The organism is Selenobaculum gibii (assembly GCF_030273445.1).
Lineage (GTDB): Bacteria > Bacillota > Negativicutes > ICN-92133 > ICN-92133 > Selenobaculum > Selenobaculum gibii.
On sequence record NZ_CP120678.1, the window covers coordinates 548,872 to 592,500 of the forward strand.

The 43,629-nt window shown below is 35.1% G+C and carries 38 protein-coding genes, 4 tRNA genes and 2 riboswitches (1 of these 44 only partly in view); of the genes, 32 read left to right on the forward strand and 10 right to left on the reverse strand.

Annotated features, from left to right (window positions below; all coding sequences use genetic code 11):
- The 5 genes from P3F81_RS02495 to lysA all read right to left on the reverse strand — a co-directional run.
- On the reverse strand, nt 1-675 hold the 5' portion of the coding sequence (locus tag P3F81_RS02495; protein ID WP_147666632.1) for an ABC transporter permease. Its footprint begins 99 nt before the window's first position; 675 of the gene's 774 nt are visible here — the first part of the coding sequence; the start codon lies at nt 673-675; the stop codon falls past the left edge of the window.
- A 3-nt stretch (nt 676-678) separates the two neighbouring features.
- On the reverse strand, nt 679-1,302 hold the full coding sequence (locus P3F81_RS02500) for an ABC transporter ATP-binding protein (RefSeq protein WP_147666630.1): 624 nt from the start codon (nt 1,300-1,302) through the stop codon (nt 679-681).
- Between the two features lie 75 nt (nt 1,303-1,377).
- Nucleotides 1,378-1,761 carry a fluoride efflux transporter CrcB gene (crcB, locus tag P3F81_RS02505; protein ID WP_147666628.1) on the reverse strand — a complete coding sequence of 128 codons (384 nt, stop codon included), beginning with the start codon at nt 1,759-1,761 and terminating at the stop codon, nt 1,378-1,380.
- Between the two features lie 20 nt (nt 1,762-1,781).
- A riboswitch (Fluoride riboswitch) is annotated at nt 1,782-1,844 on the reverse strand.
- Between the two features lie 91 nt (nt 1,845-1,935).
- Nucleotides 1,936-2,466 (reverse strand): hypothetical protein, encoded by a 531-nt coding sequence (locus P3F81_RS02510; RefSeq protein WP_147666626.1) that lies wholly within the window; start codon nt 2,464-2,466, stop codon nt 1,936-1,938.
- A gap of 66 nt (nt 2,467-2,532) precedes the next feature.
- The gene (gene lysA, locus P3F81_RS02515; protein ID WP_147666624.1) at nt 2,533-3,777 is read right to left on the reverse strand and encodes a diaminopimelate decarboxylase; all 1,245 of its coding nucleotides are present in this window, start codon (nt 3,775-3,777) and stop codon (nt 2,533-2,535) included.
- Nucleotides 3,778-3,852: 75 nt separating this feature from the next.
- Nucleotides 3,853-4,025, reverse strand: a riboswitch (Lysine riboswitch).
- A 187-nt stretch (nt 4,026-4,212) separates the two neighbouring features.
- Here lysA and P3F81_RS02520 point away from each other — a divergent pair.
- Nucleotides 4,213-4,887 (forward strand): hypothetical protein, encoded by a 675-nt coding sequence (locus P3F81_RS02520; protein ID WP_147666621.1) that lies wholly within the window; start codon nt 4,213-4,215, stop codon nt 4,885-4,887.
- Nucleotides 4,888-5,071: 184 nt separating this feature from the next.
- The gene (locus P3F81_RS02525; protein WP_309320594.1) at nt 5,072-5,653 is read left to right on the forward strand and encodes a lipid-binding SYLF domain-containing protein; all 582 of its coding nucleotides are present in this window, start codon (nt 5,072-5,074) and stop codon (nt 5,651-5,653) included.
- 128 nt (nt 5,654-5,781) lie between these two features.
- Here P3F81_RS02525 and P3F81_RS02530 read toward each other — a convergent pair whose 3' ends face one another.
- Nucleotides 5,782-6,699: a SufB/SufD family protein gene (locus P3F81_RS02530; RefSeq protein WP_147667440.1), complete on the reverse strand. Its 918-nt coding sequence runs from the start codon at nt 6,697-6,699 to the stop codon at nt 5,782-5,784.
- Nucleotides 6,699-7,421, reverse strand: a complete 723-nt coding sequence (locus P3F81_RS02535) for an ABC transporter ATP-binding protein (RefSeq protein ID WP_147666619.1) — start codon at nt 7,419-7,421, stop codon at nt 6,699-6,701. Before P3F81_RS02535 ends, P3F81_RS02530 begins: the two co-directional genes overlap by 1 nt.
- Nucleotides 7,422-7,780: 359 nt before the next feature.
- On the opposite strand from P3F81_RS02535, the gene P3F81_RS02540 reads away from it, so the two are divergent.
- The 7 genes from P3F81_RS02540 (at nt 7,781) to P3F81_RS02570 (ending at nt 16,869) form a co-directional block, all read left to right on the forward strand.
- The gene (locus tag P3F81_RS02540; protein WP_491524963.1) at nt 7,781-8,296 is read left to right on the forward strand and encodes a DUF2238 domain-containing protein; all 516 of its coding nucleotides are present in this window, start codon (nt 7,781-7,783) and stop codon (nt 8,294-8,296) included.
- 31 nt (nt 8,297-8,327) lie between these two features.
- Complete coding sequence (locus P3F81_RS02545) at nt 8,328-9,626, forward strand: FAD-dependent oxidoreductase (RefSeq protein WP_147666615.1); 1,299 nt, start codon at nt 8,328-8,330, stop codon at nt 9,624-9,626.
- Between the two features lie 90 nt (nt 9,627-9,716).
- Nucleotides 9,717-11,375 (forward strand): hydroxylamine reductase, encoded by a 1,659-nt coding sequence (gene hcp / locus P3F81_RS02550; protein WP_147666613.1) that lies wholly within the window; start codon nt 9,717-9,719, stop codon nt 11,373-11,375.
- Between the two features lie 317 nt (nt 11,376-11,692).
- A complete protein-coding gene (locus P3F81_RS02555) occupies nt 11,693-12,079 on the forward strand; it encodes a YkvA family protein (protein WP_147666611.1) in 387 nt (128 codons plus the stop codon).
- 18 nt (nt 12,080-12,097) lie between these two features.
- Nucleotides 12,098-14,227 carry a DNA topoisomerase III gene (locus P3F81_RS02560; RefSeq protein ID WP_147666609.1) on the forward strand — a complete coding sequence of 710 codons (2,130 nt, stop codon included), beginning with the start codon at nt 12,098-12,100 and terminating at the stop codon, nt 14,225-14,227.
- A 10-nt stretch (nt 14,228-14,237) separates the two neighbouring features.
- A complete protein-coding gene (locus P3F81_RS02565; RefSeq protein WP_309320596.1) occupies nt 14,238-15,431 on the forward strand; it encodes a DEAD/DEAH box helicase in 1,194 nt (397 codons plus the stop codon).
- 67 nt (nt 15,432-15,498) lie between these two features.
- Entirely contained in the window at nt 15,499-16,869 is a 1,371-nt protein-coding gene (locus tag P3F81_RS02570; RefSeq protein ID WP_147666605.1) for a hemolysin family protein, read from the forward strand.
- A 178-nt stretch (nt 16,870-17,047) separates the two neighbouring features.
- Here P3F81_RS02570 and P3F81_RS02575 read toward each other — a convergent pair whose 3' ends face one another.
- Nucleotides 17,048-17,257 carry a hypothetical protein gene (locus tag P3F81_RS02575; protein WP_147666602.1) on the reverse strand — a complete coding sequence of 70 codons (210 nt, stop codon included), beginning with the start codon at nt 17,255-17,257 and terminating at the stop codon, nt 17,048-17,050.
- Nucleotides 17,258-17,427: 170 nt separating this feature from the next.
- Here P3F81_RS02575 and P3F81_RS02580 point away from each other — a divergent pair, with 170 nt between their 5' ends.
- From P3F81_RS02580 to P3F81_RS02655, 16 genes are all read left to right on the forward strand, one after another.
- Complete coding sequence (locus P3F81_RS02580; protein ID WP_147666600.1) at nt 17,428-18,960, forward strand: [FeFe] hydrogenase, group A; 1,533 nt, start codon at nt 17,428-17,430, stop codon at nt 18,958-18,960.
- Between the two features lie 64 nt (nt 18,961-19,024).
- Nucleotides 19,025-19,816, forward strand: coding sequence for a 4Fe-4S dicluster domain-containing protein (locus tag P3F81_RS02585; RefSeq protein WP_147666598.1), 792 nt, complete (start codon nt 19,025-19,027; stop codon nt 19,814-19,816).
- Nucleotides 19,809-21,002 (forward strand): NrfD/PsrC family molybdoenzyme membrane anchor subunit, encoded by a 1,194-nt coding sequence (gene nrfD / locus P3F81_RS02590; RefSeq protein WP_309320597.1) that lies wholly within the window; start codon nt 19,809-19,811, stop codon nt 21,000-21,002. Before P3F81_RS02585 ends, nrfD (P3F81_RS02590) begins: the two co-directional genes overlap by 8 nt.
- A 349-nt stretch (nt 21,003-21,351) precedes the next feature.
- On the forward strand, nt 21,352-22,569 hold the full coding sequence (gene nrfD / locus P3F81_RS02595) for an NrfD/PsrC family molybdoenzyme membrane anchor subunit (protein WP_147666596.1): 1,218 nt from the start codon (nt 21,352-21,354) through the stop codon (nt 22,567-22,569).
- Nucleotides 22,570-22,932: 363 nt separating this feature from the next.
- Nucleotides 22,933-24,459, forward strand: coding sequence for a [FeFe] hydrogenase, group A (locus P3F81_RS02600; protein WP_309320598.1), 1,527 nt, complete (start codon nt 22,933-22,935; stop codon nt 24,457-24,459).
- Between the two features lie 15 nt (nt 24,460-24,474).
- A complete protein-coding gene (locus P3F81_RS02605; RefSeq protein WP_147666592.1) occupies nt 24,475-25,269 on the forward strand; it encodes a 4Fe-4S dicluster domain-containing protein in 795 nt (264 codons plus the stop codon).
- 12 nt (nt 25,270-25,281) lie between these two features.
- Nucleotides 25,282-26,535 (forward strand): NrfD/PsrC family molybdoenzyme membrane anchor subunit, encoded by a 1,254-nt coding sequence (gene nrfD / locus P3F81_RS02610; RefSeq protein WP_147666589.1) that lies wholly within the window; start codon nt 25,282-25,284, stop codon nt 26,533-26,535.
- A gap of 80 nt (nt 26,536-26,615) precedes the next feature.
- Nucleotides 26,616-28,799: a PTS sugar transporter subunit IIC/EAL domain-containing protein gene (locus P3F81_RS02615; protein ID WP_147666587.1), complete on the forward strand. Its 2,184-nt coding sequence runs from the start codon at nt 26,616-26,618 to the stop codon at nt 28,797-28,799.
- Between the two features lie 374 nt (nt 28,800-29,173).
- Nucleotides 29,174-29,914: a transposase gene (locus tag P3F81_RS02620; RefSeq protein ID WP_147666585.1), complete on the forward strand. Its 741-nt coding sequence runs from the start codon at nt 29,174-29,176 to the stop codon at nt 29,912-29,914.
- Between the two features lie 119 nt (nt 29,915-30,033).
- Complete coding sequence (locus P3F81_RS02625; RefSeq protein WP_147666582.1) at nt 30,034-31,929, forward strand: ABC-F family ATP-binding cassette domain-containing protein; 1,896 nt, start codon at nt 30,034-30,036, stop codon at nt 31,927-31,929.
- 63 nt (nt 31,930-31,992) lie between these two features.
- A complete protein-coding gene (locus P3F81_RS02630; protein WP_147666580.1) occupies nt 31,993-32,364 on the forward strand; it encodes a VOC family protein in 372 nt (123 codons plus the stop codon).
- Nucleotides 32,365-32,393: 29 nt separating this feature from the next.
- Nucleotides 32,394-32,675: a hypothetical protein gene (locus P3F81_RS02635; RefSeq protein ID WP_147666578.1), complete on the forward strand. Its 282-nt coding sequence runs from the start codon at nt 32,394-32,396 to the stop codon at nt 32,673-32,675.
- Between the two features lie 267 nt (nt 32,676-32,942).
- Nucleotides 32,943-34,310 (forward strand): hexokinase family protein, encoded by a 1,368-nt coding sequence (locus P3F81_RS02640; RefSeq protein WP_309320599.1) that lies wholly within the window; start codon nt 32,943-32,945, stop codon nt 34,308-34,310.
- A gap of 40 nt (nt 34,311-34,350) precedes the next feature.
- On the forward strand, nt 34,351-35,709 hold the full coding sequence (gene rpoN / locus P3F81_RS02645) for an RNA polymerase factor sigma-54 (RefSeq protein ID WP_147666576.1): 1,359 nt from the start codon (nt 34,351-34,353) through the stop codon (nt 35,707-35,709).
- A 562-nt stretch (nt 35,710-36,271) separates the two neighbouring features.
- A complete protein-coding gene (locus P3F81_RS02650) occupies nt 36,272-37,528 on the forward strand; it encodes an NAD(P)/FAD-dependent oxidoreductase (protein ID WP_147666574.1) in 1,257 nt (418 codons plus the stop codon).
- A gap of 123 nt (nt 37,529-37,651) precedes the next feature.
- A complete protein-coding gene (locus P3F81_RS02655) occupies nt 37,652-38,863 on the forward strand; it encodes an SGNH/GDSL hydrolase family protein (protein WP_309320600.1) in 1,212 nt (403 codons plus the stop codon).
- Nucleotides 38,864-38,887: 24 nt separating this feature from the next.
- Here P3F81_RS02655 and P3F81_RS02660 read toward each other — a convergent pair whose 3' ends face one another.
- Nucleotides 38,888-39,319, reverse strand: coding sequence for a C-GCAxxG-C-C family (seleno)protein (locus P3F81_RS02660; protein ID WP_147666571.1), 432 nt, complete (start codon nt 39,317-39,319; stop codon nt 38,888-38,890).
- Nucleotides 39,320-39,477: 158 nt separating this feature from the next.
- On the opposite strand from P3F81_RS02660, the gene P3F81_RS02665 reads away from it, so the two are divergent.
- Nucleotides 39,478-39,879: a VOC family protein gene (locus tag P3F81_RS02665; protein WP_147666569.1), complete on the forward strand. Its 402-nt coding sequence runs from the start codon at nt 39,478-39,480 to the stop codon at nt 39,877-39,879.
- 62 nt (nt 39,880-39,941) lie between these two features.
- Here P3F81_RS02665 and P3F81_RS02670 read toward each other — a convergent pair whose 3' ends face one another.
- On the reverse strand, nt 39,942-40,592 hold the full coding sequence (locus P3F81_RS02670) for a YigZ family protein (RefSeq protein WP_147666567.1): 651 nt from the start codon (nt 40,590-40,592) through the stop codon (nt 39,942-39,944).
- 234 nt (nt 40,593-40,826) lie between these two features.
- Here P3F81_RS02670 and P3F81_RS02675 point away from each other — a divergent pair, with 234 nt between their 5' ends.
- From P3F81_RS02675 to P3F81_RS02700, 6 genes are all read left to right on the forward strand, one after another.
- Complete coding sequence (locus P3F81_RS02675; RefSeq protein ID WP_309320602.1) at nt 40,827-42,200, forward strand: amino acid permease; 1,374 nt, start codon at nt 40,827-40,829, stop codon at nt 42,198-42,200.
- A gap of 61 nt (nt 42,201-42,261) precedes the next feature.
- Nucleotides 42,262-43,206, forward strand: coding sequence for a DMT family transporter (locus P3F81_RS02680; protein WP_147666566.1), 945 nt, complete (start codon nt 42,262-42,264; stop codon nt 43,204-43,206).
- A 67-nt stretch (nt 43,207-43,273) separates the two neighbouring features.
- Nucleotides 43,274-43,348, forward strand: a tRNA-Gly gene (locus P3F81_RS02685).
- Nucleotides 43,349-43,351: 3 nt separating this feature from the next.
- Nucleotides 43,352-43,426, forward strand: a tRNA-Ile gene (locus P3F81_RS02690).
- A 10-nt stretch (nt 43,427-43,436) separates the two neighbouring features.
- Nucleotides 43,437-43,514, forward strand: a tRNA-Arg gene (locus P3F81_RS02695).
- Between the two features lie 13 nt (nt 43,515-43,527).
- Nucleotides 43,528-43,612 (forward strand) — tRNA-Tyr (locus tag P3F81_RS02700).
- Nucleotides 43,613-43,629 lie beyond the last annotated feature (17 nt).

The following is a 43,629-nucleotide window of genomic DNA, read 5'->3' on the forward strand; positions in this document are numbered from 1 at the left end:
AATTGAAATTTGATAGAGAATCGCAGTTGTGGGCAGCGTTCCAGATAAGATTTGCCCGGTCATCATGCCGGGAAGAGACACGATTCCCATCCCAAGCATCGAATTCATCGTTGGGAGTAATGCGGTTTCTAAAGATTGATTGACGAAAGGCAATAAAATCTTCTGTGGGATTATGCCAAGATTGATTAAAGTATTGATTCTATTTCTCTGTTGGTCTAGGGTTTCGCGAAAGGATTTAATTGCCAGATTTACTCCAGTCATTGCATTTCCCATAATCATTCCACTTAAAGGAATGATGTATTGTGGATTAAACATATTTTCATTGACAATAATGGTAACAAAAAAGAATAGTATAGACAAACCTGAGACAGACAGGGAAACTGCAATAGCAATTTTAAAGGATTTATTTAACGTAGGATTCTTTGAAATGACACGGTGAATTGCAAAACCTGTCATACAAATTAAATAAAGAACTGTAAAGAGAGGATTTGGATTTTCAAAAATATAAGTAAGAATAAAACCTGCAAGTACAAGCTGTAATGTCATACGGATACTTGCAAGAATAAGTAATTTTGTCTGATTGATTTTTGCTTTCTTCATAATAAATAGTACGATGAATAAAAGTAAATAGACAATACTAAAGTTAAGAATATTGATTTCGGCGATTCCTTTCACTTATTACACCTTCTTTTCTAACGTGATGATATGATCTGCGTAATGTTGGGTTAATTTTGCATCATGGCTAATAACGATTAACGTAATTTTATTTTCCTGGCAGAACGATTTTATGTTTTCTAAAACACGTGTGGCGGTTTCGTAGTCTAAGGCGGAAGTGGGTTCGTCCAACATAAAAACTTTGGGCATAAGTGACAAACATATAGCAAGATAGATACGTTGCCTTTCGCCTCCAGACATATTCATGCAATTGCTTGTTAAGTCGAAATCAGCAGAGCAGATATGGAGAAAATCCTTTTTTTCTTCATTTGATAGAGGTGGCAGATTGCGATAACGATAGTATTCATCAAAATTTTCGCTAATGGAAGTATCGAATAAATATACAGATTGACTCACCAACAAAACTTCTTGTCGTAATGTAATGGTATTTAAAGTAGAAATATCATGCTCTTTATAGGAAATAACACCTTGATCAGGGGATAAGGTAGCATTAAATAATTTAAGCAATGTACTTTTTCCGCATCCGCTAGGTCCTTGCAAAAAGGTTGTATGGTTTTCAAAAATATCAATAGAGGGATAATGAAGATTTTGATTAAAAATAACATCTTTTGCAGTTAAAATTTCCATTTCAGTATTACCTTTCAATTATTTTTACTTTTATTGTATAAGATTGTAGCTAAAAATAAAAGAGAGATTATAACTTTAAAAGAATATTATTCTGGCGATATAAGTCCCAAGTCGAACAGCTATCAGGCCGATGAATGTGTTTAGGGCAATGTTTCCTAAGGCGAAATTTATGTTACCAGCTTGAAACAATCCGATAGTTTCATAACAAAATGAAGAGAATGTGGTTAATCCCCCTAAAAATCCAGCTAAAACAAAGAGACGGATTTGTGGAGAAAAATTGAAATGATCAAAAGCAACGGCAGTAAATAGCCCAATAATAAAACAACCTAATAAATTTACGATTAAAGTTCCATAAGGAAAGGTAATGCCTAGCTTATGCATTGCAAGAGTTGAAATTAAATATCTAGCAGCACCGCCAAGGGCTGCGCCACCCATAACAATAGTCAAGTGATAAAGCATAAAAAAACCTCCTACCATAATTTATGGTAGGAGTCATTACTGAAAAGTCAGGTTTAATGGCGAACTCCATCGCCAACTTATTTGATTTCCTATAAAATATCATAAAAATATAAAAAATACAAGAGTAAAAAAAACTATTGCGAATGAGTAACGCATTCATTCGCAATAGTTTTTTTAAGGTTTACATGTGTTTTCGTTTGTGTATGCCATTAAACATTTCCAAAGTTTTGCAGCATGAACTTTTTCATCATTGCCATTATTACAAAAGAGTATTTTTACATCTTTATGCTGAGCGGCGCAATAGCTTTCTTGATAATTATTTGCATCACATAATTCATCTACAATTGCTCTTGTTAATAAGTCTATCGCTTCTAAATTGGAACAACTTTTACTTTTACGAAAACTGTCTATGCATGGAAGTGTAATACAAACATCATTAAAAGCACAACATTGTACGGGATCATACCTTGCTAAAAGTGTCATTATATTGCGAAAATGAACCATTTCATCTTCGGCAATTTCAGTGAATAATTTACATAAGGAACCACTTGTTTTTTCGGCAGCACAGAGATAAAAATAGATTCCTTTACGTTCGCTGATTGCCATTCTTCTTAGTAACAATAAATCTGGGTCAGTCGGGCACATGCAGTTTTGATCAGGCGTTGACGAAAAAAATTTTGGCGGCATAGGATTCCTGTCGTCCATAAGAAAAAGCCCCCCTTATTCCATTTTTATATAATCTATGAATAAGAGAGGCAAAATGTGCTAATTTTAAAAATTTAATGTGGCAAAATAATCTTCTATTGTTTCGCCGCGGCGAATCATTTCTACGTCGCCATTAGGTTTTAACAATAATTCAGCAGAACGTAATTTACCATTATAATTAAAGCCCATTGCATGACCATGCGCACCCGTATCGTGAATGACGATAATATCACCGATATCGATTTTTGGTAAAGCGCGGTCGATTGCAAATTTATCATTGTTTTCACAGAGTGAACCAGTGATATCATACACATGGTCACAAGGTTCATTTTCCTTACCGATTATCGTAATGTGGTGGTATGCTCCGTAAAGTGCAGGACGCATTAAGTTTGCCATACAGCTGTCTAGTCCAATGTAATTTTTATATGTGTTCTTGCGATGAAGTGCAGTAGAAACAAGATAGCCATAAGGACCAGTAATAGAACGACCTAACTCCATTGCAATTGTAAGTGGCGCAATATTGTTTTTTATAACGATTCTTTCATAAGCTTTTCTAATTCCTTCACCTACATATTCTAAATCAACGGCTGTTTCTTCAGGGCGATAAGGGATGCCAACACCGCCGCCAAGGTTAACGAATTCTAATCGAATACCAAGTTTTTGATTGATTTCAACAGCAAGATTAAACATTAATTCTGCTGTTGCGATAAATGAATCAGGATCTAATTCATTGGAGATTACCATGGTATGAAGTCCAAAGCGTTTTACGCCTTTTTCTTTAGCGATACGATATGCTTCAAAGAGTTGCTCTTTTGTCAGACCGTATTTTGCTTCTTCAGGTTTTCCGATAATTGTATTGCTATGTGCAAGCGATGGACCTGGGTTGTAACGGAAAGAAAGAATCTCTGGAAAGCTGGCGTGTTTTTCAAGATAATCAATATGTGTAATATCATCTAGATTGATAACAGCACCTAATTCTCGCGCTTTTTGAAATTCTTCTGCTGGCGTATCGTTTGATGTAAGCATAATATTTTCGCCTTTGATTCCAGCCATTTCAGATAATAATAACTCAGCTAAAGAACTGCAATCGGCACCTGCGCCTTCTTCGCTTAGAATTTTAAGTAAAGTAGGGTTTGGAGCAGCTTTTACTGCGAAATATTCTTTAAATGCTGGGGCCCAGCTAAAAGCTTTAAACAAACGGCGCATATTATTGCGGATTGCTTGTTCGTCGTAAATATGAAACGGAGTTGGGTACTTTGCAATAATCTCTTGCAAATTATCTTTGCTGATTGGAAATGCTTTTTCTGCCATAGATATTACCTCCAAAATTTGTATTTGCATATAAAAAGCGATTTGGAGTCAGCCTCGCAAATCGCTTCAAAAAGCATGCAAGATAGCTCTCCATACGAATTACGTATGACAGTCTTGTGCATATTCAACCCAAGACCAACAAATTATCTTTGCCATGACAATTTATTTCGGCGATGGTTCCTTTCGTTATTCTTCAAAGCTGGCAACTCAGAATAATTACTATTAAGCATCGCGCCTCTATCACTTATTCTATTTATTTTGCATCATTATATCAATTTTTATAGGTATGTGTCAATTGAAAATAACTATCATTACAAAATGGTTTTGTAACATTGTAAATTTTATAAACCGATAAAAATTTTCCCACATATTATAAGTATAGGCTTTCTTTTTTAGGAAATAGTAAGAAAAATAAGTTTTATAAGGGGAATAAATATGAAGATTTACGAAGATATTATAAATAAAGCGAGTAAAAAAAATAAAAGTAAAAAGACTTTTAATGTGATTAGTACAGTACAAGAGTTTTGGCAGAGCTTACAAGAAAGTTTTGCGAATGCCAAAATCATTGAAGCGACCGAAATGATGTCGTGCTTTACGAAAACAGACAATTTTCATTGTAATTATCAAAGAAATTTATCATATGAGAATCTTATGCCGCTCAGCCATGATATGTGGGTTGAATTTAGTGATGAGGAATCTGGGACTAATCTAGGTGTTTTACTCACCTATCATGAAATAGAAGAAGATGACAGCTTGTTTAGAGATGCTATGGAATATGGTATTCAGAGTCCATTTAAGTGGTGTTGCAAAAGTTATAGCTTTATTAAGCAGCCACTTAGTAAAACCGTTCCGCTCAACTGGTCTTTAATGGAATATATTAGAGAAGACGGTTCATCAGCAGGGAGTTTGTTAAAGCCAATTCAGCTCCCAGATAGCGTTGTAAAAAACGTAGAGATAGAAATGGAGAATATGCAGCTATTAAATCATGGAATTGCATCGCTAATTAGTGATTTGGCATTATATTTAGTAGAGTCAGTACATCAGGAGAAAGCAATATTAAAAGAACATAAAAAAGCAAAAAATGATTACTATATCGCTTTACCTGTATAATTATCATAAACATCAAAACGCCTATTCTTCATGGCAGATGCCATAAAGAATAGGCGTTTTCTTATGAAGTGTAGCTAAGCCATCGGATAAAACGAAGGGAAAATATACAAAAATTTACTGCTAGGCAACTTTGTTTTTGTGTGCTATAGTTAATTTAATACAAGATATAGAGGAGGAGTTTTCCTTGTTTCAGTCTAAATTTTTGCGTTTTGTTTGTATTATGGTGTTATGTTCTTTTCTTACATCAATTTCAGTTGTACAAGCTGCAAGCGTAGAGGATAAACGGCAAAAAGTTCGTAATATGTCTGATGCAACTTTAGAAAAGCTTTATGAAGTTCACCCAAGTGCAAGGCGAGCTATTCAAAATGCAGCGGGCTATGCTGTATTTAAAAATACAGGAGTAAAGATTTTCGTCTTAGGTAGTGGAATGGGAAAAGGTATTGCGGTGAATCAAGTTACAGGTGAAGAAACCTTTATGAAAATGGCGGAAGCACAGGTTGGACTTGGTTTAGGGGTAAAAGAATTTAATGTAATTTTTGTTTTTGCAACAGAGGACGCACTCGACAAATTTATCAATACAGGCTGGGAGTTTGGCGGACAGGCAACTGCTGCGATAACAGATGGTGTTTCTGGTGACTCTATGCAAGGGGCTGTTACTGTATCTAGGGATACTTGGATGTATCAAATGACGGAAAAAGGATTGGCGCTTGAATTAACAGGTAAAGGAACTCGCTATTATAAAGATAGTGAGTTAAACAAAAAGTAAAAATAAAAATGCTGCCGGATTAGTGATTTTCACTCACGGCAGCATTTCTGCTTTTACGGACTTCATTTATCCGATGATTTCTAAGATTCAGATGGAGTTAAAACTCCATCTGAAATTTAGAAATCTGTTTATTTTAAGAATCCTTCAATAATTTTGGCTTCGCCTTCAGCCTCTGAGAGTCCCAATGTCATCAATTTTGTTAATTGTTCACCAGCGATTTTACCAATCGCTGCTTCATGAATTAAAGCTGCATCTACATGATTGGCTGTAAGTTCTGGAATCGCACTTACTACACCATTGTCCATGATAATTGCATCACATTCTGTATGCCCGCTGCAGTCAGCATTTCCATTAATTGTCGAACGAAAGATTTGTTTTGAAGAATCTCTGGCAACGGAACGGGAAATTACATCTGCACCAGACTTATTGCCGTTTAAATCCACTTTAAAAATTGTTTCTGCAGTTTGGTTACCGTGGGTCATGATTTTTTCGCGAATAATAAGCTTGGCATTTGCAGCTAATGTTCCTTCGGTGACTCTTTTACTAGAATCAACGCCTTTGATTTGCAGGGTATCCATTTCCATATAACTATTTTCTCCTAACTCCATATAGGTTTCAGGATTAATTATCCGTTCACCCGTACCTTCGCCAGTGCCAATATGTTTTTCTAAATAAAGTACTCGGGAATTTTTTCTCAAAAAGAAACGATGGATGCCGTTATGTTGTGAATTACCGGTACCATCCGTATGAACGCCGCAACCTGCAACAATGGTTATATCAGCATCTTCGCCAATATAAAAGTCGTTATAGACGAGGTCGTCAACATCGCTTTCAGTAACAATCGCCGGAATGTAAACGGTTTCGTATTTTGTACCAGGCTTAACGATAATATCAATACCGGGTTTGTCTGTTTTTGAAACGATATTAATTTTTTCTGTACAGTTTCGAGAAGCACAATGCCCGTTTTCACGGATATTATAAGCACCCTTAGGTAGACCGTCTAGTTCAGAAACCGTTCTAAGCAGTTCTTTTGTCACGTCATTCATTATTGGATACCTCCTGTACAAAACGAACATTTATCTTCGCTCGTAAATAGTTTTGGTAGAACATCCTCTTTTTTACCTTGCATACTGATTTGTCCGTCTGCTAAAACAATAATTTCATCGGCAATTTCGAAAATGCGTTCCTGATGGGAAATAATGATGATAGAACCATCATTCTCCTGACGCATTTTTTCAAATACACCGGTTAAATTGTTAAAACTCCAAATATCAATGCCTGCTTCCGGTTCGTCGAAAATTGAAAGCTGCGTTTTTCTTGCAATTGCAGTTGCAATTTCAATACGCTTGATTTCACCACCGGATAAACTTGCATTGATTTCACGATCAATATAATTTTTTGCACAGAGACCTACGTCGTAAAGGTATGCACATAATTTTTTTTCGTCCATATTAGTATCGCCGGCTGCAATACTAATTAAATCGCGAACAGTAATGCCTTTAAAGCGAACTGGCTGTTGAAATGCAAAAGTAACACCGAGCTTTGCTCTTTCCGTAATATTAAGATTAGTTATATCTTTTCCGTTAAAAAAGATTTTGCCGGAAGAAGGTTTGATAATTCCCGCAACAAGTTTTGCCAAAGTGGACTTTCCGCCGCCGTTTGGACCGGTAATTACAACAAATTTACCTGCTTCAATTTTTAAACTGAGATTTTTTAAAATCTCTTTGCCACCTTCGACTTTAACGGTAATTTCTTTCAATTCTAACATAAATACACCCCAAATTTGTATTTTATTCCTTAAAATATCTAGTATTCTTAAAGTATACCATCAAAAGAAAATCTCGTAAAATACTCCAATGGATTTTTTATTTAATAGTAATTGTAATGGTTTTGCTGTTGTCTTTTATGATTGGGCGATGTCGTTTTTAAAGTCATAAAATCTAGATAAAAAGATTATTAGTATGGTAGGAAAAAAGCTTGCGCTGCATAATGTCAGTACAAGCTTTTTAATTTTTACATAAATAATATGAAAATTTGAAATAGTATAAAATAAATTGCTGGATATATGGAGGGTTTATAATAAAAAAGAGAGATGTAAATACAATTTGTTTTCTGCTTATACAAATTATAATAATGATAATACTCATCTATAGAGGGCGAACGGATTTCTCATGGAGTGTTATGATTACGACGAGCAGCTGGATTTTATATTCTTTTCTTGAAACTAGATATCAGATTCAAATGAGCAGGTATATTCGATTATTGATGATGCTCACCCTTTTTTGTGATGCTTTTTTTGGCTATATTTTAAATCTTTATGAACAATCTTTTCTGTTTGATAAAATACTGCATATGTTTGGCACGTATTCATTTTCATTATTCGCCTATGCTTTAGTGATGCAATTGCAAAAAAATCATCCTGTGAATAGGTCAGTTAAATTTATATTGGCGATGTGTATTGGGATAACCTTGGGTACAATATATGAAATTTCAGAATTTATTGGTGACAATATATCTCATCCGAATCCTCCTAATCAACCTAGTTTATTAGATACAGATGTCGATTTAATTGGAGATTTAATTGGCGCGGTTATTGCTGGAATTCATGTTTCTATTAAAAATCTTGTTGGTGAAAAATTTTGAATAAGTAATGAAATTGGGGGTTGAAAATAACATGCAATCGATTTGGACAGAAAGTAGTCAAAGGTTAAACTTTAAAAGTCTAAAAGGCGATGTGAAAACTGATGTTTTAATTATTGGCGGAGGAATGGCGGGCATATTAATTGCTTACTTTCTTGAGCAAGCTGGTGTTGATTATATGCTTGTCGAGGGGAAAACGATAGGGGATGGAATTACAAAAAATACAACAGCAAAAATCACATCACAACACGGTTTGATTTATGATAAATTAATCCATGATAATGGAGTCGAGAAAGCAAAACAATATCTTGATGCTAATCAATTAGCATTAAAAAGATATAAAGAAATTTGTGAAAATATTGATTGTGATTTTGAAGAAAAAAGTGCATATACGTATTCATTAAGTGATCGTATAAAAATTGAACGAGAGATAAAGGCTGTTTATCGACTTGGACTGGTGGCGGAATTTATCGAAGACCTTCCACTACCCTTTAAAACATGTGGTGCAATTGAATTTAAGAATCAAGCGCAATTTCATCCTTTAAAATTTATAAATGCTATAGCAAAAAATTTAAATATTTATGAAAATACGTTTATAAAGGAACTTGGCGAAAACGCCGTTATTACAAATGCGGGGAAAATAATTCCTCAAAAAATAATCGTTGCAACACACTTCCCTGTGATTAATAAACACGGGATGTTCTTTTTAAAGATGTATCAGCATCGTTCCTATGTCATTGCATTAGAAGATGCGCAAAATATTCATGGAATGTATGTGGATGAAGCGCAAGAAGGAATGTCATTTCGTAATTACAAAAATTTATTGTTCATTGGAGGTGGAGATCACCGAACAGGCGAAGAAGGCGGGAACTGGAAAGAACTTCGAGGTTTTGCTAGAAAATATTATCCTAATGCGATAGAAAGGTATGCATGGGCAACACAGGATTGTATGACGCTAGATGGAATTCCCTATATAGGCGAGTATGCGACGAATACTCCAAATCTATATGTTGCTACAGGCTTTAATAAATGGGGGATGACTTCTTCTATGATATCAGCAATTATTCTATCTGATATGATCATCGGAAGAGATAATCCCTTTGAAGAATTATTTTCCCCGAATAGAAGTATGTTAAAACCACAACTTTTACTTAATGGGGTAGCAGCTGTAGTCAATCTTCTAAAGCCAAAAACAAAACGGTGTCCTCACCTTGGATGTGCACTGACCTGGAATAAAGTTGAACAAACCTGGGATTGTCCATGTCACGGTTCTAGATTTGAGAAAAATGGGGATTTGATAGACAATCCTGCAACAGGATCGTTAAAAAAATAATTATCCTTTCAATTTCTTTTAAAACGTATAAAATGTCTTAATATGATAAGACTAATCGTTGATTTTTATCTATTGGGAGGTAAGCTTACCATGAGTTATGATATGTTTTGTTACCAATGTGAACAGACTGCTGGTGGAAAAGGTTGTACAAAAATTGGTGTGTGCGGGAAAACGCCAGAAATCGCAGGATTACAGGATTTACTTATTTATCAGTTAAAAGGCATTAGTTTTTATGTGAAAAAGCTAATCGAAAGGGGAGAAAAGATTGACAAAGCTATTGTTAGCTTTGTGGAAAATTCTTTATTTACCACTTTGACCAATGTAAATTTTGATGCTGATGTACATGTTCAACTGCTTAAACATTCGCAAGAAATTAAGGAAAAAGTACGAAATATGGTGGGAAGTTGCAGTGATATCCCTCAAGCGGCCAGCTATAATCTAAGTGATACAAAAGAAGATATGTTAAAGGATGCTAAACAGGCGGGGATAATGTTTGATCAAAGTTTAGATCCCGATATACGGTCGTTGAGACAGACGATTCTTTATGGATTAAAGGGGATTAGTGCATATGGGCATCAGGCGCGGGAGTTAGGGTATTATAGTGATCAAATAGATGAATTTTATTTTCGAGGATTAGAAGCTACGACGAATGACAAATTAACAGTTCAAGATTTGATCACGATGACAATGCGCACTGGAGAAATGAGTGTTGCTGTGATACAGAAATTAGACGAAGCAAATACGACGATATATAAAAATCCTGTACCGCAAAAAGTAAATATAAATGTAAAAAAAGGACCGTTTATTATCGTTTCAGGTCATGATCTAAAAGACTTGGAAATGATTTTGGAACAAACTGAGGGGAAAGGAATTAATATCTATACACATGGGGAAATGTTGCCGTGTCATGGGTATCCAGAGTTAAAAAAGTACAAGCATCTGGTTGGAAATTTTGGCGGTGCATGGCAAGATCAGCAAAAGGAGTTTGATAGTATTCCTGGATGTATCGTCATGACGACCAACTGTTTAATGAAACCTAGAGAATCATACAAAGATCGTATATTTAGCACTAATGTGGTAGGTTGGGATGGCGTAAAACATATCAAGAAAAATATTGATGGTAAAAAAGATTTTAGTGAGGTTATAAATAAAGCACTAGAACTTGGTGGTTTTGCTGAAGATCAGACACCAAAAGAAATTTTAGTGGGGTTTGGCCATCATGCGACGTTAAGTTACGCGGGGAAAATTGTTGATGCTGTAAAAAGCGGGAAATTAAGACATTTCTTTCTTATTGGGGGCTGCGATGGGGCAAGACCTGGGAGAAATTATTATACAGAGTTTGCAAAAAGAGTTCCTAAAGATTGCATAATTCTCACTTTGGCCTGTGGTAAATATCGCTTTAATAAACTGGATTTTGGTGAGCTGGATGGACTGCCTAGGTTATTAGATATTGGACAATGTAATGACGCCTATTCGGCAGTTAAAATCGCTTTAGCACTTGCAGATGCGTTTGATACGGATATAAACAGCTTACCACTATCGATTATTCTTTCCTGGTATGAGCAAAAAGCCGTTGCAGATTTATTAGCTTTATTATCATTAAATGTTAAGGGGATATATCTTGGTCCTGTTTTGCCTGCATTTTTAAGTCCTACTGTCCTTCAATATCTAGTAGATAATTTTTGCTTAACTCCGATAAGTACACCGGAAAAAGATTTAGAGTCTTGCTTAGAACAAGATGTAAAGTAAGCGTGTCAATTCTAAAGATACAAGTGAAATCTTAGTAACTATAGCTGTATGAAAATTTATAATGGGAAATAATTGCTATATAGGGTTGATTTAATTATAGGGCTTGCAATAAAGAATTTTTAATGCAAGCCTTAATTTTTTATATTATTAATGTCATTTAGGCATTACCATATCAAAATAAATATCGTAAATTTCTCGTAAAAATAGTAATATTATAAAATATATTGTTTAGTAATGCACTAAAAAGAGAAATAATATGATATTATTATTACTACTAAAATATAATATCGATAGTATACTTTAGGTAGGTGGATTTAATGGTTAAGAATGGAGTTTGGTTTAAGATTGTCCAGATTTTTGATTTTTTGCGTAAGTATGCGTTGATTTTATTTTTTGCCTGGCGTCATCCCCAAACACCAAAGCGAATAAAAACTATATTGCTTATTTTGGCGGGCTACTTGATTAGTCCGATAGATATTATTCCTGATTATATTCCGTTTGTAGGCTTGCTTGATGATATGGCGATTATTCCTGCGGCGATGATGCTGGTGTCGAATTTTTTGCCAGCGTCGGTTATGTCAGACTGCCAGCGTGACTGCGCTAGATGGCAGCGTAAATTTCCCTATATTCTATGGGGAATTGCACTACTTTCAATTCTATGGGTTGGGGCTTTAATTTACGGATTATATCATTTATTTACTTAAAATTTTGGGGTGTCTGATTTGAGATTATATATTGCCGAAAAACCGAGCATGGGGGCTGAAATAGCAAAATGTTTGACAGGTCCAGTGATTCGGAAAGATGGCTATTTAGAAACAAAAGATGGAATTGTAACCTGGGGGTTTGGGCATATTTTAAGACAGGCTGAGCCAGAGGAATATGATGAAAAATATAAAAGATGGCGAATGGAAGATTTGCCGATTATCCCAGAAAAGTGGAGGCTTCTTGTTTCAGAGTCATGTGTAAAACAATTTGAAATAGTTAGGGGATTAATTGAGAGAGCTGATGAAGTTGTTCATGCAGGTGACCCTGATAGAGAAGGACAACTACTCATTGATGAAGTACTTGATTATGTAGAAAATACAAAACCCGTGAAGCGTATTTTACTTAATGCACTTGATGAAAAGAGCATAAAAAAGGCAATTCATAGTTTGCGGGAGAATAGTGAGTTTTTAAATTTAAAACAATCGGCGTTGGCTAGAGCGAGAGCAGATTGGCTCATTGGCATGAATCTGTCCCGGGCCTATACTTTAGCGGCACAACGTGCGGGACACAGAATTGTATTGCCAATTGGCAGAGTAAAAACACCTACATTGGCATTGGTGGTAAGGCGTGAACGTGAACTGGAAAACTTTGTCCCAGTAGATTATTTTGTAATTAAAGCAAAGTTTGCTCATGGAAATGGCGAGTTTATGACGAACTGGAAAGCAAAGGATGAGCAAATTGGGCTTGATAGTGAGGGGCGTTTAATTGATGAAGTAACAGCAAAAGCACTGGTTGATAAATTTCAGCAGGAAAACAATGAAACAGGCGTTGTTACATTATATGAGACGACCGAAAAAAAGGAATCACAAAGGTTGCCTTTTTCTTTGTCAGCTTTACAGGTCTTAGCAGGAAAAAGGTTTGGCTTTGAACCACAGCTTGTTTTAGATACGGCACAAAAACTGTATGAAAAAAAGCTTACTACATATCCGCGTTCTGATTGCGACTATTTACCGGAAAACCAATTTGAAGATGCAAAGGTGATTTTATCAAATTTGGCGAATTTAGATCAAAGTCAAATAGCTTCTTGGGCGAATAAAGCAGATTCTGGGATAAAAAGCCGTGCCTGGAATGATAAGAAAATTTCTGCCCATCACGCGATTATTCCAACGCAAGAGCGGTGCAAGTTTAGCACGCTAACTGAAGCAGAGCAAAAATTATATGGACTTATTGCACAAGCTTATATTGCACAATTTTATCCGCAACATGTGTATTTACAGACAAAAGTGGAAGTACATTATCTTAAAGAACGATTTACCGCAAGTGGTAAAGTCATTAAAGTATTAGGATGGAAAGAACTTTATAGTGCAGCAGATGCGGAGGAAAAGAAAGAGGACGAGGATGCATTATTGCCGGAAATGAAAAAAAAGGATGAAGTCTTATGTAAAGAAGCTTTCTTTGATAAAAAGGCGACGCGTCCACCGGCAAGATTTACGGCAGCAACTTTGCTGGCTGGAATGAAAGAGATACATAAATATGTAAAAAATCCCGAAGCAAAAAAGAAGCTAAAAGATGTATATGGAATTGGTACGGAGGCTACGCGGGCAACGATTATTAAGGAATTGATTTCACGTGGTTTTTTGCAAAATGAGGGGAAAAAGAAGACCTTAATCCCAACTAAGGCGGCGTATTTACTGGTAGATGCTTTACCGGATGAAATGACTTATCCAGACTCTACAGCTGTTTGGGAAGATCATTTGCATCGTATGGCGGCGGGAGATACTGAGTTAAAGCTTTTTCTTGCTGAGCAGGAGTCTTTTACAAAAGCATTATGTGAAAAGGCAAAGCAAATGGTGATACCGATTCATGAGGGGCAAAAGAAATGCCCGCGCTGTAAACAAGGGGTATTGCAGCTTCGAAACGGGAAAAATGGTGCGTTTTGGGGTTGTAGCAACTATCCGTCATGTCGGGCAACGTATGAAGACGATCATGGGAGTATAAAAAAGCCGGATCATCTTTGTCCACGGTGCAAACAAGGGGATTTACGGCTTCGGAATGGGAAAAATGGTGCGTTTTGGGGTTGTAGTAATTATCCGTCATGTCGGGCAACCTATAATGATGATAAAGGAAAACCGGATTTTAATAGATGAGGAGAAAAAGATGAAGGAAAATTTTTTGAAGTTTGGCCTAGATGAACAACTTGCAGTAGGTCTTGAAAAAATGGGGTTTGAAGCGTTTACGCAAATTCAAGCGGAGGTATTGCCTGTTGCTTTAACTGGGAAAAACATTATTGGTAAATCCGCTACTGGGACAGGAAAGACTTTGGCATACTTATTGCCGATTGTACAAAAAATTGAAATGGACAATCGCGCTTTACAAGCGGTTGTATTGGCACCTACTTATGAATTGGCTATGCAAATTTATCGTCAATTAGAATTGCTCATGCAAAAAGCAGAGAAGAAAATTACAATAGCATCTTTGATTGGTGGTGCGAATATTTCTCGCCAAGTTGATAAACTTAAAAATAAACCGCAGATTGTCGTTGGGTCAGTTGGCAGGATTCTTGAATTACAGAAAAAAGGCAAATTACAGTTCAAAAATGTAAAAATGGTTGTGCTGGATGAAGCAGATCGCATGGTGGATGATCAAAACTTTGCTATGGTTCGTCAATTTGTAAAACAAGTTCCAGTTGATGTGCAATATATGTTATTTTCGGCGACGATTTCAAGAAAAACCTTTAGTAAAGCAGATGAATTTGCTAAAGAGCCAGTAGAGATTTTATTAAAGGATGAAACTACGCTTAGTGAAAATATCATGCATAGCTATTTTCTTGCGGATTTTCGTGATAAAATAGATGTGTTACGAAAAATTACTCGTGGGTTAGAAATAAAACGAGGTTTAGTTTTTGTCAATAAAACGCATGATATAAAAATAGTAACAGAAAAACTTCTTTATCATGGATTAAAGGTTGTTAGCTTAGCAGGCGATGCAAATAAGATAGAACGTAAAAAAGCGATTGATGATTTTACCAAGGGGAAAGTAACATTAATGATTGCATCGGATGTCGCAGCACGTGGACTAGATATCCCTGATATTGATTTTGTCATTCATCATGATGTTGGTGATAACGAAAGCGTTTATACTCATCGTGCCGGACGTACGGGGAGAGCTGGTAAGAAGGGGCAAAGTATTTCGCTTGTAGCGCCAAAAGAAATAAAAAAGATTTCTGATTTTGCAGAGCGCTTACAGATTGAAATAAAACCAAAACAATTGTTACAAGGGAAAATCGTAGATTTTAGACGAAGACCAACCAATCGAAATCATGTGAAAAAAGAAAATAAAAATAATAAATAATAAAGAATAGAAGATTTTTAGGAGGTGAACCCTATTGCTCATGTGATAATGAGTAGATAGGAAATTTTTGGATTATACATCCGCAATACTTAATTTACTTTTAGTTGCTTTTTTAGTTGCGCTTAACGGCTTTTTTGTCGCTGCGGAATTTGCCATTGTTAAAGTTCGTTCGTCAAGAATTGATACGTTAGTACATGATGGGAATACAAGAGCAAAATATGCAAAAAATTTAGTAGAGCACTTAGATGCGTATTTATCGGTTACACAATTGGGAATTACTTTAGCATCCCTTGGTTTAGGCTGGATTGGGGAGCCAGCGGTAGCTAGGCTTATTGACCCAATTACCAATAGTTTAGGTCTTTCACCTGAAGTTAGTCATACGGTATCCTTTGCAGTTGCATTTTCTTTTATTACTGCGCTTCATATTGTCTTAGGCGAGTTAACTCCTAAATCATTGGCAATTCAGAAGGCTGAAGGTGTAGTTTTATGGGTAGCTATTCCGATGATTATGTTTTATAAATTGATGTATCCTGCTGTGTGGTTTTTAAATCATGTTGCAAATTGGATTTTAAGATTAGTCGGTATTCAGGTTTCCAATGAGGGGGAAGCTGCACATACAGAAGAAGAGATTCGGATTTTGATGGAGGAAAGTCATAAGCAGGGCTATATTGATCAGACGGAATTAACGTTTGTTGATAATATTTTTGATTTTGCTGAGCGTAATGTTAGAGAAGTGATGATTCCTCGCACTGATATGATTTGTATGTATGCCGAGGATCCTTTTGAAGAAAATATGAAAATTGCTTTAGAAGAGCATTTAACGAGATATCCGGTTTGTGATCCTGATAAAGATAATATTATTGGCTTTTTGCATATAAAAGATTTGCTTAGAGCGCTATCAACGGGCGAAAAGGATATGGATATTCGGAGTTTGACACGAAAAGTTACTGCTGTTCCGGAATCTATGCCACTTAGTAATTTGCTAAAATTGCTCCAAAAACATCGGGCACAGATTGCGATTGTCGTCGATGAATATGGTGGCACAGCTGGCATGGTAACAGTTGAAGATATATTAGAAGAAATTGTCGGAGAAATTCAAGATGAATTTGATGAAGAGCGACCATTTATCGAGCAGCGTGATGATAATACGTATTCAGTGGATGCAAGATTATTGTTAGAAGAAATTAATGATGAATTAGAAATAAATTTAGATTCAGAAAGCTTCGATACGATTGGTGGATGGTTATATTCAAGAATTGAAATGCCTCCAGTAATTGATGATAAAATCATTTACGAGGGCGATGAGTTTACTGTTGAGGAAGTAGACAATGTTCGCATAACGAGAATTTTGATTAAAGTCAATCATCCGCTTACCAAGAATTTCGAAGAAGAAGCGGACTTTGCAGAGCGCAAAGAAGATAATTCTAAGAATGAGTAACCTTAAAAATAAAAGGGCATAATCAACTAATATTCAAAGTTGATTATGCCCTTTTTCTGTAGATTTTTTGAGCGTTTTTCTATGGATTTCCTCTTTGTTTATGTACTAAGATAAGTTTTTCACATAGGGGTTTATCTATAGACAAACAGAATTATGGTATGATAAAATTAATTTATCATTATAGTGAAGTTTTAGTATTGTTTTTTAAATGTATTTGTAGTTCAGCGAGAAAATCTAACTCATTTGTTTTTTGTGTTAGATCTTTTTGAGTAAAGATATTTTTGCTGATTAAAAGTTCGATTAGACTAGCTAAAATAAGTGAATTCTTATATTCCGTTTCTTTCAAATCGGCAATTTGACCGACTAAGTTAATATCATTTAATTTCATATATAACCTCCATGCGAGATAAAATGTGGCTGGTTGAGATAATTATTCCCTTTAATAGAACGAATAATACAATTATTTTGAAAATTTGTAGAGGTTGTCTATTGGTTAGTTTTAGGGATAATTGCCGAAACGGTGTGTATTTTATCTAGAATGGAGGATTTTCTTTTATCATGGGTAGCAATAAACTTTCAAGACGTAATTTTTTAAAGTTGGTTGGAGGAGCGGGATTATTTGGTACAGGAATATTAGCTGCTGGGTGTAGTGGTAAAACAGCTGGTGGTAAAGGCTGGATTCCATCTCAGTATGAAGGAACAGGAAATTGGCAAGCTCAGGTAAAAGGGCGTATTGCCATTGCTTCAAGCAATGTATCTATTGAACGAAATGATTCAAAATGCATACTTTGTGGACAATGTATCGAAGTTTGTAAAAAGGTAATGAGTGTTTATGGCAGTTATGAATTACCATTAAAAAAAGATATTCCTTGTGTGAATTGTGGACAATGCAGTTTATGGTGTCCAACTGGCGCAATTACTGAAAAAAATAATATTACAGATGTGGTAAAAGCATTAGAAGATCAGAATAAATATGTGATTGTCCAAACTGCACCAGCAACGAAAGTTGCTCTTGGTGAAGAATTTGGCATGGAGCCTGGCAGTATTGTTGAAGGAAAACAAGTTGCAGCTTTAAGAGCGCTTGGGTTTGATGCTGTGCTTGATACTTGTTTTTCGGCTGATTTGACAATTATGGAAGAAGCGGCAGAAGTGCTGTATCGTTTAAAAAATGTTCAGAATACTCTGCCACAGTTTACATCCTGCTGTCCTGGGTGGGTGAAATTCTGTGAGTATTACTATCCTGATTTATTAGAGCATATGTCAAGCTGCAAATCGCCACAACAAATGCTTGGTGCTGTGGCAAAGACCTATTATGCAACTAAAATGGGAATTAATCCAGCAAATATTGTTTCTGTAGCAATTATGCCGTGCACAGCGAAAAAGGCTGAAGCAAAACGCTCAGAAATGAATGCGAGTGGTAAAGAGATTGGCAATGAGCATATGATGGATGTCGATCTCGTATTGACGACTCGTGAATTGGCGAGATTGATAAAATTAAAGCAAATTGATATGACAAATTTAGATAATCAGGAATATGATTCTATTCTTGGCGAGAGTACTGGAGCGGGTAAAATTTTTGGCGTAACTGGCGGTGTAACGGAAGCGGCGGTAAGAACACTTTATTACTATGCAACGAAGGAAAACCCACCGGCATCATTACTAAATTGGCAGGAAGTTCGTGGGTTAAAAGGTGTAAAAGAAGCTACAGTCGATGTACCGGGCTTTGGAACTGTAAAAGTTGCTGTTTGTCATGGATTAAAAAATGCACGTGTAATTTTAAAGCAGGTTAGAGAAAAAAAATCTCCTTGGCAATTTATTGAATTCATGGCTTGTCCTGGGGGTTGTATCGGCGGCGGCGGGCAGCCGAAAAGTGCAGTTCCACCAACGGATGATGTTCGAACTGCTAGAATTGCAAGCCTTTATAAAATGGATGCGCAGCAATCGAAGAAGCGATTGAGCTATCAAAATGATGAAATCAATACTTTATATAAAGAATTTTTTCAAGAACCGTTGAGTGAAAAAGCGGAGCATTTACTGCATACGCACTATCAGGACAAAAGTAATCTGTTTACAGCGAAAAAAGATCTGTAAAATGTAGATTATCATCTAGAAATGATTTTGTTATCGGATGACTTTATTTTTAGGAGTGAGATGAATGGCACAGGATAAAGGCGTATTAGTAGATTTGACGAAATGCATTGGCTGTGGAAGTTGTACAGTTGCTTGCAAGCTGTGGAATAAGCTTGATTTTAATGAAGAAAAACCAGCGCTTGGACACCAGGTAAAGTTAAACGATAAAAACTGGACGATTGTAAATAAAAAAGATGTCGTAACGAAAAACGGTGAGCCAGTTTGGCGGTTTATTAAGCAACAATGTATGCATTGTAGTGAGCCGGCTTGTGCATCTGCTTGTTTTTCAAAAGCACTGCAAAAGGATGAAAATGGGGCAGTCGTTTATTATCCTGATTTGTGTGTAGGGTGTCGTTATTGTATGATTGCCTGCCCGTTTGATGTACCAAAATACGAATGGGAAAAACCGATGCCGCTCGTAACGAAATGTCAGATGTGTTCAACGCGTATTGCCAAGGGCGAATCACCAGCTTGCGTAGATGTATGTCCAACATCAGTAATGAAATTTGGAAATCGTAATGATCTGCTTGCAGAAGCGGAACGAATTGTTCGCTCAGATAATAAATATGTAAAAAAGATATATGGTGCAACTGAAGTTGGCGGGACAAATTGGCTCTATATTTCCGATGTTGATTTTGCACAGCTTGGGTTTAAAATGAATTTAGAAACGACACCTCCTTCTGATTATACGAAAAGCTATTTGTCTAAAGTTCCATTTTTAGCAGTTGGCTGGGGTATGTTGTTAACGGCAATGGCAGTTTATACAAAACGCCGGAACAAATTAGAAAAGGAAAGAGATGCTAACGACCATGAGTAAACCAAACATTATAAAATTTCAAGGACTCATTTTTACAATTACAGCTTTTAGAGCTTTATTGACAGCATTTGTTTTAATTGGTGCGGGGATTATTGTTACCAGACTTTTAACTGGATTCAGCATTGTTACTAATTTAAGTGATGCATGGCCATGGGGATTATGGATAGCTTTTGATGTATTTACTGGAGTTGCTTTAGCGGGTGGAGGTTACTCTACGGCTTTTTTAGCACACATTTTGCATTGTGAAAAGTATCAATCTGTGGCTAGATGTTCCTTATTGGTTTCCCTAGTAGGGTATATTTGGGTAATGACAGCTGAGATTTTAGATATTGGACAGTGGCTCAATTTCTGGCGTCCTTTTGTATCATGGGGACATGATTCTGTACTATTTGAAATTTTTTGGTGTATTATGATTTATACGAGTATTCAAGTGTTAGAATTTGGTGAAATTTTCACAGAAAAATTCGGGAAATGTTTTCATCAATACTTTAAAAAAGCTTTACCATTCTTATTAATTTTAGGGGTATTGTTTCCAACGTTTCATCAGGCTTCTTTGGGTGGACTATTTTTATTAGCAAAATCAAGAATGTATGCTTTATGGTGGAGCGAATATTTACCCATTTTTTTCTTGATGTCATCCTTCTTTGTCGGACCAGCAACTGTATGCGTGGTAAACTGGCTGACACGTAAATTCTTTAAAAATGATGTTCCGGTAGAGGTATTAACAAGCATAGCAAGGCTAGGCGGAAAAGTGATGCTTGCCTATTTAGGGCTAAAAGTTTTTGATTTATTTATGCGTGGACAGCTTGGCTTAGTTTTTTATGGTAATCTAGAAAGTGATTTCTTCCTTACCGAAATGCTAGTCGGGCTTATTTTACCGATTATGATTGTGTTTAGTAAATATGGTGAAACGCGTAATGGTTTGATGCTTTATGGAGTATTGACATGTCTTGGTCTAGTGATCAACCGTATGAATACGGTATTTACTTCGATGTATGGACATTTACAGAGTGTTTATATTCCATCGATATGGGAGTTTGCTGTAACTTTGGCGATTGTATCCATGGCAACTTTAGTTTATTGTTTTCTTGTTGATAACTTCAATGTGCTCAATAGAAATAATAAATTGCAATCTGATACTGAGGCAGAAGAAAAAGTTCTTGAAGAGTCGCATGGCAATATATAAATGTTCTAATTTTCACTGGCGTCAAAGCAGTAACATGAAGGCACGATAAGAACTAAGGAATTTGTTTGCTATAAGTAGAGTTGATTCAGATGGAGTTGTTACTCCATCTGAACCTTAGTGATTTTTATCATGATAACGAATAGTGCTTTTAGGAAGAAGAGAAAGGCACTATTTGTTTGCTTAATGCATTAGCTTTATGAAAAGCCGAGAATTTTTTCGGTCATAATGTTACTTTTGGGGATTATATTTTGATGAAAATGTAGAAATAGCAGTCATATGATAATTAGTATTGTTGATGTATTACGATATGTATTTTTTGTTATTGCTTGCTATGGAAGGGATGCTATTTATGGAGAAGAAGTACAGACAGCTTGAGCTTTTAGGATGGACTTTTACAATTACCCCTATGCGTTTTTTTTTAACGGGATTAGCACTTATTTGTTTGGGGACAATCATAGTAAGACTTGTTACGGGATATCAGTATGTTACAAATTTGACTGATGAAACACCTTGGGGACTTTGGATTGCATTTGATGTCATGACAGGAGTTGCACTTGCCGGCGGTGGTTATTCTACAGCGTTATTAGTACATAGTTTTGATTACAAAAAATATAGAGTAGTTGCCAGAGGTGCTCTTTTAACATCTCTCTTTGGCTATATCTTAGTTATGGTTGGTTTATTTTTAGATATTGGACAATGGTATAATTTCTGGCGTCCATTTGTTTCATGGGGGTATAGCTCCGTTTTATTTGAAGTTTTCTGGTGTGTTTCTATTTATACAACGATACTTAGCTTAGAGTTTTGCGAAGTTTTAACAGAACGTATTGCTAAGAGTTATCATTTGAAAGTATTAAAGATTTTACCGATTTTGATTATTATCGGGCTTATTTTCCCAATGATGCATCAATCCTCACTAGGCGGTTTGTTTTTGCTGTTTAAAGCGAAAATGTATCCACTTTGGTGGAGTGAGTTTTTACCGCTGTATTTCTTACTTTCATCATTCTTCGTTGGCTCAGCTATGGTATGTGTGGAAACTGATTTAGCGAGAAGAGGCTATGCGCATGAAGTTCCTCATAATGTGTTAAAACGTTTAACACGTGTTGGTGGAAGAGTTATGGTGGCATATCTTTTACTAAAACTTTATGATCTTACGGTTCAAAATCAATGGGGATTATTATTTGAAAATAGCTTGCAAAGTAATTTATATATCGTGGAAATGGTGTTTGGTATTATTATACCGATTTGTCTAATTTTTAGTTCAATCGTGAATACTAGACGTGGTCTGATGCTTTACTCATGGCTAACGGTCGGTGGAGTTGTCTTAAATCGGATGAATAACGTATTTACTTCAATGTACACTAGCGGAAACTATTTTCCATCGATTTGGGAGTTTATCGTGAGTATTGGCTTAATTTCTATAGGATGTTTAATCTACTGCTTTATTGTGGAAAACTTTAAAGTTATTGGCGATGAATATGCCGTACAAGTTCGTGTGCAAAATGCTAATAATAGTGGATTGCAAGTTTGGTCTTCTAGTGCTCAGCAAGTATTTGAGGATAAAAAATAGTTTTATATGGTGTAGTAAAAGTACAGAGGAATTTTTCCTCTGTACTTTTTTGTTTTCCAGAGTTATAATGTAAGCGATAGCGAAAGAAAAAAATTTTTTTCAGGTAATATATAAATTGTATTTATATATTACCTGATGAAGTATAATCTAATTAAATATAATTATAACTAGAGTTTATAAGAGAAAAGTTATGATGATTAATTTTTTTTAATAATTAAGATAAGTAAAAGTTATTTTAGTATTATTTGGTTATTAATAATATTAATGACACCATAACTATACGTAGTTACTATCAGTAATATACGAGGATGTTATGGTTTTTTATTTTAAGATATTTATCTTGAAGAAATGGAGGGGAATGAAATGAAAAATAAAATTTCGCGAAGAAATTTTTTAAAGTTGGTAAGCAGTACAGGTGTTTTAGGAACTAGTGTATTAGCAGCAGGATGTAGCGGCAAACCTTCTGGAGGTACTGGTTGGATGCCGAATCAATACGAAGGATCAAAAAACTATCCGATAAAAGTAAAAGGCAGAATTGCAATTGATAGCAAGAATCCATCAATTATGCGCGATGATGCGAAATGCATTTTATGCGGTCAATGTTTAGAAGTTTGCCAAAATGTAATGAGTGTATATGGAAGCTATGAACTACCGATAAAGGATGATACCCCTTGTGTGCATTGCGGACAATGTACTTTGTGGTGTCCAACGGGAGCAATCACGGAAAAATCAAACATCAACGAGGTAGTAAAAGCATTAAATGACCCGACTAAATTTGTCATCGTGCAAACCGCACCAGCAACACGGGTTGGATTAGGGGAGGAATTTGGACTTGAAGCGGGTACAATCGTTGAGGGAAAACAAGTAGCTGCATTAAAAAAAATAGGATTTGATGCGGTAGTTGACACAACGTATTCGGCAGATTTAACAATTATGGAAGAAGCATCGGAAGTTGCTCATCGAGTGCTGAAAGAACCGAATAAGCTGCCTCAATTTACTTCGTGTTGTCCGGGATGGGTAAAATTTTGTGAATACTTTGGATCCGATATTATGGAACATTTATCAAGCTGTAAATCGCCACAACAAATGCTTGGTCCATTAATAAAAACTTATTATGCGAAGCATAAAAACATTCATCCGAAAGATATTGTTTCTGTTTCTATCATGCCTTGTACGGCAAAAAAATACGAATGTAATCGTCCCGAAATGAATGCAGCAGGAATAATGTTGGGGGATAAAAATATTCGTGATGTGGATTATGTCCTAACTACACGCGAATTAGCGAGATTGATAAAAATGAATAATATTGATCTAACTACACTCGAAGATACTGAATACGACTCAATTCTAGGAGAAGGTACAGGGGCAGGAAAAATTTTTGGTACTACAGGTGGAGTAATGGAAGCTGCAGTTCGTACTTTATATTGGTTGGTAACAAAGCAAGATCCGCCAGAAGTGTTATTAGATTGGCAGGCAGTTCGCGGATTAGCAGGGGTAAAAGAAGCCTCGGCAAATGTACCGGGTGTTGGTGAAGTAAAAGTTGCAGTATGTAGCGGGTTAAAAAATGCGCGTATTATTATGGAGAGAATTCGTAATCATACGGCACCTTGGCAATTTGTTGAATTTATGGCTTGCCCAGGCGGATGTATTGCTGGTGGTGGACAGCCAAGAACTTCCCTGCCACCAAGTGATGAAGTAAGAACTTTAAGAATGCAAAATTTATATAAACTGGATAGTAAGAGAAGCGTAAAGCGTTTAAGTCATACAAATAAAGAAGTGCAAGATTTATATGATCAATTTTTAGAAAAACCACTGAGTAAAAAAGCTGAGCAATTATTGCATACGCATTATACAGATAGAAGTTATCAATTGACAATAAAAAATAAGTGATGTGAGGTGAAAAAGATGTCTACGACGAAAGGGGTATTAGTAGATTTAACAAAATGTATTGGTTGTGGCAGCTGCACTGTAGCATGCAAATTGTGGAATGGAACTGATTTTAATAAAGAAAAGCCGGCGACAAATGAGACTGGAAAAGAAGCGGTTTTAAATGATAAAAACTGGACGATTGTAACAAAACACGAAATAAAAGACAATCAGGGGAATCCTATATGGCGTTTTGTTAAACAACAATGTATGCACTGCCTTGAGCCAGCTTGTGCATCTGCTTGTTTTTCGAAAGCCTTGCAAAAGGATGAAAATGGTGCGGTGGTTTATTATCCGGATTTATGTGTCGGTTGTCGATATTGTATGGTAGCATGTCCTTTTGATGTTCCTAAATATGAATGGGAAAAAGCGCTGCCTTTTGTAACGAAGTGTCAAATGTGTTCATCGAGGATTGCGCATGGAGAGGCGCCGGCTTGTGTTGGTGTTTGCCCAACGAATGTGATGACATTTGGTAATCGTGATGATTTATTAAAAGAAGCTGAGCGTAGAATTCATAGTGATGCAAAGTATATACAAAAAATTTATGGAGCGACTGAAGTTGGTGGGACAAACTGGCTGTATATTTCAGATGTTGATTTTGAAAAGCTTGGTTTTAAAACGCATTTAGAATCGATACCACCATCTACGTATACAGAGCGTTATTTATCAAAAGTACCGTTTTTAGCAGTTGGTTGGGGAGCTTTTTTGGCTGGTCTTGCTTACTATAGTAATAGAAGAAGTAAATTGGAAAAAGAAAAACAACAAGAAGAGTAGGAGGGGATAGATATGGGGCGCACATATAAACAACTAGATTTTTTAGGTTGGAAGTTTACAATTACGCCGATTCGATTTATATTAACTGGATTTGTAGCGATATGCGCGGCAATTATTGTAGTTCGTCTCTTAACAGGATTCGGTCTGGTAACAAATTTAAATGATCAATGGCCGTGGGGCTTATGGATTGCTTTTGATGATATGGTAGGGGTAGCACTTGCCGGTGGCGGATATGGTTCTGCGTTATTGGTTTATAGCTTTCGCTATCAAAAGTATGAAGAAGTTGCACGCGGTGCATTGTTAACTTCTTTGTTTGGTTATATTTTAGTTATGGTTGGATTACTCCTTGATATTGGTCAATGGCATAACTTTTGGCGACCAATGGTATCAATGGGATATACTTCAGTTTTATTTGCGGTATTAGTTTGTGTATCTATTTATGTAACAGTAGCTGGCTTACAATTCTTTTGTGAAATTGTTACAGAGAGAATTAGCGAAAGAGTAAATAAAATCGCCATGAGAATTGTTCCCTTTTTAATTTTCATCGGAATTATTTTTCCGGTAATTCATCAGGCAACTTTGGGCGGATTATTCTTAATTATGAAATCAAAAATGGATCCGATTTGGTGGAGTGAATTGATGCCGCTTTACTTTTTACTTTCTTCATTTTTTGTTGGATCGGCAATGTTATGCTTGGAGACGGAACTAGCAAGAAGAGCATATTCGCATACAATTCCAGTCGATGTATTGAAAATGTTGTCTCGTGTAGGCGGCAGAGTTATGATTGCTTATGTACTGATTCGATTTGGCGATTTATACTGGAATGACAAAATTGCGTTTTTATTTGATGGATCATTTTCTAGTAATATGTTTTGGCTAGAAATGGTGGCAGGAATATTTATTCCGATAGCAATCATTTTTAGTTCATTGGCAAATCAACGGGCATGGTTAGTCACTTACGGGACTTTAACAGTAGGTGGCGTAATTTTAAATCGTATGAATTATACATTTACTTCTATGTTGAGTTATCATGGCACAGGATACTTCCCTTCGATATGGGAGATTTTAATTAGTGTTGGGTTAGTAAGCCTAGGATGCTTAATTTATTGCTTTATTGTAGAAAATTTCAATATTCTTGGCGGAGCACATGCGATTCAAACTAAAATATTAAATTCGTTCGCCAATAGTGAAAATTCATGGGCAAAATGGATTGCTATGGGGAAACAGTATCAAGATGAAGTGCATGCACAAAGTAAAAAAATCTAAAAAAATGATAGTTGGGCAAATCATTTCTTGCCCTAACTATCATTTTTTTATTTATCTATCAAGTAATATATGGTAATATAATGTCGAGAAAAGAAGAAGGAATGTATTGGACGATGGTGGGTGAATTAATGTATCAGAAGATTTTGAATTTATTTGAGGCTATTGAAAAACTTCCTGTAGTAAGTTCTATACGAAATGGACTAGTAATGACAATACCAATTGTATTGATTGGCTCATTCATTCTAATCTGCAAAAATATTCCTATTGAAGAGTATCAAAGTTTTTTATCTTCATTTGGCAATGGTGTTATTTTAAACATTATGAATTATATCTATGATGCTACTTTTGGAATGTTGGCAGTTTACATTATGTTAGCAATTAGCAGTGTATATGCGAGAGATAATATAGAATTATACGGTTCTAAGTATGGAATCCCATTAACAGCAGTTACTTGCTTTTTTATTTTTACAGGCGTTTCAGGAAATAATTTAAAATTGACTTCATTTGGTGCATTAGGGGTGTTTACTGGCATCGTATCTGCAATCATTCCAGTTCTTTTCTATCAATATGGAAAAAATATTTCTCAAAAGTGCTATTATAAATTTTCTTCAGTTGGTGTAGACAGTAATATAAATAAAGCAATTTCGGAAATCTTTCCGATTTTGTTTATTATTTTTCCTTGTGCGAGCATAAACGCATTTGTTGTACAAGGATTAGGATATTCTTCTTTTCAAGATTTTTTTTTACAGATAGCTAACTTGTTATTTTCTCAAGAAGGCAGGTCCTTTTTGGGCGGAATTTGCTGGGTTTTCTCTACTACTTTTTTATGGTTTTTGGGTGTTCATGGAAGTAATGTTCTGGAAGGAGTTGCACAGCATTTATTTCCCTCAACGACAGTCCTTAATGTTCCTGTAATTAGCATGGGGGGAATTCCTCATGAAATTTTGACGAAAGAATTTTTTAATATTTATATTCTTATGGGCGGGTGTGGAACTTCGACATGTTTATTGTTGGCGGTTTTTTTCTTTAGCAAACGGAAAAGTAGCCGTGGAATAGCAAAAATTGCGGCAGTACCGATACTTTTTAATGTAAGCGAAATCTTAATATTTGGGCTACCTATTGTATTTAACCCTATTTTATTTATTCCGTTTATTGGTGTCCCGATTATTGGCTATTGTATTGCTTATTTTTTCGTAAGTATAGGATTTGTTCCTGTGATAATGCATGATATTCATTGGACGATGCCGATATTTTTTTCAGGTTATTTTGCAACGGAGTCGTACATGGGAGCAGTGTTACAAGGCATCATTTTGCTTGTAGGTACATTCATTTATCGTCCATTCATTCGGGTATATGATGCAGAAAAAATTCGTATAGCTAAAAATTATTTGCAAGATTTAATTGATACTTTACAAAAAAATGAGCAAATAAATAAAAATATTATTTTAACACAATTACAAGATCAGCGTGGGAGGTTAGCAAAAGCACTGCTTGTTGAGTTAAAGGAAGCGTTAAAAGAAAAAAAATTAAAGCTTTTTTATCAACCTCAGCATAATCATTCACAGCAATGTGTAGGTGCAGAGGCTTTATTGCGCTGGGAAAATGAATTTTTAGGGATGATTTATCCGCCATTAATGATAAAATTAGCGGAAGAAGCAGGCTTTTTAAAAGATTTAGAAAAATTCGTTGTTGTGCGAGCAGTGCATGATATGGAATTTATTAATTTCAACCGAAAAGAGCCATTAAAAAGTTGTATCAATGTATCGGCTATTACAATACAAGATACAACTTTTGAAAAGTTTTTAGATGAGGTTTCTAAGAAAAAGTCGGTTCAAAAAGGAAGTATCTGTTTAGAGATTACTGAACAAACTGCTTTATGTTGTGATGAGGATACAGAAGCGGTGTTTGCACGAATTCGCAAACGAGGTTTTCAGCTAGCCATTGATGATTTTTCTATGGGACATACTTCATTAAAGTATTTGCAAGTGAATCAATTTGATATGGTGAAGCTGGATGGAACACTGGTAAAAAAAATCATGGAGAATCCAAGAGCAAAAGAAATCGTTTCTTCTATCATTGCGTTATCGCATACACTTGGGTTTACTGTTTTAGCTGAATATGTAGAAACTGAAAATCAACGAGTTGAATTAGAAAAAGTAGGATGTTTAAACTATCAAGGATATCTTTATAGTCCCGCGATAGAGTTTGAGGAGTTTATCCGATATATTGAAAAGAGACCAGAAAAAGCTGGCTCAATAAAATAAATAGGCAAGTTAGTTGGAGAGGCTTAGTCATAAATTCATAAGATAAATTTCTAGCTAATTTGCTAAAAATAGTGATTGTTTTTTAATAAGTTTGTAAAACAGAATAACTGCTTCAAAGCAGATTTGAAAAAGTGGCTCTATAATCAATGTTGTGATGAATTGCAAAATCACAACATTGATTATAGAGTTATTTTTTATTACAAAATAAATAAATTTTTACATTACATAAAAATGTTTACAAATAAAACTGAAAAATATATTATAAAAACATAATTGTGAAATTTATGCAAATTGTTAAAGGGGTAACAAGGGGGACGTTCCTTTTTTGTCACTAATAATACATTTGAATATAATTGGAACGGAGAGGTGATAAAATGTCACGCGAAGCAAGAAGGTTAAGTGAAAGTGGATTTTATCATGTAGTATTTAGGGGAATTAATCATCAAAATATCTTTGAGGAAGAACAAGATTTTAAATATATGCTGGATATCCTCAAAGATTTAAAACAAGAAATGCAGTTTGAGATTCATGCATATTGCTTAATGGCAAATCATGTACACATTCTATTGAAAGAAGCCCATCTAGGGGATATATCAACAATAATAAAGAGACTATTAACAAAATATGTAATGAAATTTAATAAAAAATATCAAAGAAGTGGAGCTTTAATAGGAAGTAGATACAAAAGTAAAGTAGTAGAAATTGATGAATACTTCATTCCTTTAATTGTATATATACATCAAAACCCATTGAAAGCGGGAATTATAAAAAGATTAGAAAGCTACAAATATAGTAGTTTTAATGAATATAGAGGTAAGCAAGAATTTGTGGATGTAAAATTATCATTAGAAATGCTAGGAATGAAAGAATGGATAAAAGCTCATGAAAAGATGGTAGAAAATGAATTTGAAGTAGAAGGGCGAAAAAAACTAAATGAACAAGAAATTCGCCAGATAATCATAAAGAATACGAATAATATAGAGCCGCATAAGATAGGAAGTTTTGAAATAATAGAACGAAATAAAATTTTGAGGAAGTTGAAAAAATTAGGATTATCAATAAGAGAGATAGAACGAGTAACGGGAATATCAAGAGATATTATAGCGAGATGTTGACAAAAAAGGAACGTCCCCAATTGTTCCTTATTTTAAGGTGTTATTTAAAGCATTCAACGAAGTAGGCGGGATTATGTTATAATAGTTTAAAGAATTTTAGTTTGTAAAGAGGTTATTAGATGATTTTATCAATTGAAAATTTAACGAAAACGTATGGTGATAAAACTTTATTTGAAAATATTAGTTTTGGTATTGATGAAGGGGACAAAATTGGGATTGTTGGTGTAAATGGAACGGGAAAGTCCACTTTTATCAAGACGATTGCCGGGCTACTTCCGGCAGATTCGGGAAACTTGATAAAAGCGAAGACGATGCGAGTTGGGTATTTAGCGCAAGATAGTGAGTTAGATGCGGAAAATACGATTTTGATGGAAGTGTTTAAAGGAACTGATCCATTAATGCAAGTGTTGCGTGAGTATGAAATGTTGCTGTCGATTAGCGAAAAAGCGGCTGAAGATAAAAATATACAACAACAATTGCTCAATTTAAGTCAAAAAATTGACGAGCTGGATGGATGGCAAATCGAAAGTGATGCGAAGACTGTTTTAACAAAGCTTGGAATACGTGATTATAATCTAAAGGCGGGCCAGCTTTCTGGTGGAATGGCGAAACGGGTAGCACTTGCGAGTGCCTTGATTCAGCCTTGTGAATTATTGATTTTAGATGAACCTACGAATCATTTGGATAGTGAAACAATTTGTTGGCTAGAAGAATATTTGAAAAAAGCAAAAGGCGCACTTTTGATGATTACGCATGATCGTTACTTTTTAGATAAAGTTTCAACAAAGATTCTTGAGCTTGATAAAGGAAAAGCTTATACATATACGGGGAATTATACAAATTTTCTTGAGTTAAAAATGATGAGGGAAGAACGAGAAGAGGCAAGTGAAAGAAAACGACAAAATTTATTGCGTACAGAATTGGCATGGATGCGTCGTGGTGCACAAGCTCGTTCGACAAAACAAAAAGCAAGAATTGAACGGTTTGAAGAATTAAGTAATAGAAAAGTTGATATTCAAAACGCTAAAATGGAAATGAGTTTGGGTTCTACACGTCTCGGTAAAACGGTAATTGAGCTTGAAAATGTTAGATATGAAGTAAATGGTGAGAAAATTATCAATGATTTTTCCTATATTGTCTTGCGAAATGATCGGGTAGCGATTATTGGGAAAAATGGTTCGGGAAAAACAACGTTACTTAATTTAATTGCTGGAAAAATTGAGCCGACAAATGGCATCATAAAAATTGGGCAAACCGTTAAAATCGGATACTTTTGTCAAAGCAATGTGGATATGGATGAAAGATTGCGTGCGATTGAGTATATTCGTGAAGCTGCGCATTTTATGACGATGGCTGATGGAACAAAGCTTAGCGCAAGTCAATTGATGGAACTGTTTTTATTTCCGGGAAATTTGCAATGGACGCCAATTGCAAAATTATCCGGTGGGGAGAAAAGACGTTTATTTTTGCTTAGAATTTTGATGAGCGAACCAAATGTATTATTGCTTGATGAGCCAACAAATGATTTGGATATTCAAACATTAGCGATATTGGAAGATTTTATTGACAATTTTAATGGGGCAATTTTATTTGTTTCGCATGACAGATATTTTATTGATCGTTTAGCAGATAAGGTTTTTGCTTATGAGGAAAATGGTAAATTAACGCAATATATTGGTGGATATTTAGATTATAAAGAGATTTTAGATAAGCGGACAGAAGATAATAAAACAGTGGTAAATGAGATTAAAACTGCGTCGAAAGAAAAACCTCGTATGGTAGCAACTAAGCGTAAACTTTCATTTAAAGAACAAAAAGAGTATGATGAAATTGAAGCTGTGATTGCTAGTGCTGAAGGTGAACTAAAAGCCGTACGGTCACAAATCAATATGGCTGGTGCAGATTTTGAACTTCTTGCACAGTTGACTAAAGATGAAGAGCAGTTAGTAAAAAGGCTAGAGAATTTAATGGAACGATGGGCATATCTTGAAGAAATTGTTGAAGGTCAATCGTAGGAGGATATCTTATTGTTTGTGTAGAAAATTACGTACAAGATGAATATAAAGGGGAGTTTAATTATGCAATTTAAGTTTTTCCATAATAACTTAAACGTTTTTGACTTAGAAAAAAGTTTGGCTTTTTATCATGAAGCTTTAGGATTAAAAGAAGTACGCCGTAAGGAAGGGAAGAATTTCACTTTAGTATTTTTGGGCGATGGTACTACTTCCCATCAATTAGAGCTGACTTATTTACATGAAAGAAAAGAGCCATATAATTTAGGCGAAAATGAATTCCATTTGGCTTTTTTAGTGGAAGATTATGAAGCAGCACATGCATTGCATGAAAAAATGGGTTGTATTTGTTATGAGAATAAAGAAATGGGCATTTATTTTATTAGCGATCCAGATGGATATTGGTTAGAAATATTGCCAGCATCTAGATATCAATAATAGGGATAATAGAAAGATGGTGTGATGATTTGGCAAAACGTAAAAGTTCGATGCAAAAAAATTTTAAATTGAATCGTCCTAAAATTGAGAAAAAAGTAAAACCGGAAGAGTTTCAGGAAGTACCCAAAATTGCAAATATCCATCAAAATCCATGGTTTATCATGCTTGTAACCTTTATTTTCTTTCCAGTGGGACTGTTTTTGTTCTATCGTTATGGTAAATATTCCAAAACAACGAAGATTTTTGGAATCATTGCATTTTTGATGTTGATGGGAATGGGCTTATATTTGGCAACAAAACCAAATCCATAATGGATATTTAGCATTTTAAGGGTTTTAGCAGTTTATTTAAATTACTGAAATGTCCTTGAGTATCATATGAATAGGAAATGCCGAGAGAAAAAAGTTTCTTTTTCGGCATTTCTTATTATCCATAGGAATAAAGTAAATTGTGATATAACTCGGAACAAGATTTCTCCCACCTCCAAATAGGTGCGAGCGCAACTGTAAATAACAGGTGGTGGCATATATCTTCCGCCTCGTTGAAACGTCGAGTGGTAGGTTTTCTTGAGGAAAACATTGAACAATGGCGTTATAATGCAATTAGAAGATTTAAAATGGGCTGGTGATTGTATGGGAGTTATAGAGTCAAAGATAAATGAATGTTTACAGGAGTTTGAGATTGATTCTATCCAATTAAAGAGGATTGCCGATGTTTTTTGTCAGGAAATTGAACGGGGATTAAAAAAAGAAAAATCTTCTTTTAAAATGTTAAAATCCTATTTGCAATTACCAAATGGTGAAGAAAAAGGACATTATTTAGCTTTGGATTTTGGAGGAACTAATCTTCGGATATTGCTAATTGCATTGCTTGGACAAGGGCGTTTTAAAGTGATAAAAAAAGTGACTGCACCGTTAATTACGGAATCGTATAATTATATAACTAACAATGTTTGTGCGGAAGAGTTATTTGATTTTATTGCGGAATTAATTAGAAAAGTTACGGATGATGAATATAGATATTTTTTAGGCCATACATTTTCTTTTCCATCGGAGCAGTCTGCATTAAATCATGCGCGACTCATAGTATGGACGAAAGAGTTTGCTGTACAAGGAGTGGAAGGAAAGGATGTTAATGCATTGCTAAGTGATGCATTAATAAGGAAAGGTCGTAGTAATATTATTCCAGTAGCTGTTATCAATGATACGGTGGCAACGATATTAGCGGCTGCATATAAGGATGATTGTGTTCATATTGGTTCAATTTGTGGAACTGGGCATAATACAGCTTATCTAGAATCTTATGACGGAAAGCGATGTCCAATGATTATCAACTTGGAATCGGGTAATTTTAGTCATTTACGATTAAATACGTTTGACAAGATTTTAGATCAACAAAGTGAAAAGAAGGGTGAACAAGTATTTGAAAAAATGGTTGCTGGAAAATATTTAGGACGGTTGCTTGTATTGGTTTTGAAGGAGTTAGGTATGCTAAAACAGGAGATAGTGCTTACAAGCAAAGATTTATCAGAGATTATACAAGATTCTAGTCCTAATTATCGGAAAACAAAAGAAATTTTTTTCGCTCAAATTGAAGATACTTTTACAGAGATGGAATATTCATATATTGTAGAGATTGCGAAACGGATTATCAGGCGTTCGGCAAGGCTTGTAACGGCTGGGTATATTGGAATTATACAACATATGGATTTTAATTTTAATAACAAGCATCATATTGCGATTGATGGTTCTTTATATGAGAAAATGCCTGGTTATGCACAATTAATTCAGAAGACTTTTGTTGAACTTTTAGGAGATGAAAAAGCAAAAAATATTAAGGTTATTTTAGAAAATCAAGGTTCTGGTATTGGTGGCGCTATTGCAGCGGCTATTTTCAATGAAGGAAGACTTGATTCGGATAGAATTATAATGCCATCTGAATCCTAGTCATCGGATAAAAATACTTGCTGAAAATGAGGTAAAGCTTATGGAACAGGGATTAAATTTAAAATTGCAGCAGAAATTAGCTATGACTCAACAATTGAGGCAGGCAATTGAGATTTTACAGTTATCTGCGCAGGAATTATCAGATTTGATTGAAAGTGAATTTTTGGAGAATCCAGCAGTGGAATTTGAAGAAGAGTATGAGGATAATTCAGAAAATGAAACTACTTATTCGTTCGAAGAAATTAAAGCTTTAGCTAAATATTTAGATGATGATACCAGTTATTCGAATGCTATGATAAATCCTGATCGAGAAGAAGTTAATTTTGAATCAAAGTCATCTTTAAAGCCGAGCTTACTTGAAACTTTAGAACTTCAAGTAGAATTAAGTTTTGTTGATCCTTTGCAGAGAAAAATTGCCCAATATATGATTGGGTGTATAGATGATAATGGATACTTAAAGAATCCCGTAGAAGAATTTGCAGCAATTTTTCATCAGAAAAGGAGTTATATAGAAGAGGTATTAGAGGTTATTCAAACTTTTGAGCCGGATGGCGTAGGGGCAAGATCATTGAAAGAGTGTTTGACGATTCAAGCAAAGCAACAGGATCTTTATCATGGAATTGTTCAGCTTTTAATTGATTCTTATTTGAGTGAACTGGGGCAGCAAAACTATAAGGCAATTGCAAAACAAATTCATTTTTCACCCAGTGAAGTACAGCAGGCTGCTAAAATTATTCAAAAGTTTAATCCAAAACCTGGTTTGCAGTTTGGTAGTGATCAGGCTGAATATATTACTCCTGATGTAATTGTAAGAAAAATTAACGATGAATACGTTGTGATTATTAATGATTATGGGTTAGCAAAACTTAGAATTAGTAAAAGTTATGAGAATATAGCAGATTTAGATAGCGAAACAAAGAAATATATTGAAGGAAGAGTCAATGCAGCTACTTGGTTGATGCGAAGTATTGAGCAACGGCGGAATACTTTATATAGAGTAATGACTGCGATTGTTGAGCAGCAAAAAGAATTTTTTGATAAAGGGCAGAAGTTTATGAGACCTTTGTTGATGAAAACAATAGCTGAAGAATTAGAGATTCATGAATCAACGGTAAGCCGTACTGTTGCAAACAAATATGCACAAACACCGTATGGATTAATTCGTTTAAAAAATTTCTTTCAGGCAAATTTAGGTATACATCAAGAAGAGCTAATTGCTGGTCAGATAAAAGATGTGATGAGAGATTTTATTGAACATGAAGATAAAAAAAATCCATTAAGTGATCAGCAGATATGTGAATTACTGAAAGAAAAAGAGATGAAAATATCGCGACGGACAGTGATGAAGTATCGCGAACAGATGGGATATCCGTCATCAATGAAAAGGAAAAAATATTAAAAAATTAGGCGGTTTCTGAGATGAGAAATCGCCTAATTTTTTAATGTTTTGAAATATATTTGCCGGATTTCAAAAAAGTTTGTTAAAAAAGTGTGAATTTTATAAAAAGTGATTGTTATTTTTTTTACTATCGAATATAATGTACTGCATGGGATAAAAATATTACAATTTAACAAAGGTTTTTGATAAGGATTGCAAGAGAGTTTTTAGCTGTTTGAATAAAACAGTTTTTTCTATGCGAGAGTAAGTTAATTTTTGAACTTAATCATTTATCTTTATGAAAATTTTTGCATGGTAAATAGGTTTGCTGTGATTTGAATATAATATCATTGATTAAATAAAGTAAGACTTGATTTAATCAGTAATTTAACAAACTGTTATTACTAACGGTTTTTTATATAGAGAAGATTGTTAAAAAAATAACTTTCTTTTTTGAGAACATATAAATTCAACTTTAAGTATAATATAGTTAGGTTAAAATTTGTTTTTATAGCAGATGACATAGTTCTCAATCGTTTAGAAATCCTATTAAATAAAGACAGCTTTAGGAGTTGAATAAAAAATGATGAATGAAGATATGAAAAAGCCTCATGTTGTTGTTGTCGGGGCAGGTTTTGGTGGAATTCGAGCAGCACAAAAACTAGCGAAGGCTGATTCCAATATAAATATAACAGTAATTGATAGAAACAATTACCATTTGTTTCAACCTTTATTATATCAAGTATCCACAGCATGTTTATCCATTGATGATATTGCTTATCCAGTAAGAGCTACATTTAAAAAATATAATAATGCAAATTTTCGTTTAGCTACAGTCGAAAATGTTGATTTGGAAAATAAAAAATTAGTGACGGATAATGGTGAAGTAGGCTATGATTATTTGTTAATGGCTGCTGGTGCTACAACAAATTTTTTCGGAATGAAAAATCTCGCCAAGAATGCTTTAGGTATGAAAACCTTGGAAGAAGCAGTGCAGATTCGCAGCCATGTATTACGTCAATTTGAGTTAGCGGCGCATGAGACCGATCCGATTAAAAGAAAAGCAATGCTTACTTTCGTTGTAGTTGGCGGAGGACCGACAGGTGTTGAAGAAGCTGGGGCACTTTCAGAACTTATTTATCTAGTAATGGCAAAAGAATACCATACACTTAATTTTAAAGAGGTTCGTATTGTACTAGTTGAAGCTACGGATAAATTACTACCGATGATGCCTGAAAGATTGCGCGATGTTACGGTTGAAACACTCATCCGTAAACATGTAGAAGTTCGCCTTTGCGTACAGGTATTAGGCTATGATGGAAAGAACTTAGAAATTAAAGGTGGAGAAATTATTCCAACCAATACAGTGATCTGGGCAGCTGGTGTGCGCGCAGAAAGTATTGCAGATACAATGGGATGTGAGCAGGATCGCGGTGGTCGTGTTATGGTAAATGAATTTTTACAAGTTGCAGATCATCCAGAAGTTTTTGTCATTGGCGATATGGCGCATTTTGTTCAAGATGGACGACCACTAGCAACCGTTGCGCCTGTAGCAATGCAACAGGCAGATGTAGCAGCTCATAATATTGTAAATTCCATTCGGGAGAAAGAACTAAAAGAATTTAAGTTTAAACCAGTTGGAAATATGGCGACGATTGGGCGTAATGAAGCAGTTGTTAGTATGGGCAGTTATAAATCAAGCGGTTTTAGTGCGTGGATGATTTGGCTTGTTGTTCATATTTGGAGATTAATTGATTTTAGAAGTAAAGTGGTTGTTTTCGTAAAATGGATGTGGGACTATTTACTATACGATCGTTTGGTAAGAATTATTACACGTTAAGAGAATTTTGTAGTATAATGATAGCTGGGTTGCTTGCCCGGCTATTTTTATTGGATTTGGAGTGGATTTATAAATAAGATGTTAAAAAAATTTTTTGTTCTGTTTTTAAGTGGAATCTTTTGTATGAGTCTTTTTTCATCAAATGATGTTTTTGCAAAAAAGAAAGAAATGAATGATGTAAAAAAGATTCGGATAGTTTGGGATACCGTTCCCGATGCTGCGGGATATGAATTGATCGTTACAAAAGGAAAAACAAATAAACCGAGTCAAGCTGTTTGGAAAAATGAATGGATTTCTACACCAGGATATGAGCTTGATGCATCTTTACTTAATTTAGAGAATGGTGACTTATATTGGTCAGTAAGAGGAATTGATATTAATAAGAAACCTTTGAATAAGTTTTCTCAGCCTTATAAAATAAGCGAAGCTCAGCTAGACCCAGTTAGTCCATTGACTACAACGAAGTTTGATGAGCTGTCATATGCAAAAATGTATCCAGTTTATTCATGGATACCTGTCTTGAAAGCATCTGGATATGATTTGCAAGTTTATTATGATGAAGATTATAATTTAACAACTCCCGATAAGCTAATTGTAGCAAAAGAAATACAAGGGCAATCTGCGTTTGATTATTATGATGAGCAGGCCTATAGACAGGCTGGTCGTTATTGGTGGCGTGTTCGTGCAAAAAATAACTCGGATATTCCGCTTGGAAAGTGGTCAGAACCAGTAATTTTTAACGTTGAAAGCGGTGGGAAGATTGCATCCTTAGGCGATAGTATTACGCATGGCGGCGGTGCTGTGTCGGTACCTCCAAGTGAGCCGTTATATGATTGGCAGCATTATTCAGGATTGAAAATTCGTAATTTAGGTTATAGTGGCAATACTGTTTCTGATATGCTTGCTAGGTTTAATGACGATGTTTTGGCATTTAAACCAGAGATACTTGTGATTATGGGTGGAATTAATGATTTGCGTGCAGGGACAAAAGGCGTTGAGGTGATACAAGGATTAAATCGTATCAAATATAAATGTTCATTTTATAATATTACCCCTGTATTTGTTACTGTAGCGCCAATTAATCCTTATGAGATGAAGACGGTATCTAATATTGTGGCGACGAGTGAATGGCTAAGAGAAGAACGAATTGTAAATGAATGGATAAAAAGACAAACACATTATGTAGATATTACACATGAGTTATCTGATTTTAATGGCTGGCTCCGTCCTGAATTATCAAGTGATGGATTACATCCAGATGTTGAAGGTAAAAAAATTATTGGCGAAAAAATTGGTGAATACCTAAAAGATAATTTTATTGGAATTGAATCATAAAAGAAAAAGTTGCTATATGAATTTTCATATAGCAACTTTTTCTTTTATGATTTCATTTTTATGTTCTAAAATAATCTTGTCTAAAAGTTGTGCGGCTTTAAAAATTACGCTATAACATTTTTTTTCGGGATGGCAATGTTTTGCTTTGAGTGGAGTACAGTTTATATCTCCCATTTCATCGCGATAGTTTGAAAATAATTTTTGTGTTAATTCCTTAATTTTTGAACTTTCATGGGCACGTTCTTTGACAAAGAGCAGGCTTAATACCATAACACTTGCTGCTAAAGCACCACATGTATCTCCTATGCCCATGCCACCGCCAAATCCGGCTGATAACTTTAAAGCATCTTTATTTAGTCCCAATTGATAAGCTTGATTTGCGCCATAAAGAATTTTTTCAGCACAATTAAGGTCTTCACTATTTCCAAATCCTGATTCAATTAACTCAGCTAACATAACTATATCTTCACTCCATTTTTTAAATTATCTTTTATATATTCAACATCTCAGAGTATTTACCTACTTTATATAGGGATTAGTTTTAATTTGTAGCAGGTTTTTATAAAATAAAACAGAACTAATTAATATTAGTTTAAATGGAAGGAGTTTCTTATATGAAGATAAAGCGTATTGATGTGACTTTTAGCACAGAAAGATTACAAGAGTCAAAAGACTTTTATATGAAACACTTTGGCTTTGAATTGGCTTTTGAAAGCAATTGGTATATTGAATTGGTTACACCTAAACGTGATGCGGGGATCAGTTTTACGTTGCCAGAGCGCGAAGAAGGCGAATTTTTTAATGGACGAGGTTGTATTTTATCGTTAGAAGTAGATGATGTAGATGCTGAATATAAGAGATTGCAAAAAGAAGGCTTATTAATTTATCAAGAGATTCAAGAGAAACCTTGGGGTGAAAGAAGCTTTGTCATTGATGACCCTAATGGTGTACACGTATATATTTACAAACTCATTGAAAAAACGGAGGAATATAAAGCTTTATATTCTAAATTTTAAAAGCACAGAGGAAAATATTATTTTCCTCTGTGCTTTTATTAGTAGCGTGTTTTTATTAATCTTTAACTCTTTTCTTCATTAGAAACTGAAAGCTCATAAAAGAATTCATTTAATTGAGTAATAGAGCAATGGGAGGATGTCCAATTGATGATTGATTCTTTAACAGAAGAAACTGTAGTTTTAGGAACGAGAATATTTAATGTGACTTTATCCGTAAATTCTTTACTTTCAATAATATACTTGCTCAAATGCAAGCTGTTTTCTAAAGTACCTAATAAAGTGTAATCTATTGTAACTGCTAAACGGCTAAATAATACTTTTTCAACAATTTGTGCAGCGGAAATTGCATTTGTCACGGAGGTTCCATAGGCGCGGATCAGACCGCCAGCCCCCAATTTTATACCGCCAAAATAACGAGTAACAACAACTACTACATCAGTTAGACCATTTTTTTTCAAAACTTCTAACATTGGTTTTCCAGCAGTTCCACTTGGCTCACCATCATCATCGGCCTTTTGAAAATTTGCTTTTTCGCCAATAATATAGGCAGAACAATTATGGCGTGCATCCCAGTGCTTCTTTTTTATTTTTTCAATAAATTCAATTGCTTCATTTTCTGTTGCTATACGTTCTAAATAAGCAATAAATCTAGATTTGTTTATTTCGTATTCAGCTACTGTTGACTGCTGAATAGTAAGGTAATTGTTATTCATTCTAGGCTCCTTGATTTTACTAAAAATAGAATGATTTAAATTTTATATTAATGATAGAAATTTTATCATATTACCGATAAGATGTACACCAAAAGATCGTATTTTTAGTGATGAAATAAAAAATAAGAAAATAAAAAATAAATTCGATTTTTTTATAGCAATCTAGAACTATTTGTAGTATTCTTAGATTACTCAAAAAGAGAATTAAATGAAAAAGGGTGTGTTAAAAAGGTCATGAAAGAACCGTCAATGAACAGAGGGTTGAAAAACAGGCATTTGCAACTTATTTCACTAGGTGGAATTATTGGAAGCGGATATTTTTTAGGAACTGGTTATGTTTTAGAGCAAGCTGGTCCGGCAGCTGTTTTAGCGTATTTATTAGGTGGGATTATTGTTTTATGTGTTATGCTGTGTTTGGCTGAGCTGTCAGTTGCAAAACCTGTATCAGGCTCATTTGTATTGTATGCGAGAGAACATATATCTCCGACCTGGGCATGTGGAGTAGGTTGGGCGTATTGGTTAAATTGGATTGCGTATGTTCCTTCGGAGATGATAGCGGCTGGAATTATAATGAATAAGTTTGTTCCAGAAGTCAGCCAAGTTTGGTGGGCTGTTCTCTTTGGCTTGATAGTGACGGTCATAAACCTTTTTCACGTCGAAAAGTTTGGCGAAAGTGAATTTTGGCTTGCTATTGTGAAAATAGCAGCATTAGTCATGTTTGTAGGTGTAAGTAGTTTAATTTGCTTCGGTGTTATCGGTGACCAAGGATTTATTGGTACAGATATCTTATTAGGAAACGGTGGTTTTGCACCGAGTGGATATTGGGCAGTATTTTTAACGATGGTTATTATATTGGTTAACTTTCAAGGGTCTGAAATTATCGGATTAGCTGCTGGAGAATGTAAAAATCCAGAAAAGAGCATTCCAATTGCAGTTCGCAATGTTACATGGAGAATTATTGCGCTCTATATTATACCAATTTCGTTATTGATTAGTATCTTTCCATGGAATCAAGCTTCCTTAGAAGAAAGTGTGTTTGCAGCAGCTTTAGGATCTTATGGTTTTGGCTGGGCTGGCAATTTATTTGCTTTTGTTGTATTAACTGCGGCAATTTCCTGCTCTAATTCTGGTTTATATGGCAGTGGAAGAGCTTTACATGCATTAGCAAAAGAAAATATGGCGCCCAAATGGTTAGGGTCATTAAATAAAAATGGTATGCCGCAAAACTCTATTCTCGCATCTGTTATTGGTTGTTGGTTAATTATCTTACTTTATACAATTGATGCAAGTGAAACAGCATATACGTATTTATTGGCTGTTTCTGGATTTACGGGAGCGATGGCATGGATATCGATTTGCTGGAGTCAATACAATTTTCGTAAAAAGATAATAGCAGAAGGATTAGAACATACTTTAAAATATAAAACTCCATTTTTCCCATATGTAACTTTGTTTGGCATTTGGATGCAAGTCATTTGCTTAGTGGTAATTGCATTTACAGAAGATTTACGTTCCACTTTATATGTAGGTATACCGATGCTGGTAGTTCCAATGATTTGGTATAAGTTGAAAAAGTGGCGATATCATTTTATTGTGACACAAAAATAGTTCGGAAAAGAGTGAGAAGAATACTTTTCACTCTTTTTATTTTTACGTGTGAGGGGATTTAGTGAAACCAATTATCTTAGGTATAATAAGTGCTTTTTTATTTTCATTTACTTATGTATTAAATCGTTCTATGGCATTGGAGGGCGGGAGCTGGATATGGGCAGCATCCTTACGATATATTTTTTTGATTCCAATGTTACTTCCCATTGTCTATTGGCGAAAGAACTTAGCCGCTGTATTTTGTGAAATTAAGCGAAATCCATTAGGCTGGTTTTGGTGGAGTTTTATAGGGTTTGTTGTTTTTTATATTCCACTGACAATCGCTGCAAAGCATGCACCAGCATGGCTTGTTGCAGTGAATTGGGAGATTACTTTGGTTGCAGGAATTTGTATGACACCTTTTTTCTATCGAACTGTTAAGACGAAAACAGGCGAAAAAAAAGTAAGGCAGAAGTTTCCGTGGCGCAGTTTATTTTTATCGAGTTTTATTATTTTAGGCGTGTGTGTTATTCAATTTGAAAATGTTGAAGCTATTGGATTAGAGGATTTGACGATTAGCTTTATTCTAATTACAATTGGAGCAATTGCATATCCATTAGGAAACAGAAAAATGATGGAGGTATGCGGAGGAAGGTTAGACGCATTTCAACGCGTTCTGGGAATGACGATTGTGACCTTGCCTTGGTGGATAGTTTTGGCGGGGTATGGGTTTGTTAGTGTTGGGTTACCTAGCATTAGTCAGACGATTCAAGTTTTAATTGTAGCTTTTGTTGTATCACTACTTGCGACAGTACTCTTTTTCTGGGCAACTGACTTAGTAAAAGACGATATGACAAAATTAGCTGGGGTCGAAGCTACGCAGTCTGTAGAAATTATATTTGCAACGATAACAGAAGTCCTATTTTTAAATGGAATTTTCCCATCGCCGGTTAGTTGGATCGGAATTAGTATGATTTGCATTGGTATGATTATCTATAGTAAATTAATTAATCAAGTTTCAGAATAAAATATATTGACATATTGAAAAAAATAAGATAAAATTTATCAATGTCGCTAGGATTTCTAGTGCAATTGCGGAAATAGCTCAGTGGTAGAGCATCGCCTTGCCAAGGCGAGGGTCGCGAGTTCGAATCTCGTTTTCCGCTCCACTTGGGCCTATAGCTCAGCGGTAGAGCAATCGGCTCATAACCGATTGGTCCCTGGTTCGATCCCAGGTGGGCCCACCATTTTTGTTATGACTCTGTAGCTCAGTTGGATTAGAGTATTTGACTACGAATCAAAGGGTCGCAGGTTCGAGTCCTGCCAGGGTCACCATAACTTTATATGCGGATGGGTTCCCGAGTGGCTAAAGGGAGCAGACTGTAAATCTGCCGGCTCTGCCTTCGTTGGTTCGAATCCAACCCCATCCACCATTTTATTTTGTACGACA

Coding starts and splice junctions, on each gene's coding strand:
- P3F81_RS02500 (WP_147666630.1), bottom strand. CDS start 1,302: ATGGAAATTTTAACTGCAAAAGATGTTATTTTTAATCAAAATCTTCAT.
- crcB (WP_147666628.1), bottom strand. CDS start 1,761: ATGCTTTATCACTTGACTATTGTTATGGGTGGCGCAGCCCTTGGCGGT.
- P3F81_RS02510 (WP_147666626.1), bottom strand. CDS start 2,466: ATGGACGACAGGAATCCTATGCCGCCAAAATTTTTTTCGTCAACGCCT.
- lysA (WP_147666624.1), bottom strand. CDS start 3,777: ATGGCAGAAAAAGCATTTCCAATCAGCAAAGATAATTTGCAAGAGATT.
- P3F81_RS02520 (WP_147666621.1), top strand. CDS start 4,213: ATGAAGATTTACGAAGATATTATAAATAAAGCGAGTAAAAAAAATAAA.
- P3F81_RS02530 (WP_147667440.1), bottom strand. CDS start 6,699: ATGAATGACGTGACAAAAGAACTGCTTAGAACGGTTTCTGAACTAGAC.
- P3F81_RS02535 (WP_147666619.1), bottom strand. CDS start 7,421: ATGTTAGAATTGAAAGAAATTACCGTTAAAGTCGAAGGTGGCAAAGAG.
- P3F81_RS02545 (WP_147666615.1), top strand. CDS start 8,328: ATGCAATCGATTTGGACAGAAAGTAGTCAAAGGTTAAACTTTAAAAGT.
- hcp (WP_147666613.1), top strand. CDS start 9,717: ATGAGTTATGATATGTTTTGTTACCAATGTGAACAGACTGCTGGTGGA.
- P3F81_RS02555 (WP_147666611.1), top strand. CDS start 11,693: ATGGTTAAGAATGGAGTTTGGTTTAAGATTGTCCAGATTTTTGATTTT.
- P3F81_RS02565 (WP_309320596.1), top strand. CDS start 14,238: ATGAAGGAAAATTTTTTGAAGTTTGGCCTAGATGAACAACTTGCAGTA.
- P3F81_RS02575 (WP_147666602.1), bottom strand. CDS start 17,257: ATGAAATTAAATGATATTAACTTAGTCGGTCAAATTGCCGATTTGAAA.
- P3F81_RS02580 (WP_147666600.1), top strand. CDS start 17,428: ATGGGTAGCAATAAACTTTCAAGACGTAATTTTTTAAAGTTGGTTGGA.
- P3F81_RS02585 (WP_147666598.1), top strand. CDS start 19,025: ATGGCACAGGATAAAGGCGTATTAGTAGATTTGACGAAATGCATTGGC.
- nrfD (WP_309320597.1), top strand. CDS start 19,809: ATGAGTAAACCAAACATTATAAAATTTCAAGGACTCATTTTTACAATT.
- nrfD (WP_147666596.1), top strand. CDS start 21,352: ATGGAGAAGAAGTACAGACAGCTTGAGCTTTTAGGATGGACTTTTACA.
- P3F81_RS02600 (WP_309320598.1), top strand. CDS start 22,933: ATGAAAAATAAAATTTCGCGAAGAAATTTTTTAAAGTTGGTAAGCAGT.
- P3F81_RS02605 (WP_147666592.1), top strand. CDS start 24,475: ATGTCTACGACGAAAGGGGTATTAGTAGATTTAACAAAATGTATTGGT.
- nrfD (WP_147666589.1), top strand. CDS start 25,282: ATGGGGCGCACATATAAACAACTAGATTTTTTAGGTTGGAAGTTTACA.
- P3F81_RS02615 (WP_147666587.1), top strand. CDS start 26,616: ATGTCGAGAAAAGAAGAAGGAATGTATTGGACGATGGTGGGTGAATTA.
- P3F81_RS02620 (WP_147666585.1), top strand. CDS start 29,174: ATGTCACGCGAAGCAAGAAGGTTAAGTGAAAGTGGATTTTATCATGTA.
- P3F81_RS02625 (WP_147666582.1), top strand. CDS start 30,034: ATGATTTTATCAATTGAAAATTTAACGAAAACGTATGGTGATAAAACT.
- P3F81_RS02630 (WP_147666580.1), top strand. CDS start 31,993: ATGCAATTTAAGTTTTTCCATAATAACTTAAACGTTTTTGACTTAGAA.
- rpoN (WP_147666576.1), top strand. CDS start 34,351: ATGGAACAGGGATTAAATTTAAAATTGCAGCAGAAATTAGCTATGACT.
- P3F81_RS02650 (WP_147666574.1), top strand. CDS start 36,272: ATGATGAATGAAGATATGAAAAAGCCTCATGTTGTTGTTGTCGGGGCA.
- P3F81_RS02655 (WP_309320600.1), top strand. CDS start 37,652: ATGAGTCTTTTTTCATCAAATGATGTTTTTGCAAAAAAGAAAGAAATG.
- P3F81_RS02660 (WP_147666571.1), bottom strand. CDS start 39,319: ATGTTAGCTGAGTTAATTGAATCAGGATTTGGAAATAGTGAAGACCTT.
- P3F81_RS02665 (WP_147666569.1), top strand. CDS start 39,478: ATGAAGATAAAGCGTATTGATGTGACTTTTAGCACAGAAAGATTACAA.
- P3F81_RS02670 (WP_147666567.1), bottom strand. CDS start 40,592: ATGAATAACAATTACCTTACTATTCAGCAGTCAACAGTAGCTGAATAC.
- P3F81_RS02675 (WP_309320602.1), top strand. CDS start 40,827: ATGAAAGAACCGTCAATGAACAGAGGGTTGAAAAACAGGCATTTGCAA.